General features: G+C 64.7%; 46 protein-coding genes and 1 tRNA gene (2 of these 47 running past the window's edge). 28 read left to right on the forward strand and 19 right to left on the reverse strand.

Annotated features, from left to right (window positions below; all coding sequences use genetic code 11):
* Nucleotides 1-35, forward strand: partial view of a hypothetical protein gene (locus V6B15_RS01665; protein ID WP_094062565.1) — the 3' end only. The gene continues 910 nt to the left of window position 1, outside the view; the window shows 35 of its 945 coding nt (coding positions 911-945); its start codon lies beyond the left edge, outside the window; its stop codon occupies nucleotides 33-35.
* Between the two features lie 35 nt (nucleotides 36-70).
* Here V6B15_RS01665 and V6B15_RS01670 read toward each other — a convergent pair whose 3' ends face one another.
* Nucleotides 71-847: a hypothetical protein gene (locus tag V6B15_RS01670; protein ID WP_146029769.1), complete on the reverse strand. Its 777-nt coding sequence runs from the start codon at nucleotides 845-847 to the stop codon at nucleotides 71-73.
* Nucleotides 848-1,509: 662 nt separating this feature from the next.
* Between V6B15_RS01670 and V6B15_RS01675 the strand changes: the two genes are divergently transcribed.
* The 8 genes from V6B15_RS01675 to V6B15_RS01710 all read left to right on the forward strand — a co-directional run bounded on the left by V6B15_RS01675 (nucleotide 1,510) and on the right by V6B15_RS01710 (nucleotide 17,024).
* A complete protein-coding gene (locus V6B15_RS01675) occupies nucleotides 1,510-2,421 on the forward strand; it encodes a hypothetical protein (RefSeq protein WP_103022265.1) in 912 nt (303 codons plus the stop codon).
* Nucleotides 2,418-3,896 carry a DDE-type integrase/transposase/recombinase gene (locus V6B15_RS01680; protein ID WP_063511386.1) on the forward strand — a complete coding sequence of 493 codons (1,479 nt, stop codon included), beginning with the start codon at nucleotides 2,418-2,420 and terminating at the stop codon, nucleotides 3,894-3,896. The genes V6B15_RS01675 and V6B15_RS01680 overlap by 4 nt, the downstream gene beginning before the upstream one ends.
* Nucleotides 3,893-4,699 carry a hypothetical protein gene (locus V6B15_RS01685; RefSeq protein WP_334199779.1) on the forward strand — a complete coding sequence of 269 codons (807 nt, stop codon included), beginning with the start codon at nucleotides 3,893-3,895 and terminating at the stop codon, nucleotides 4,697-4,699. The genes V6B15_RS01680 and V6B15_RS01685 overlap by 4 nt, the downstream gene beginning before the upstream one ends.
* A 3-nt stretch (nucleotides 4,700-4,702) precedes the next feature.
* Nucleotides 4,703-6,601, forward strand: coding sequence for a hypothetical protein (locus tag V6B15_RS01690; protein ID WP_103022268.1), 1,899 nt, complete (start codon nucleotides 4,703-4,705; stop codon nucleotides 6,599-6,601).
* 230 nt (nucleotides 6,602-6,831) lie between these two features.
* Nucleotides 6,832-6,907 (forward strand) — tRNA-Thr (locus V6B15_RS01695).
* 272 nt (nucleotides 6,908-7,179) lie between these two features.
* Nucleotides 7,180-8,937: a ShlB/FhaC/HecB family hemolysin secretion/activation protein gene (locus tag V6B15_RS01700; RefSeq protein WP_334199780.1), complete on the forward strand. Its 1,758-nt coding sequence runs from the start codon at nucleotides 7,180-7,182 to the stop codon at nucleotides 8,935-8,937.
* Between the two features lies 1 nt (nucleotide 8,938).
* Nucleotides 8,939-13,996 carry a beta strand repeat-containing protein gene (locus tag V6B15_RS01705; RefSeq protein ID WP_334199781.1) on the forward strand — a complete coding sequence of 1,686 codons (5,058 nt, stop codon included), beginning with the start codon at nucleotides 8,939-8,941 and terminating at the stop codon, nucleotides 13,994-13,996.
* The gene (locus V6B15_RS01710) at nucleotides 13,986-17,024 is read left to right on the forward strand and encodes a CHAT domain-containing protein (protein WP_334199782.1); all 3,039 of its coding nucleotides are present in this window, start codon (nucleotides 13,986-13,988) and stop codon (nucleotides 17,022-17,024) included. The genes V6B15_RS01705 and V6B15_RS01710 overlap by 11 nt, the downstream gene beginning before the upstream one ends.
* A 79-nt stretch (nucleotides 17,025-17,103) precedes the next feature.
* Here the strand turns inward: V6B15_RS01710 and cysN are convergent, their stop codons facing one another.
* Both cysN and cysD read right to left on the reverse strand, forming a co-directional pair.
* Nucleotides 17,104-19,023 carry a sulfate adenylyltransferase subunit CysN gene (cysN, locus tag V6B15_RS01715; RefSeq protein WP_334199783.1) on the reverse strand — a complete coding sequence of 640 codons (1,920 nt, stop codon included), beginning with the start codon at nucleotides 19,021-19,023 and terminating at the stop codon, nucleotides 17,104-17,106.
* On the reverse strand, nucleotides 19,023-19,943 hold the full coding sequence (gene cysD / locus V6B15_RS01720) for a sulfate adenylyltransferase subunit CysD (protein WP_253522250.1): 921 nt from the start codon (nucleotides 19,941-19,943) through the stop codon (nucleotides 19,023-19,025). The genes cysN and cysD overlap by 1 nt, the downstream gene beginning before the upstream one ends.
* Nucleotides 19,944-20,026: 83 nt before the next feature.
* Here cysD and V6B15_RS01725 point away from each other — a divergent pair, with 83 nt between their 5' ends.
* The gene (locus V6B15_RS01725; RefSeq protein WP_334199784.1) at nucleotides 20,027-21,025 is read left to right on the forward strand and encodes a helix-turn-helix transcriptional regulator; all 999 of its coding nucleotides are present in this window, start codon (nucleotides 20,027-20,029) and stop codon (nucleotides 21,023-21,025) included.
* Here the strand turns inward: V6B15_RS01725 and V6B15_RS01730 are convergent.
* On the reverse strand, nucleotides 21,022-21,753 hold the full coding sequence (locus tag V6B15_RS01730) for an acyl-CoA dehydrogenase family protein (protein ID WP_334199785.1): 732 nt from the start codon (nucleotides 21,751-21,753) through the stop codon (nucleotides 21,022-21,024). The genes V6B15_RS01725 and V6B15_RS01730 overlap by 4 nt on opposite strands.
* Nucleotides 21,750-22,886, reverse strand: a complete 1,137-nt coding sequence (locus V6B15_RS01735) for an acyl-CoA dehydrogenase family protein (protein ID WP_334199786.1) — start codon at nucleotides 22,884-22,886, stop codon at nucleotides 21,750-21,752. Before V6B15_RS01735 ends, V6B15_RS01730 begins: the two co-directional genes overlap by 4 nt.
* A 126-nt stretch (nucleotides 22,887-23,012) precedes the next feature.
* Here V6B15_RS01735 and V6B15_RS01740 point away from each other — a divergent pair, with 126 nt between their 5' ends.
* Nucleotides 23,013-24,434, forward strand: a complete 1,422-nt coding sequence (locus V6B15_RS01740; protein WP_334199787.1) for an aldehyde dehydrogenase family protein — start codon at nucleotides 23,013-23,015, stop codon at nucleotides 24,432-24,434.
* A 9-nt stretch (nucleotides 24,435-24,443) separates the two neighbouring features.
* Here V6B15_RS01740 and V6B15_RS01745 read toward each other — a convergent pair whose 3' ends face one another.
* Nucleotides 24,444-28,010 (reverse strand): hydantoinase B/oxoprolinase family protein, encoded by a 3,567-nt coding sequence (locus V6B15_RS01745; RefSeq protein ID WP_334199788.1) that lies wholly within the window; start codon nucleotides 28,008-28,010, stop codon nucleotides 24,444-24,446.
* 179 nt (nucleotides 28,011-28,189) lie between these two features.
* On the opposite strand from V6B15_RS01745, the gene V6B15_RS01750 reads away from it, so the two are divergent.
* Genes V6B15_RS01750 through V6B15_RS01760 form a run of 3 tightly spaced genes read left to right on the forward strand, consistent with a single transcriptional unit; the run spans nucleotide 28,190 to nucleotide 34,664 of the window.
* Nucleotides 28,190-29,440, forward strand: a complete 1,251-nt coding sequence (locus V6B15_RS01750) for a serine hydrolase domain-containing protein (protein WP_334199789.1) — start codon at nucleotides 28,190-28,192, stop codon at nucleotides 29,438-29,440.
* Complete coding sequence (locus V6B15_RS01755; protein WP_334199790.1) at nucleotides 29,437-30,873, forward strand: metallophosphoesterase; 1,437 nt, start codon at nucleotides 29,437-29,439, stop codon at nucleotides 30,871-30,873. Before V6B15_RS01750 ends, V6B15_RS01755 begins: the two co-directional genes overlap by 4 nt.
* Nucleotides 30,870-34,664, forward strand: coding sequence for a GMC oxidoreductase (locus tag V6B15_RS01760; RefSeq protein ID WP_334199791.1), 3,795 nt, complete (start codon nucleotides 30,870-30,872; stop codon nucleotides 34,662-34,664). The genes V6B15_RS01755 and V6B15_RS01760 overlap by 4 nt, the downstream gene beginning before the upstream one ends.
* Nucleotides 34,665-34,686: 22 nt before the next feature.
* Here the strand turns inward: V6B15_RS01760 and V6B15_RS01765 are convergent, their stop codons facing one another.
* The 12 genes from V6B15_RS01765 to V6B15_RS01820 all read right to left on the reverse strand — a co-directional run bounded on the left by V6B15_RS01765 (nucleotide 34,687) and on the right by V6B15_RS01820 (nucleotide 45,051).
* The gene (locus V6B15_RS01765; RefSeq protein ID WP_334199792.1) at nucleotides 34,687-36,048 is read right to left on the reverse strand and encodes an MBL fold metallo-hydrolase; all 1,362 of its coding nucleotides are present in this window, start codon (nucleotides 36,046-36,048) and stop codon (nucleotides 34,687-34,689) included.
* Nucleotides 36,049-36,123: 75 nt separating this feature from the next.
* Nucleotides 36,124-36,774 (reverse strand): peroxiredoxin, encoded by a 651-nt coding sequence (locus V6B15_RS01770; RefSeq protein WP_334199793.1) that lies wholly within the window; start codon nucleotides 36,772-36,774, stop codon nucleotides 36,124-36,126.
* A 195-nt stretch (nucleotides 36,775-36,969) separates the two neighbouring features.
* Nucleotides 36,970-37,092: a DUF2474 domain-containing protein gene (locus V6B15_RS01775; protein WP_334201309.1), complete on the reverse strand. Its 123-nt coding sequence runs from the start codon at nucleotides 37,090-37,092 to the stop codon at nucleotides 36,970-36,972.
* A complete protein-coding gene (cydB, locus tag V6B15_RS01780; RefSeq protein ID WP_334199794.1) occupies nucleotides 37,092-38,099 on the reverse strand; it encodes a cytochrome d ubiquinol oxidase subunit II in 1,008 nt (335 codons plus the stop codon). Before cydB ends, V6B15_RS01775 begins: the two co-directional genes overlap by 1 nt.
* Nucleotides 38,089-39,543, reverse strand: coding sequence for a cytochrome ubiquinol oxidase subunit I (locus tag V6B15_RS01785; protein ID WP_334199795.1), 1,455 nt, complete (start codon nucleotides 39,541-39,543; stop codon nucleotides 38,089-38,091). The genes cydB and V6B15_RS01785 overlap by 11 nt, the downstream gene beginning before the upstream one ends.
* A gap of 58 nt (nucleotides 39,544-39,601) precedes the next feature.
* Nucleotides 39,602-39,763, reverse strand: a complete 162-nt coding sequence (locus V6B15_RS01790; RefSeq protein WP_334199796.1) for a transposase — start codon at nucleotides 39,761-39,763, stop codon at nucleotides 39,602-39,604.
* Nucleotides 39,763-41,622, reverse strand: coding sequence for a SulP family inorganic anion transporter (locus tag V6B15_RS01795; RefSeq protein ID WP_334199797.1), 1,860 nt, complete (start codon nucleotides 41,620-41,622; stop codon nucleotides 39,763-39,765). Before V6B15_RS01795 ends, V6B15_RS01790 begins: the two co-directional genes overlap by 1 nt.
* Complete coding sequence (locus V6B15_RS01800) at nucleotides 41,586-42,818, reverse strand: NAD(P)/FAD-dependent oxidoreductase (protein ID WP_334199798.1); 1,233 nt, start codon at nucleotides 42,816-42,818, stop codon at nucleotides 41,586-41,588. The genes V6B15_RS01795 and V6B15_RS01800 overlap by 37 nt, the downstream gene beginning before the upstream one ends.
* A gap of 28 nt (nucleotides 42,819-42,846) precedes the next feature.
* Complete coding sequence (locus tag V6B15_RS01805; protein ID WP_334199799.1) at nucleotides 42,847-43,260, reverse strand: TIGR01244 family sulfur transferase; 414 nt, start codon at nucleotides 43,258-43,260, stop codon at nucleotides 42,847-42,849.
* The gene (locus tag V6B15_RS01810; protein ID WP_334199800.1) at nucleotides 43,257-43,679 is read right to left on the reverse strand and encodes a DUF6691 family protein; all 423 of its coding nucleotides are present in this window, start codon (nucleotides 43,677-43,679) and stop codon (nucleotides 43,257-43,259) included. Before V6B15_RS01810 ends, V6B15_RS01805 begins: the two co-directional genes overlap by 4 nt.
* Nucleotides 43,676-44,125 (reverse strand): YeeE/YedE family protein, encoded by a 450-nt coding sequence (locus tag V6B15_RS01815; RefSeq protein ID WP_334199801.1) that lies wholly within the window; start codon nucleotides 44,123-44,125, stop codon nucleotides 43,676-43,678. Before V6B15_RS01815 ends, V6B15_RS01810 begins: the two co-directional genes overlap by 4 nt.
* Entirely contained in the window at nucleotides 44,122-45,051 is a 930-nt protein-coding gene (locus V6B15_RS01820) for an MBL fold metallo-hydrolase (protein WP_334199802.1), read from the reverse strand. The genes V6B15_RS01815 and V6B15_RS01820 overlap by 4 nt, the downstream gene beginning before the upstream one ends.
* Before the next feature lie 74 nt (nucleotides 45,052-45,125).
* On the opposite strand from V6B15_RS01820, the gene V6B15_RS01825 reads away from it, so the two are divergent.
* The 9 genes from V6B15_RS01825 to V6B15_RS01865 all read left to right on the forward strand — a co-directional run bounded on the left by V6B15_RS01825 (nucleotide 45,126) and on the right by V6B15_RS01865 (nucleotide 52,328).
* On the forward strand, nucleotides 45,126-45,797 hold the full coding sequence (locus V6B15_RS01825) for a peroxiredoxin (protein ID WP_334199803.1): 672 nt from the start codon (nucleotides 45,126-45,128) through the stop codon (nucleotides 45,795-45,797).
* Nucleotides 45,794-46,132 (forward strand): ArsR/SmtB family transcription factor, encoded by a 339-nt coding sequence (locus V6B15_RS01830; RefSeq protein ID WP_334199804.1) that lies wholly within the window; start codon nucleotides 45,794-45,796, stop codon nucleotides 46,130-46,132. Before V6B15_RS01825 ends, V6B15_RS01830 begins: the two co-directional genes overlap by 4 nt.
* A gap of 266 nt (nucleotides 46,133-46,398) precedes the next feature.
* Entirely contained in the window at nucleotides 46,399-47,112 is a 714-nt protein-coding gene (gene exbB / locus V6B15_RS01835; RefSeq protein WP_334199805.1) for a tonB-system energizer ExbB, read from the forward strand.
* A gap of 1 nt (nucleotide 47,113) precedes the next feature.
* Nucleotides 47,114-47,542: a TonB system transport protein ExbD gene (gene exbD, locus V6B15_RS01840; protein ID WP_320181756.1), complete on the forward strand. Its 429-nt coding sequence runs from the start codon at nucleotides 47,114-47,116 to the stop codon at nucleotides 47,540-47,542.
* A complete protein-coding gene (locus tag V6B15_RS01845) occupies nucleotides 47,539-48,288 on the forward strand; it encodes an energy transducer TonB (RefSeq protein ID WP_334199806.1) in 750 nt (249 codons plus the stop codon). Before exbD ends, V6B15_RS01845 begins: the two co-directional genes overlap by 4 nt.
* Nucleotides 48,289-48,307: 19 nt before the next feature.
* The gene (locus V6B15_RS01850; protein WP_334199807.1) at nucleotides 48,308-50,677 is read left to right on the forward strand and encodes a TonB-dependent receptor; all 2,370 of its coding nucleotides are present in this window, start codon (nucleotides 48,308-48,310) and stop codon (nucleotides 50,675-50,677) included.
* Between the two features lie 60 nt (nucleotides 50,678-50,737).
* Complete coding sequence (locus tag V6B15_RS01855) at nucleotides 50,738-51,421, forward strand: Fe2+-dependent dioxygenase (RefSeq protein ID WP_334199808.1); 684 nt, start codon at nucleotides 50,738-50,740, stop codon at nucleotides 51,419-51,421.
* Complete coding sequence (locus tag V6B15_RS01860) at nucleotides 51,418-52,002, forward strand: ferric reductase-like transmembrane domain-containing protein (RefSeq protein WP_334199809.1); 585 nt, start codon at nucleotides 51,418-51,420, stop codon at nucleotides 52,000-52,002. The genes V6B15_RS01855 and V6B15_RS01860 overlap by 4 nt, the downstream gene beginning before the upstream one ends.
* Nucleotides 51,999-52,328, forward strand: coding sequence for a PepSY domain-containing protein (locus V6B15_RS01865; RefSeq protein ID WP_334199810.1), 330 nt, complete (start codon nucleotides 51,999-52,001; stop codon nucleotides 52,326-52,328). The genes V6B15_RS01860 and V6B15_RS01865 overlap by 4 nt, the downstream gene beginning before the upstream one ends.
* A gap of 40 nt (nucleotides 52,329-52,368) precedes the next feature.
* Here the strand turns inward: V6B15_RS01865 and V6B15_RS01870 are convergent, their stop codons facing one another.
* Nucleotides 52,369-53,160, reverse strand: coding sequence for a 2-keto-4-pentenoate hydratase (locus V6B15_RS01870; RefSeq protein ID WP_334199811.1), 792 nt, complete (start codon nucleotides 53,158-53,160; stop codon nucleotides 52,369-52,371).
* 164 nt (nucleotides 53,161-53,324) lie between these two features.
* Between V6B15_RS01870 and V6B15_RS01875 the strand changes: the two genes are divergently transcribed.
* From V6B15_RS01875 to V6B15_RS01895, 5 genes are all read left to right on the forward strand, one after another.
* A complete protein-coding gene (locus V6B15_RS01875) occupies nucleotides 53,325-54,350 on the forward strand; it encodes a LacI family DNA-binding transcriptional regulator (RefSeq protein WP_334199812.1) in 1,026 nt (341 codons plus the stop codon).
* Nucleotides 54,351-54,468: 118 nt separating this feature from the next.
* Nucleotides 54,469-55,101, forward strand: a complete 633-nt coding sequence (locus tag V6B15_RS01880) for an RpiB/LacA/LacB family sugar-phosphate isomerase (protein ID WP_334199813.1) — start codon at nucleotides 54,469-54,471, stop codon at nucleotides 55,099-55,101.
* Between the two features lie 102 nt (nucleotides 55,102-55,203).
* Nucleotides 55,204-55,977 (forward strand): 2-dehydro-3-deoxy-D-gluconate 5-dehydrogenase KduD, encoded by a 774-nt coding sequence (kduD, locus tag V6B15_RS01885; protein ID WP_334199814.1) that lies wholly within the window; start codon nucleotides 55,204-55,206, stop codon nucleotides 55,975-55,977.
* A complete protein-coding gene (locus tag V6B15_RS01890) occupies nucleotides 55,974-56,999 on the forward strand; it encodes a sugar kinase (protein ID WP_334199815.1) in 1,026 nt (341 codons plus the stop codon). Before kduD ends, V6B15_RS01890 begins: the two co-directional genes overlap by 4 nt.
* Nucleotides 56,986-57,671, forward strand: partial view of a carboxylesterase/lipase family protein gene (locus V6B15_RS01895; RefSeq protein ID WP_334199816.1) — the 5' end (the start) only. 877 nt of this gene lie beyond the right edge of the window; the window shows 686 of its 1,563 coding nt (coding positions 1-686); the start codon lies at nucleotides 56,986-56,988; the stop codon falls past the right edge of the window. Before V6B15_RS01890 ends, V6B15_RS01895 begins: the two co-directional genes overlap by 14 nt.

Genomic DNA, 57,671 nt, shown 5'->3' on the forward strand with positions numbered 1-57,671 from the left:
CCAACCAGGTTTCCTTCGACATTACCGTTGGCTGAGTCCCAAGCGAAGGCCGTCCGGTGTGAGGTGCGATTCATTGTAGCTCGGCAACCATCTGAAGTAGTTCGAGCACATCCGCAGGGATCTTGCTCAGGGCGTCGGAAGCTAGAGCCTGCTTCTCTCGCATGACCTCATCATTATACTCCGCTGCCTTGATGGCGAAATGGGCCTCAAGCTCCGAACGCGACCATGGGGTCATATCCCCGTTCGGAGGCAGGGCATCTCCGCGCAACGTCCTTGCCGGTGTCAGGGTCAGGAGACCAAGCTTGCCGCCCACCAGCTTCTTAAAATATCGACCGAAGCGAGCGTCGCTGTCTGCGTGTTGGACATTGCCGGCAATGGCTGCGTCAAGGCGCTCGACAAGCTTGGCAGTCGCTTCCTTGTCGAGCCCGGACTTGATTTCCACCTCGGTCAGTCGCGTTGCCCAGATCGGTGGGGACAGATCGTCAAGTTTCGCCAGGGCATCGCGAGCCGCTCGCTGATAGCCTGGGAGCGCTACGGCGCTCTCCGCGACATGCCAGCCGAGTATCATCCGCGTGCCCACGTCGAGAACGACGAACAAGATCCAAGGCCGACCATCCCCCTGCGGGGCGCTGATAGCCGAACAATCGAAGCGCAGAGCGTGACCTGCCTCGCCCGTAGCCTTGACGCGCCGAATCTCTGTCTCGACGATACGGCGCAAGACCATTGGGCTCGGCACGGAGGTTGGATCAACTCCAGCTGCTTCGACCATGTGGCGGGTCAACTGCGCGACAGACGCATCGGCGTGGGCGCGAACGACCTTACCAACAACGGCTTGAAGAGCGTTCACGACCTCGCCTTTGGACGGTCGAGCCCGAGCGGACGCGCCTGACCCTCGGCGCACCGCGAGAGATCCAAGCGATGGGTGGTCGCGCCAGGCAGCCGCAAGCCTGTAAAAGCGACTGATGCTCACGTTCGCAGTTCGGCATGCCTCTTCAATGTCGAGTTCACCGTCGCGCCACCCTTCTATCGCATCGATCCGACGTCGCGCCAGATCGCGCCGGGAAGGTGATAGTAGCTTCCACTCCTCTTCATCAGTAGCCGGGAGCGAGCTGGGCAGCGACACCGATGTGCCGCCTTTCATGTCTCGCTTGCCACCATATGACAGTGGCGGGCGAGCGAAAATGCTGACGTCAGTTTTTCATCCATACCTGCCGGGGTAACATAAAAATTCTACATGCCAATGCGAATCTCCTTGCTTTTCTAAAACGCACTTTCTAAATGCCAACGCACTAAGGGAGTTGTGTGTATGAGCATTGAGATCGAACCACCGGCGAACAAGAGGAAGCCGAAGGGTGAATGCCCGTTCGCTGATAGCGAGCATTCAGAGCGCGATCATGATCGCGGATCTGCCGAGCGGAAAAATGCGGAACATGGGCACACGAACTACGTTCGGGCGGATCTCACCGCTACGCGAGTTGGTTCAGCCCGCTCCATCCCGCCGATGCCGCGATGGAACCGACACCCGAGCATCTCGGCGATGCGTTCGCGGCGCACCTCCCCTTGGCGGTGGACCCCGGTCAGCGGGAGGTCCGTGTCGTGACCATCAGCCATCCGCAAAGATCTCAGGCCATCCCCGATCTTCGGGATGAAGCCCAGCCAGCGGACGGTCGCCGGCTTGTTCGGACCGGCACTGGCGAGACCGATAATCCTCCGCTCGGCCACATCGTGGTGTTCCGCCACGGCGGGACGGAGAGACCAGTGGTGACGCGCGGAGGTCTCCATCTGCGTTTCCGCATGCCTTCGGTGAAGACCGGAATGACGGAAGTCGGCGAGGGAAGGGGAGAGGAACTGCTCGCCATGCAGTGCGAGGTCGATGGCAACATCGTCCAGTTCAAATGCCATCCCTACAAATTCGACATCGCATTCGGCGGGCCACGTTTCACCTATCGTCCCGATCTCGCGATCCTCTACCGCGATGGTCGGATCGAGATCGTCGAGGTCAAACGCACTCCGGACGATCTCAGCACCGACGACAAGGTCAGCTTGGCGAGAGTTCGGGAATTCGTCCGCAGGTGTGGCTGGGAGTTCTCCATCCGCTACCTCGAGGATATTCGCGGTTCGAGATGGCGTGAACACAACGTCGCCAACATATTCGGACGTCGCGCGATGGCGCTGACCCACGATGAGAGTTCGCGAGCGCAGGCAGTCCGAGCGAAAATGCAGCAGGTGAGATGGGGCGACCTGATCAGCCTCGTCGCGCCGCATGATCGCAAGCACGGCAATGCGGTCGTCGAGCGTCTCATCGCCGGCGGACTGTTCACCGTCGACTTCGATAAGCCATTCCACGACCGCACCATTCTAAGTCCCACGCCGATCGTCGCGTCGCGAGCGCTGCCGGGATTTGAAGGGATAGCAGCATGACAACACCTCTCGCCTACCTTCAAGAGAAAGGGGATCCCGTCGAGATCCTCGCCCGCGATTACTACTTCGAACGCGTCGATCCCGACCACGCGGTCACATATCGTGCCCCCTACGGCGCTTCCTATCCCGACTTCATGGTCGATGACGATAACGGACATCCCCGCAAGCCCACCACGGCTGAGATGAATGCCATCTTCGCACAGGACGGCATCATCTTCCGCTCGAAGCCCTCCAGCAACGAAAGCCGGCGGCTTGCGCGAAACATGGAACTGGACGCCGAGCAGTGCCGGACGATGGACGCGAAATCGCCGCTGCGGGTCGCGATCAGCCTCTTCTGCGACGACAACTGCGGCTCCCTGTCCGACGACGCCATGTTTCCGGTCATCCGGCGAGCGATCGCCCAGCCGGAAATCATTGCACTGAATCCCACGGGCTGGGTTCCGCATCCCACAACCGTGCGCGAATGGATGCGAGAGCGAGGGGAGCCAGGGAGACGCAAGCCCCGCGATGGCGTGTCGATGGCCGGTCGCTACCTGCGCTCGATCGTCAGCAGACACCCGGTCGAGCTGATCCTCTATCACATCATGTCCGCTTGTCTCGCGAACGATCAGAATCAGATCCAGAGCTTCTACGATTGCTACGTCGCAGACCTGTGGAAGGTCAACAATGGTAAACCACTCGACCGTCCGATGCTCATCGAAGGCGAGGACGGAGCCTGGAGCGTCGGCGACGAGGCCGCAGAATATCCCAGGCCGTCGACACCCTATAAGGCCGTTCACTACACCACCTTCTGGCGCCGGGTCCGCGATATGCGCACCCCGAAGCTCTTCGGCCTCGCGACTACCGAGAGGGGAAAGCGCGCTCGCTACGGTGGTGGTGGGTTCAGCGAGCGCCCGTCCTTCGGTTCGCTGTGTGAAGCCGACGAAACGCCCGTCCCCAACGTCTTCCTCGTCGATGACGACACCGGCATCGGCATGGGCTCGGCCACGATGTCACTGATGGCCGAATGCAGCACAACGGCATTGGTCGGATGGGATCTGTGCGCCGAGGCGGCTTCGAGCGCCTCCCTGCTGCGCACCGTCAGGCACGCCAACTCGATCAAGGAGGTTCCCGCTGATCTGCTCGAGAAATTCCCGGACCTGCCTTTCGTCAGACTCCGTCCCGACCGCATCAAGGTCGACAATTCCGCAGGCGCGCACTCCCGTCATTTCGAGGACGCGTGCGCGGAAGCCTACATCCAGGTCAACTTCACCGGGAAGGAGCATCCCACTCACAAGGCGCTCATCGAAAGAACCATCGGGACAATGCTCCAGATGCTGTTCAAGAAGTTGCCGAGCCACAATTACGACATCGAGCTGATGCGCAAGTTCGGATTTAATCCGGACAAGCAGATCCTCTGCACAATCTCCACGGCGCGCGACCTCCTCGATCGGGCATGCTTCACTTACAATATCCAAAGGCACGAAGGCCTATGAGCCGGCAACCTCTCCTGATGTGGCGCAAGGCCACCGCTACTCGCGCGCCCAATGTCATCGCGGATCTCGACGAGTTCGATCGCAACATGGGCTGCGTGAAGTTCGACGCTGCCGTCTACGCGACCGGGGTCGTTTTCATGCACAACCGGTATTCGTGCCATGAAATGGGTGAGATCGTCGGGCTCTTCGAGCGCGGCGCCATTCCCGAAGGAGACGTCACACCGAAGCAGCCCCGCAGGAACCAAAATCCGCACCGCAAGGTCACCGCACGTGGCAAGCTGAAATTCGATCCAGATAACCTCGGGGTAGTCCATCTCTGGATCCCATTCGGCGAGCACAAGCGCTGGGTAACGCTCAAGTGCGACAATCCGGACATGGAAGGCGTTCCTGTCTGGTTGCACGAGAAGTGCATGGAGCTGGCGAACATCGAGGCCGACGAATTCTGCTCTAAGGAGGAGCAGGCGGTTTTCCGCGCCAAGCTGTTCGACATGATCTCGAACGTGAATGAGAAGGCGTCGGTGAAAAACCGCCAGCTCCTCGGCCGAGCCTTGGCGGATAAATCGACGGCGGCGTCACTGCGGCGCTACGTCGAACTCACGCCCGAGGAAGTCGAGGACACCGCCGCCGTCGCGACCCGGACCGATACCGACTCCCAGGACATCCAGGCGCTGCGCATCTCGATCCACGACGACCGCGATTTCATCTCTGTCGACGATCTCGTAATCGCAGTCGATGACTGGTCGATCTCGCTCGGCCTGTGCGATACCAACCCGCTAGAGCGCCTCCTCCTCGAAGCAGCCTGAAGCATGCTCGCTCTCGCCGATATCTCGCAGGAACTGCTGCGCAGGGAACGTTCGACAGACGAGGCTCCTCGTCGGCTGCTCTATCGGGACAGGGTTTCCTTCTCCTTCAGAGACGGGGAATCCCTGCGAGGCGGCATGGCCCGAGCCTGTGAACTCGCCGGCGCGCCGAACAGCTGGACGGTCCTGCGGGAAGTCGGGCTCAAGCACCGAAATCGGGTGCTGGTGTCCGAGGATCCCGACATCGATATCGGCGCACTCGCGGAGGCGCTGGGCGTCACCCGCGAAGAGGTAGCCGCCAGACAATATCCCGAAAAGGAGAACGGAGCCCGGGAATACTTCGGAATGATCGTTTCGGCAGGCAGCATCGAAAGCCGTGCAAGGAGATATTCGCCGACGTTCCTTCGTGACCGTGGATATCATCTCGCTGCTTGGGAGCTGAAGTTCCTCCCCTTCTGCCCGGTGACCTGGGACATGCTGCTGCAACACTGCGATGCGTGCCGATCACAGCCTCCGCAGGCGCAGGGGTGGGTCAGGACGCTCACGCCCGTCGATCGTTGCGACGAGTGCGGGAGAAGGCTGGCCGACAGATCGACGTCGAACGTATCCGAGGGACTGCGGCCAGCACTCGAGATTATCTCATGTCTAGTGCGCTGCACGGAGAAGAAACGCGCGTCAGTATTCGACTTACTCCCGAGTGATCTCGGGAGGGCTGATCCGCAGGCACTGCTTGACGTTATCTTAGGGCTAGCGAAGCATATGAAGCCCTCGCCCACGGAAGAGGATAGTGACCCGCAGGTGATCCGCCTCCATCGAGCTTGCAAAGCCGTCCAAAGCTGGCCGACTGGTCTGGATGACATAGAGTTCAGTGCGTCACCCACAGGCCCGATCCTTCCGCCGCTAATGCAGACCTACGCAGCCTTGGGGGCAGAGTCGGCTATTGATGCGGCCGAGGCGGAATACGCGAGCATCAGGGCAATGAACCACTCAACTTGTGGCGACGAACTCGATCGGATCGTCGGGCTAAGAGAGGCTTCTGCGATTTCAGGGTTGGAAGACGACACGCTTCGCGCCGCGTGGGAAGCGTGCCTGATCACCCGGAGGTATCGCGCTCATGGTAATAGATTGCTTCCCGCTTTCCAGGTGCGAGAATTGCTGGCATTCGCTGAAGCGTGGAAAACCCGAGTGAGCGCATCATCGGTTGCCTCGCGTTTCGGGCTTCCGACATATGCCATCGAGCAATGCGTAATACGGGGGCACCTCATCCCCACCGCGCTCAGCCTGCCGGGATCGGGCTACTTCTTCTCTAAACAAGCCGCCGATCGCTTCTGCGATGAGACATCTCTGAAGCAGCCCGCACCTCACGTTGCGACGGTCGCTTTATATGATCTGATGCGACTGGTCTCGGGTAGACTGAAGCCCTGGGGTGACGTCCTGAGTGCGGTAGCGCTTGGCCGAATTTCGGCAAAGCTCGAGCCGGGAGATGATAATCAGTTAGCCAAGCGGCTTCAGATCGACGAAAGTTCCGCGAAAGATCTCATCGGAAAAGTGGCCGCCAAGGGGGCGCCCTCTTTGTGCGGCTTGTCATCTAAGATCTGCCAATCCGATGCTTATGAAGTGTTGAATTGCTCGGCGACGAGTTCCGGCATGCTGGACGGTATCGCCAGCACGGGCATCAATCCAAAGCTATTTCCCCTTGAGCTTGTCGCCAAACGTGCCGGAGAGGTCGTGGCAACCTCGGAGATAGCGAAGCATCTCGACCTGGATCCGACGCGGACCTCGCGCCTCCTGAGTGCCGCGCGGGTCCGAGAGATCGTTCCGGGTGGTTGGGACCGAGTTCATGCTTTCGAACTGATCAATCGGGCAACGCTGATGCGCGACGCACAACTCTCGTTGATTTTCTAACTTACCCCTTGGCCACGTGCCTCTGCGGCCAGCCGCCGGATTCCCATTGCCTCCCCGATAGATGGCGCACTTTGGATGCGGAGGGTGAGCGTGTATCTGCAGAAATAGGTTGATCTGAGGGAAAACTACTGCAATCGGCCCCAACGCGGTTGTGAAAACATCCTTTGATTCCAGTTGGAATCTGAGGGGTTCTCAGTGCAATCTGATATTCCCGCGCAACCCGCGAAAGTGCCGCTTTAGCTCAGTTGGTAGAGCACATCATTCGTAATGATGGGGTCACAGGTTCGAGTCCTGTAAGCGGCACCACGACTTCCGCCTCACCCCATCGCCGCGCGACTTCTCCGCGCCGTGAGCGTCCCTCGTTGGGGCGTTCAAGATTCAGCATGACATTTCGCGTAGGGGGATGGTAAGGCCTTGCTTACTACAAGGAAGAGGCCCGGATAACGGGCCCGGCGGATCGCTGACTAAATCGACGAGTGCATGTACTGTGCTGTTGGGGGGCGATCTGAATGGGCTTGGGCCAGCATATCAACACGAGTTTGAATAGCGGCCACGGCGCCGCTTTCCGCCGGGCACGCATGGTCCTGCTCGCCGGGGCGGCCGCGTTCGCGCTGGCCAATCCCGCCTCGGCGCAGGCGCAAGCGGTGCCGAGCCGCGGCGAGCTGACCCCGCCTCAGGCACGCGAGCCAGTTGCGTCGCCCACCACGCTGACGATCGACGGGGGCATGGAGCGTTCGCCCTGCGCGCTCGACGCGCCCGATCTGGCCGACATCACGGTGACGCTCAACTCGGTGCGCTTCACCGGGGCGGACAAGGCGCCCGAAGTCGACCTCACCGGAGCTTATCAGGGCTATGTGGGCCGCGAACTGCCGATATCGGTGCTGTGCGATGTCCGCGCGGCGGCCAACCAACGGCTGCAACAGGCGGGCTACCTCGCCACGGTCGAAATTCCCGCGCAGCGGCTGTCCAATGGTGACGCGGAAATGCGGATCGTGTTTGGCCGGGTCACCGCATTGCGGGTGCGCGGCGATGCAGGGCCATCCGAGCAATTGGTGGCGACCTATCTCGAACCGCTGACGCAGGATGCGGTGTTCAACACCAAGCGGGCCGAGCGCTATCTGCTGCTGGCCGACGACCTGCCGGGAGTCGATGTCCGTCTCTCGCTGCGTCCTGCAGCAGGCGGAACGCCGGGCGATCTGGTCGGCGATATCGCGGTGATCCGGCGGCGCGGAACGCTCGATCTCAATGTCCAGAACTTCGGCTCCAAGGCGCTTGGCCGGTTCGGCGGGCTGCTGCGCGGCGAGGTCTACGACCTGACCGGCCTTGGTGACCGGACCAGCGTCGCGCTGTTCTCCACCGCCGAGTTCGAGGAGCAGCAAACCGTCCAGCTCGGGCACGATTTCGCGATCGGCGGCGATGGCCTGCGGATGTTCGGCCAGTTCACCTACAGCTGGACCGACCCCGATCTCGATCTGCCCGGTCTCGATGTCGAATCCGAAACGCTGTTCGCCTCGTGGGGGCTGTCCTACCCGATCCAGCGCAGCCGCAGCACCTCGCATATCCTGAGCAGCGGGTTCGATTACGTCGACCAGGACCTGACGGTGAACGATTTGCGCCTGACGCGCGACCGGGTGCGGACGGTCTTCCTGAGAGTGGATTCGCTCTACGCCGATCCCGACAGCATTGCGGGCGTCAATGGCTTCAGCGCCTTCGAACCCCGGCTTGGGGCGCGCGGCGCGATCGAGCTGCGCCAGGGGATCGACATCTTCGATGCCACCCCCGATTGCCGCACCGATCCGCGCACCTGCCTTGCGGGGGGTGTGGCCCCCAACCGGATCGAGGCCGATCCCACGCCGCTGCTGGTGCGGTTCGAAGGTGAGGCCGATTACCGGCCCATACCCGATCTGCGCTTCTCGCTCGGCCTGAATGCGCAATTCACCCGCGACCCGCTGCCTGCTTTCGAGGAGTTCTCCGCGGGCAATTATTCGCTTGGCCGCGGCTACGATCCGGGCAGCATCCTCGGCGATAGCGGCTACGCGTTGTCGTTTGAAATGGGCTATGGTTCGCTGGCGCCCGACGGCCCCGCCAAGCTGGCTTGGGAAGGCTATCTCTTCACCGACATGGCGTGGACCTGGAACGAGGACCCGAGCCGTTCGCCGCTCAATCCCGATCGCCTGTGGTCGGCCGGCGGCGGTATGCGCTTTGCTTATGGCAGCGCGCTGCAGGCCGATGTGGCGGTCGCGGTGCCGCTCGAGAAACCCGATTTTGCTGCCGATCGCGGAGACGTGCGCGTGCTCGTTTCGCTCACCACCCGCCTGCTTCCCTGGAGGTTCTGACATGGCCCGCTCGATCAATCATCGTCTGCCCCTGCTGCTTGGCGGAGCAGGCCTCGCCATGGCCGCTGTTCTGGCGATCCCCTCGCAAGCGCAGGCGGAGGCTTTCAATGGCTTTCCCGAGATCGTGCGGGGCACCGTCGACATCGATCGCTCGGTAGGGGGCGCCGACACATTCACGATCACTTCCGCAACGGCGGTGCTCGACTGGTTCCCGTACGAAGACGACGCGGGCAATGCGCTGATCTTTCTCCCCAATGGCAGAACGGCCTATTTCCAGGACGGACCGGGGCAGGGCGGGTTCGCCGTGCTCAACCGGATCCAGCCTTCGACCAATGGTAATGCGATCGTCTTCCGCGGATCGGTGATCTCGAACTTGCAGGATGCGAGCGGCACTCTCTCGACCGGCGGAATGGTTGCGTTCTATTCGCCGACGGGCATTTTGATAGGCGGCAATGCCACTTTCGATGTCGGGCAATTGCTGCTGACCACGCTCGATCCCGATCTCGACAGTTTCGACAGCTTCGCCGCGGGCGGGACACTGCAGCTGACCGGCGCCCAAGGGACGACTGCCGGCATCTCGGTGGGCGAAAACCCGCAGATCACGGCCCTTGGTGAAGATAGCTACTTCGTCATTGCTGCGCCCCAAATCACCATGCGCGGAAGCGCCTATATCAACGGTTCGAGCGCCTATATCGCTGGCGAGCAGGTCAATCTGACCTACAATAACGGCCTGTTCGACATCGAGATTCCAGTCGGGACGAGCGTCGCTACGGCGATTGATCACCGCGGGTCGACCGGGGGACCATCGAGCCTCGGCGCGGGCGACAACCATGTCATCTACGGCGTTGCACGGGCCGCTGCCGATCCGATCACCATGCTGCTGCGCGGTAATCTGGGCTTCGATACCGCGGCTACTGCCGGGGTGGATAATGGCGATATCATTCTCTCGGCCGGTTACGACGTCTTCGGGAGGGATGTGACGACCGGCGCGGTAGACGACGCGGCTATAGCGGAATCGATCGCGCTGTCCGGCGCATCGAGCCTGACTTCGAGCGTGTTCGCCGGGGCGACGGGCGGCTTCTCCGCCAATTCAAACGGTGGAGCGATCGATTTCGCCGATGGACTGACCGTGGAAGCTGCCCGGTCGATACTGTTTTTTGCCCGCAATGGGCACGACATTTCGATCACCGGAGACACCTCGCTGTTGTCTCGCGGGACGATCGCGACATCGCTCGATGTAGTCGGCGGTGCGATCGACCTGATCGCCCGCGTAGGTTCTGCCGTGAACGTGACCGGGGATTTGAGCGCCGACGTGTCGCCGTTCCAGCTCTCCGGCGACGCAACCGGGGGAGATATCGACCTGTTGGGCAATGGCGGCACGATTTCGATCGGCGGCGACGTCAGCCTGTTGGCGCAGGCCAACTTGCGGCTGGGGACGGGCGCGGTCGGCGATGGCTTTGGCGGAAACGCGCGCCTCTATGCACTGAACAATGGGGCGATCGATGTCGGGGGATCGCTGGACATTGATACCGATGCCTTCGGCAATGATTTCGCGGGCAGCATGGCGACCGGCGGACGCAGCGAAGTTATCGTGCGCAGCGGTGGGCGGATCGATATTGCGGGCGATGCATCGCTCGATGCGAGCGGCCTGGGCGGTGATGCCGACGGGATATTGGGGGTGATCGACGGGGGCGCGGGCGCCGGGGGCCTCGCCAATGTCGATGCGCGGGACGGGACAATCACCTTTGGCGGCTCGCTTTCGGTCAATGCGCTGGGTCAGGGCGGAGAAGGCGCGAGCGCATTCAATGGCGGACCGGGCGACACGGGCGGTCTCGGACGCGGCGGCGAAGCGCTGGTCAACACTATCGACGGAACGATCACGATCGCCGGCATCGCCACGCTTCGCGCGAGCGGGAGAGGCGGCGAAGGCGGCTCCGGCGGTGCGGGCATCGGCGGAGTTTCGCAGGTCTTCGCCGATGACACCGGAGCGATCAGCACGGGGGGTGTTACCGCCTCCGCTATCGGTCTGGGCGGTGATGGCCTGGCCTCCGATGGCACAGGCGGCGATGGCGAAGGCGGCCGGTCGGTTATCCTGACCGAAGGCACCGGAGATATCGTGCTGAGCGGCAACGCCAACCTTCTGGCCGACGGTACCGGCGGCGATGGACATGTCGGCGGCGACGCCACTGGTGGCAATGCGGGAATCCTGGCGGTTTTCGGCAGTATCGCGGTCGACGGTGATGCCTCCTTGTCGGCCCTGGCCACCGGCGGCGATGCCGCTGTCGGCTTTGGCGGTACCGGCGGCAATGCGCTGGGCGGCACCGCCTATATCCAGGCCGACGGTTCGCAAGCGCTTGCCGCCAGCCTGACGATCGGCGGCAACGCCTCGATGACCGCCTCGGGTGTCGGCGGTGAGGGCGGCGAAGGCGACGGCAGTACGGTCGCCGCTGGCGCCGGCGGCAATGGCACGGGGGGCACCTTCCAGGGAACACCCGGTTCGGGCGGCGCCTTCGCGCTGGCCGGCCGCGACAATGCCACGCTCACGGTCGGGGGCAGCACCGCGCTTTCGGCAAGCGGTCTCGGCGGCACGGGCGGCTCCGGCGGTACCGGACAGGCCGGCGGCGCCGGCGGGTCGGGCGTGGGCGGGACCACGCAAGCCGGCACATTCAGCGGCCGCGGCGATGGATCGCTCGGCGAGGGGCTGGCCGAGTTCGATACGCTGACGCTCGAAGCAGGTGGCTTCGGCGGCGACGGCGGATCGAGCGCGGTTGGTCTTGGCACGGGCGGAATCGGTGTGGGCGGCTTCGCGGGCGTGTTCGCCAACGCTTCGCAGGTCGACGCGGCAAGCATTTCGACTCGCGCCGATGGCATCGGCGGGGATGGCTCGACCGGGGGTGACGGCTTCGGCGGCAATGCCGGGATCGGGATCGTCGGCGGCACGCTCAACGCCCTGTCCCTCATCGGCACTGCCCAGGGCATCGGTGGCAGTGGAACGACGGGCGATGGCGGCGCCGGGCGCGCGGGCGAAGTCTCGATCGACAGCGATTCGATCCTGAACGTGACGGGCGACATCCAGTATGCCGCGACCGGCAGCGGCGGCGCGTCGGAAACGGGCGATGGCGGCCTGGCGTCGGGCGGGGTTGCCAGCATAACCACTTCGGGCACCGCGATCCTCACGGTCGGCGGAGATGTCGTCCTCAATTCCTTCGCGGACGGCGGGGCCGGGGCTGTCGGCGGGGATGCGACAGGCGGAACTTCCTTCATCGATGTACGGGAAGGCGCTGCGACCCTCGCTGGCACGACCACTCTCAATGCGAGCGCCACCGGAGGCGAGTCGGCTGACGGCGATGGCGGCAGTGGGACCGGCGGTCTGGCCTATGCGCGCAGCCGGGACGGTGGCAGCCTGTCCTTCGGGAATGCAACGCTCACCGCCAACGGGCTCGGCGGCTTCGACCCGGCAGGTGTGCGATCGGGTGGCGCAATCGGCGGCCTGGTCCAGGTCCTGGCAACCGCCGAAGCTGCTATCGAGGCGGATTTCCTGCGGCTGGAAGCGCTCGGCGCGGAAACCGCCGGGGCGTTCGAAATCATCGCCAATGGCGGGACGATTGCGCTCGACCAGCTTGTCGCCCGCGCGGTCGGCGACAGCGCGGGGGATGCATCGCTGATCCGTGCTGCCGGCGGCGCAATCCCGATAACGGGATCGGCGCAGTTCGAGCTCACCGGCGATCTCGACATCGTCACCGCGAACGGCGGGCTGATCGGCGGACCGAGCATCGGCGCTCCCACTGCGCTTATCGATATCTCGACCGCGGGCACTGTCACCATCGACGGCGACAATGACGACCAGATCGGCTTCGGCGGGCAGGATGTGTTCATCCTTTCCAGCGAACTCGACATTCTTGCAGGCGCAAGGATCGGGGCCGAGTTCCTCAATCTCGTCGTGTTCGGCAATGACGCGATGACCGTGCTGGGCGGAACTGGCGATACCGAGGGTTACACGCTTACCCAGGCCGAGCTTGGGCGGATCGATGCGAGCGCCGCCTATTTCGGCGCCTCTTTCGAGGGCGCCGCGTCGGACGATCTGCTGATCCGTGACACGACCATCTTCGGTTCGCTGGACGATGGCGTGGCCAATGTGTTTATCGGCGCAGGCGGAGTGGTCCGCGTCGAAGGCATACTTGCCTATGTCGATGCGGCCCCGACCGATGAATTGTCCATTCTGGCGCAGCGGCTGGAAATCGTGACCCCCGGCGGGATCGGCATCGTCGATTCGCAGGACAATCCAACCGGCCGGTTCAGCTTCTTCGGCAACGACTTCTGGATGGCCGATGCGGAAACCATCGCGCAGCTTCGGGGCGACGTCGGCTTTGCCGGGCGCGACGCGCTGCTCGCGACCGCCGCCGCGGGCAGTTCCGATCCGCTTGGCTATCTGCGCGCCGGGGACGTCCTGCTCGCGGTCGGCAGCAGCCTGCTGGTTCGCAATACGGGAACGAGCCAGGCGCCGGCGGGCATTACCGTCACCGGCGATCTGGCGATCGCCAGCTTCGCCAATGACGACCAGCAAACCCCCTCGGGCGGGGCGCTCGATGTATTCGCTTACGGCCGCAGGCTGAACGGCGATGGCAGTTTCGTGACGGGTGAGGAGTTCTTCACCCAGGTCGATTTCCATACCGAAGAGAATGACGACGGACTGGTCACGACCTACACCGACACGTCGCAATTGAACGATTGCGCGATCAACACTGCGCAATGCGCCGGGGTCGAACCGCCGCCGCCCGATACGCGCGAAGAGGTGCTCGATGAAATCGACGAGAAAGCGCCGGCGGCTGCGGTGACGACTACCGCAGTGATCGCGGCCGCACCGGTCGAGCAGAGCGAACAGGACAGCAATGTCGAGTTCGGGGCAGACTTCCCCGGGCTGCTCAACGCCTCGTTGATCGGCGAACAGGGCGCGATCGACGATCCGGTCGCCAGCGGCGGCGATATCGCGCTCTATGGCGCGGGCGAAGATGCCGCCGAGCAGGACGACGAAACCGGGGAGGATTCCGATGCGCAGTAAAACCTTGACCGCCATCGCGGGATGCAGCGCAGCGGCAGTGATGCTCTCGGCCCCACTCCAGCCCGTTGCAGCGCAGAATGGCGAGCGTCCGGTCAGCTATAGCGACACTTTCCCGATCGGGGCCAACGGCCTGTGCGAAGCGCAGATCATGCCGCCGCAGCCGGGTGCCGGACTGTTCGACCGCGGATATACGATCGTCTGCCGCGATGCGGCGGCCCCCGTGGGCACGCTATGGGTGCTTCGCGGTGCGCAAGGCTCGGAGGCACAGGCGCGCTTCCTCCCCTCGGCCGAGTGCCGCGAAGGTGGCGAAACCGCCGTGCCCGACGCGCTGGGCGACAGCGAAAGCTTTTCCTGCACCGATAGCGAACTGGGCACGCGGCGTATCCTTGTGGCCGGCGAGGCGGGCGGGCGGCTCTATGCCGGTGAGGCCATCACCGCCTATTCCGATGCCGTGCGGTTGGGAATCGCCACCCTGGTCAACGACCGTCCCGTCCAGGGCAATGTCGAGATTCCGCTTACCGAAACCGGGGACGCGGTCGCCTTTGCCCGAGCACAGGCGCGCGCGCTCGCCTCGGATGCGGTGATCGCCGAAGCCTACCGCCGCAGCAACAGCGGCGATTTCGCCGAAGCCGCCGAATTCTTCGCCGCGACCGCCGCCACTGCCGAAGGCAACAATGCGCTCGAAGCACGTCTCAATGCCGCGCTGCTGCAGTCGAATCTCGGCAATTTTGCCGAAGCCTCGCGGGGTTTCGCAAACGTACGGGGGCAGCTTGGCGGCGATCCCGTGCTGGCGCGCCTGCTGCGCAATTACGAGGCGATCGATGCGCTGAATGCGGGGGCGCCGCAGGTGGCACTCGACATTATCGAGCGCCCTCTCGCCGCCGGAGCGACGTCGCAGGATGCGCTGGCGGGGCTGGAAATCACCGATGCGCTGGCCGCACGGCTGTCGGCTGAACAAACGAGCGCGCTGGACGATGTCGGCGGGCTCTCCGCGCTCGAACGCGCCGACCTGCTCGACGGGCAGACCGACTATCTCGCAGCCACCGCCTTGCGCCTGCTCGGGCGCAAGGGTGAAGCCGGGCAGCGCCTCGCCAATGCCGACGCGGGTCTGGCGGGTGTCCGGGGCGGCTCGGTCCGTTCGATCCTGTGGCTGCGCGCGCAGGTGCTGGGCGAACTGGCCGATCTGGCCGAGGACAAGGACGACGCCGCTGCCGCCGAAGCCTACCATGGGCAAGCGATCGCGCTGCTAGAGACCAATTACCCCAATTCCCCCGCGCTGCTGAGCAGCAAGGCGCAGTTTGCCGGCTATCTGGCGCGCAGCGGGCGAACCGAAGAAGCGCTCGCTGCCTACCGCGATCTGGTGGGCGATGCGCAGGGCAAGCCCGCGCCCGCCTTGCGCCGTTTGCTGGTGCCGTTCTTCGACCTGCTGACCAGCGACGGGGATGGCGGAGCGGAGGCTGCGGCGGACATGTTCCTTGCCAGCCAGCTGCTGCAACGCCCGGGTCTGGCACAAACGCAGGCCGTGCTCGCGCGCGAGCTATCGGGCGGGAGCGACGAAGCCTCGCAACTGTTCCGCAAGGCGGTCAATGTCGGTCGCTCGGTCGAACAATTGCGCAATCGCGTGGCGCTGCTCGAAGGGCAGGCGGCCGCCGATCCGCTGGTTGCCGAACGGCTGACCGCCCAGCGCGCGGCGCTCGCCCAGCTCGAGACGCAGCAATTGGCGATCCAGGACAGCCTGGGCGAATACCCCCGCTTCCGCGCGGTGTCCGACGGGCGGGTCACGCTGGAGGAATTGCAGGAGACATTGCGCCCGGGCGAAGGCTATCTCAAGCTGGCGACGCTGGACGGCGCGACCTTCGCCATTTTCGCCACGTCGGAGATGGCGCGCGCCTATCGCGCCGGGGTCGACCCCGAGGCGCTCGAGGCCGAGGTGGACGAATTGCGCGCCACCATCGCCTATGTCGAAAACGGGCAGACGCTGACCTTTCCCTTCGACATCGAGAAATCGCGCGCGCTGTACAAGGCACTGCTCGAACCCGTCGATGCCGAGGTCAAGGCGCTCGATCATCTCGTATTCGAACCCGATGGCGCGATGCTGCGGCTGCCCGCGAACCTGCTGGTCGCCGATGACGCCAGCGTCGATCGCTATGTCGAGCGGATCGCGCAAGGCGGCGACGATTACGATTTCACCGGGACCAACTGGCTGGGGCGCGAGGTCAGGATCACGACTACCGTTTCCCCCTCGGCCTTCCGCGATGTTCGCCGGGCTCCCGGGTCCTCCGCGGTCCGTGAATATATCGGGTTCGGCGAGAACACCCCGCTGACCCAGGAGCGCGGGACGCTCGGCACGCGTGCGGCGCTGGCCGGGGGCGCGGACTGCCTGTGGGCCCCGTCGATCTGGGACTACCCGATCAAGGCCGACGAGCTTTACGCTGCCTCGCGCAGCCTGGGTGCGGGCACCGCGCAGGAGCGGATCGTTACCGGTGACACGTTTACCGATACCGCGGTTCTCGGGATGGAGGATCTCGACCAGTATCGCATCCTCCATTTCGCCACGCACGGCCTCGTGACCGCACCGCAACCCGAATGCCCGCCGCGCCCGGCGCTGCTGACCTCGTTCGGTGACGAGCAGTCCGATGGCCTGCTGTCCTTCGCGGAAATCTTCGATCTCAAGATCGATGCCGACCTGGTCATTCTCTCCGCTTGCGACACGGCGGGAGAGGCGACGCTCGGCGCCACGCGCGAAGCGGGCGTCAGCGGAGGCGGGTTTGCCCTCGATGGATTGGTTCGCGCCTTTGTCGGCGCGGGCGGCCGGACCGTCGTTGCCAGCCACTGGCCGGTTCCGGACGATTACGATGCGACCAACCGGCTGATCGACGGCTTCTTTTCAGTCGCGCCGGGGACTTCGCTGGCCGAAGCCATGCGCCAGTCGCAGGGCCGGCTGATGGACCAGAGCGAAACCTCGCATCCGTTCTACTGGTCGGCATTCGCGATTGTCGGCGATGGCGGCGCGCAATTGCGCAATTGAGCCAAGCCGTCAGCCATCCGGACCCTGCCGGGCAGCTGGTCCTGAAATGAAAAGGGGCGCCGTGTGGCGCCCCTTTGTCTTATTTCAGCGGGAGGATCTTGCCGATGATATAATCGGCGGCTTCTTCCGGTGACATCTCGACCGTGTTGACCCGGATTTCGGGGTCTTCGGGGGCTTCATAGGGGCTGTCGATCCCGGTGAAGTTCTTGAGCTTGCCTTCGCGGGCCTTCTTGTACAGCCCCTTCACATCGCGCGCCTCGGCCACTTCCAGCGGGGTGTCGACATGGATTTCGATAAACTCGCCGCTATCGATCATGTCGCGCACCAACTTGCGGTCGGCCCGGAAGGGGCTGATGAAGGCGGTGAGGACAATGAGTCCCGCATCGGTCATCAGCTTGGCGACCTCGCCGATCCGGCGGATGTTTTCGATCCGGTCGCTTTCGGTGAAACCCAGATCCTTGTTGAGACCGTGGCGGACATTGTCGCCATCGAGCAGGAAGGTGTGGCGGTTCATGATCGCCAGCTTCTTTTCGACTTCGTTGGCGATGGTCGACTTGCCCGAACCCGACAGCCCGGTGAACCACAGCACGCGCGGCGTCTGGTTCTTCATCGCGGCGTGATGGTCACGCGTGATGTCGGTCGCCTGCCAGTGGACGTTCTGGCTGCGGCGCAGGCTGAAGTGGAGCATCCCCGCCCCGACCGTATGGTGGGTGATCTTGTCGATCAGGATGAACCCGCCCAGCGCGCGGTTGTCGGTGTAGGGATCGAACACGATCCGCTTGTCGGTGGTGATCTCGCACACACCGATCTGGTTGAGATGCAGCGTCTGCGAGGCGAGGTGCGAGCCCGAGCCCGAGGGATTGTTGACGTCGATCTCGAACTTGGGCTCGGCCACGGTCGCGCTGACCATTTGCGAGCCAAGCTTGAGCCAGTAGGCGCGTCCGACGACGAGCGGTTCGTCGTCCATCCACACGATCGTCGTTTCGAACTGGTCGGCGACTTCGGGCGGGCTGTCCGCAGCCGCGAGCACATCGCCGCGCGAACAGTCGATTTCGTCGGCGAGCGTGATCGTCACCGACTGGCCCGCGACCGCTTCGTCGAGATCGCCATCCATGGTCACGATCGACTTGACCGTGCTCGTCTTGCCGGAGGGCAGCGAGCGCAGCTCGTCACCCGGCTTGACGGTGCCGGTGGCGATCTGGCCGGAGAAGCCGCGGAAGTCGAGATTGGGGCGATTGACCCACTGCACGGGCATGCGGAAAGGCTTGGCCTGGTTGGCGGTGTTGTTGACCTCGATGGTTTCGAGGTGGTCGATCAGCACCGGGCCATCGTACCAGCCGGTGTTGTCCGAGCGCGTGGTGATGTTGTCGCCCGCAAGGCCCGACATCGGGATGGCGGTAAAGGTCTCGATCCCGATGCTCTTGGCGAAGGCCGCGTAGTCGGCGACGATCGCGTCGAACCTGGCCTGGTCGTAATCGATCAGGTCCATCTTGTTGACCGCCAGCACCAGGTTCTTGATGCCGAGCTGGTGGCACAGGAAACTGTGCCGCTTGGTCTGGACCAGCACGCCCTTGCGCGCATCGATCAGGATCGCGGCGCAATCGGCGGTCGAGGCACCCGTCACCATGTTGCGGGTATATTGCTCGTGTCCCGGGCAGTCGGCGACGATGAACTTGCGTTTCTCGGTCGCGAAAAAGCGATAGGCGACATCGATCGTGATGCCTTGTTCGCGCTCGGCTGCAAGCCCGTCGACCAGCAGCGCGAAGTCGATCTCCTGCCCCTGCGTGCCCACCTTCTTGCTGTCGTTCTCGAGCGCGGCGAGCTGGTCTTCGAAGATCATCTTCGAATCGTAAAGCAGGCGGCCGATCAGCGTCGATTTGCCATCGTCCACGCTGCCGCAGGTGATGAAGCGCAGCATCGACTTGTTCTGGTGCTGCTCGAGATAGGCCTCGATATCGTCGGCAATCAGCGCGTCGGTCTTGTAGATGGGATCGGTCATCAGAAATAACCCTCCTGCTTTTTCTTCTCCATTGACGCGTCACCCGCGTCCTTGTCGATCACGCGGCCCTGTCGCTCGCTGGTGGTGGTGAGCAGCATTTCCTGCACCACTTCCTGCAAGGTGGCTGCCTCGCTCTCGACCGCGCCGGTCAGCGGGAAGCAGCCCAGCGTGCGGAAGCGGATCGAGCGTTCGGTGATCTCGGGCCGGTACCCCATCACCTTCTCGAGCCGCTCGAGGTCGTCTGCCATGAACAGCCCGCCTTCATGCTCGTAGGTCGGGCGTTTGGCGCTGAAATAGAGCGGCACGATCTCGATATTCTCGGCCATGATGTACTGCCAGATGTCGAGCTCGGTCCAGTTGGACAGCGGGAAGACGCGAATGCTCTCGCCCTTCTTCTTGCGCGCATTGTAGATGTTCCACAGCTCGGGGCGCTGGTTTTTCGGATCCCAGCCATGCGTCGCGGTGCGGAAGGAAAAGATGCGCTCTTTCGCGCGGCTCTTTTCCTCGTCGCGCCGCGCACCGCCGAAGGCGGCATCGAACCCGTGCTTGTCGAGCGCCTGCTTGAGCCCCTCGGTCTTCCACATGTCGGTATGCAGCGGGCCGTGATCGAAGGGATTGATCCCGCGTTCCTCGGCCTCGGGATTCTGATAGACGATCAGGTCCATGCCGGCGTCCCGCGCCGCCTTCTCGCGCAGTTTGTACATGTCCTGGAATTTCCAGGTCGTATCGACATGCATCAGCGGGAAGGGCGGGGGCGAAGGATAGAAGGCTTTCTTGGCGAGGTGCAGCATCACGGCGCTGTCCTTGCCGATCGAATAGAGCATCACCGGCTTGTCCGCCTCGGCGGCGACTTCGCGCATGATGTGGATGCTCTCGGCTTCTAGCCGTTGGAGATGGGTCAGGGTTTTGGGGTCGGTCATGAAGGGGTTCCTCAAGTCTTGTCCCCACTTACCGCTCCATGCGAAGGATGGACCTCCCATTTGGGAGGTAGTAAGGCGATCGCATGCGTATCCCCAATCTTGGCGAGACGGAACTCCTCGTGCCGCTCCATTCGGGCGTGTTCGAACAGCCCATGTGGCAGACTTTCCTGCGCCAGTTGCGGCGGGTGTGCACCGCCGACGGTGTGGCGATCCGGTTCCGTAGTGCGGGCGAGGAGGGCCTTGTCACCCTGGCCGATGGCGTAGTCGGCGCTTTCGCAGAGAGCGATATGCGCGAGGCGCGGGTCTATGCGGGGGAGGAACTGGGTCACCCCGAAGAAGGCTTGCGTGCGGTGCGCGTGGGAAGCGGCGAGCTTAACCTCGTGCTGTGCGTTGCCGCACCCCAAGCGCCCGGCGCCGAGATCGCCAGCCTGCTATCGGCGCTGGTGCCGCACCTTCGGGTCGCGCTGCAGGTCGTCTCCGCGCTCGAACGCGAACGCGGCCGCGCGTCTGTCGGCGCGGAAGCCTTTCGGCGGATGAATTTCGGCTGGATCGCGGTGGATCGGCGCTGCCGGATCGTCGATCTCGACGCGCAGGCGGGGCGGTTGCTCGAACGTACGGGTGCGCTGCGGCGCGGCCCCTACGATCGGCTGGTTCCCGGCTCCCCGGCGGTCGATCGCCAGCTGACGGCACTCGTCCGGGCGATGGCGACCGACCCGCGCCACCGTCCGCGTGCGATCAATCTCAGCCAGGACCCGTGGATCGATATTCTCGTCGCGCCGATGCGGGTCGATGCGCTCGCGGGCGAGGGCAAGGCAGTTGCGGTGGTTTATCTGCGCGGCGACCGGTCCTCGAGCGCGGACCGGCACGAACAGTTGGTCGATCTGTTCGATCTCACACCCGCCGAAGCGCGGCTCGCATGGTCGCTGGCGCAGGGGCTCTCGATCACCGAGGCCGCGCAGGCGCACGGTCTGACCGTCGAAACCGCGCGCTATTATTCGAAGAAGATCTACGCCAAGACGGGCGCGCGCGGGCAAGTCGATCTTGTGCGCAATATCCTGACCGGGGTGCTCGCGCTGGCCTAATCGGTGCGCGCGGTGAGATCGGACCAGAAGGCATCGGCGCCGCGCGCAATCACGCGCGCACCGAGCTTGCCGCTCCAATGCGCGTCATTGCCGAATTCGGAACGCCACTGCCACAGCCGCCGGGTCAGCGGATGCAGGCCGTATTCCTGCGTGAACCCGATGGCGCCGTGGACTTGATGCGCGACCGTGGTGCCCACTTCGACCGCTCGATTGGCGCGCAGTTTGGCAGCGGCAAGCTCGAATTCGGCATCCTCGCGATCGAGCGCCTGCGCTGCTCCCATAGCCGCGCAATTGGCCGCCGCAGCCTCGCAGGCAAAACTCGCCAGCGACTGCTGGACGGCCTGGAATTTGCCCAGTGGCCGGCCGAACTGCACACGGTCATTGGCATAGGCGACCGACAGCGCCAGCGCGGCGTCGAGCGCGCCGGCGATCTGCGCGGCGCGGGCAAAGGCCATCAGGCCAAACCACTGGTCGCTTTGCCGCCCGGCCACGCGCGCGATAATCTCGTCGGGCAGGTCGATCCCGAGCGCGTGATAGCCCGCCAGCCGGAAGACGGTCAGCGCATCCATCCAGCTGCCGCCAAACCCGCCATCCGCTTCGGGCACCAGCAGCGCGGGGAGGCCGAGTTCGTCGAGCCGGTTGCCGTCGCGCTCGCTCGTCGCGGCAGGGCCCAGTTCGGCGAACAGCGGATCGACCATTTCGGCCAGCATGCGTCTGGTATCGCTCATCGCAGCCCCAGCCCCCGGGCGATAATGCCCTTGATGATCTCGCGCGTGCCGCCGCGCAGCGAAAAGCTGGGGCTGACCTGCAACAGGTAGAAACAGATATCGCGCAGCGTGGCGGCGTCGGTATCGCCAAGATCCGCAGCCGCCTGGACCAATTGGGGGATCGCCTGCTCGTAGGAATTGCCAAGGTCCTTGACCATGGTAGCTTCGAGCGCCGGGTCCTCGCCCCGCGCCAGCTTGGCGGCGACAGACGCGCTCATCAGCCGGAGCGTCCAGGCATCTGCCGTCAGCCGACCGATCAGCTGCTGCAACGCGATGTCCTGCTTCGCACCGGCATAGCGGACGAGTTCGAGGAACAGCACCATCGAGGACAGGTAGCGTTCGGGCCCGGCACGTTCGAGCGACAGCTCGGCAGTGGCCTGCTTCCAGCCCTCGCCTACGGTCCCGAGGAACGCGGTTTCGGGCAGGCGCACATCCTCGAAGAACACCTCGTTGAATTCATGTGCGCCGGTGAGGTCGATGATCGGTTTTACGCTGACCCCGGGCGTATCCATCGGAATTACGAATTGCGACAGGCCCTGCTGCCGCTCGCTGCCCGCTTCGCTGCGGACCAGCGCAATCATGAAATGACTGACATGCGCGCCGGTGGTCCAGACTTTCTGGCCGTTGAGCACCCAGCCATCGCCATCGCGCCGCGCCGCGGTGCGCACCGAAGCGAGGTCCGATCCCGAATTCGGCTCGCTCAATCCGATACAGGCGAAGGCTTCGCCGCGCGCGATGGCGGGCACCCAGCGGCGTTTCAGTTCCTCGTTTCCGAGCCGCAGCAACAGCGGTCCGCTTTGCCGGTCGGCAATCCAGTGCGCGCCGACCGGCGCGCCCGCGGCAAGCAATTCCTCGATCACGACATAGCGTTCGAGCTGGCTGCGTTCGTGTCCGCCATATTCCTTCGGCCAGGTCATGCCGAGCAGTCCGGCTTCCCCCAGCTTTTTGCTGAACTGCGGGTTTGCCTTGGTCCAGGAGTTTGCCCGCCGTACCGGATCGCGCTCCCCATGCTCGGCCACCAGCGCGCGCACCTGCTCGCGCAGCGCAGGCGCGGTTTCAGGCCAATCGACGGCTTCGGTAACGAAGGTCTGCATTGCTCTCCTCTTCGGTGCCTCTCTCCCCAATTTGAGGCCCCACCGCAAGACCCGTTGCATCGAGCAACGAATTTCGACAGTGTGAGGCCAAGGGACGAATCCCAGATTTGCGCGAGGAGAGAGACGATGACCGACTACAAGAACCTGATCGACGGCAAGATGGTCGATAACGGCCAATGGCTGGAGGTGCTCAACCCCGCCACCGAACAGGTCGTCGGCCGTGTGCCGTCCTGCGGCAAGGAAGAACTCGACAGCGCCGTTGCAGCTGCACGCCGCGCCTTCACCCAGTGGAAGAAGACCACCGCCGAAGAACGGCAGCAGGTCGTCCAGGGGATCGCCGCTGCGATCAAGGAGAATGCCGACGAGCTCTACCGCTTGCTGACCAGCGAGCAGGGCAAGCCGCATGCGCAGGCACAGCAGGAAATCTACGGCGCGGCGGGCCTCGCTGCCGCCCAGTCGACGCTCACGCTCGACGATGTGATCAACCAGGATGACGACACCCGTCTGTCGCGCACGCGGCGCGTGCCGGTGGGCGTGGTCGGCGGCATCGTGCCGTGGAACTTCCCGATCATGATGGCGATCCAGAAGATCGTCCCGGCGCTGGTCGCGGGCTGCACCATCGTGCTCAAGCCGTCGCCCTTCACGCCGCTCACCACGCTGCGGGTGGCCGAGCTGATCAAGGATGCCGTGCCCGCAGGCACGGTGAACATCATCACCGGCGAAGACACGCTTGGCCCGCTGATCACCGAGCATCCCGATATCGACAAGATCACCTTCACCGGTTCGACCGCTACGGGCAAGAAGATCATGGAAGGTGCATCGGGCGACCTCAAGCGCATCACGCTCGAACTGGGCGGTAATGACGCCTCGATCGTGCTGCCCGATGCGGACGTCCAGAAGGTCGCCGAACAGTTGTTCTGGTCGAGCTTCTCCAACGCCGGCCAGGTCTGTATCGCGGCCAAGCGGATCTACATCCACGAGGATATCTACGACGACCTGTCGAAGGCAATCGCGGACTACGCCAAGACCGTGGTGGTCGGTGACGGTTCGCAGCAGGGCACGGGCGTCGGGCCGATCCAGAACAAGAAACAGTACGAGCGCGTGCTCGACCTGATCCAAGACGCCAAGGACAATGGCTACAAGTTTCTCACCGGGGGCGACAAGGATCCCTCGGGCACCGGCTATTACGTGCCGATCACCATCCTCGACAATCCGCCCGAGGATGCGCGTATCGTGGCCGAGGAACAGTTCGGCCCGGTCATGCCGCTGATGAAGTTCGCCAGCGTCGACGAAGTGATCGAGCGCGCGAACAATTCGGAATACGGTCTGGCAGGTGCGGTCTGGACCAAGGATACCGACAAGGGCGTCGAAATCGCTGAACAGCTCGAAACCGGGACGGTCTGGATCAACGAATTCATGCAGCTGTCGCCCTTCGCGCCCTTCGGCGGGCACAAGCAGTCTGGCTTCGGCGCCGAATACGGCATCGATGGGCTGAAGGAGTTCACTTATCCGCAGGTGATCACGGTCAAGCGCGACGCCGCCGTCTGATACTTGACGCTACTCCGGGCGGGGCGGGCCGAACCCGCTGCCGCCCGGGGTCAGCACCACGAATGTATCGCCCGGCTGCATCTCGGCACTGGCGGTAGCCCCCAGATCCTCGCGCGACCCGTCCGCGCGCTCAACCCAGTTTCGGCCCGGCGCGGCATCATGCCCGCCGGCAATGCCGCGCGGCGGGACCTCCCGTCGGTTGGCGAGCATGTTGGCATGCATCGGTTCGAGGAAGGTGATCCGCCGCTCCACCCCGTCGCCGCCGCGAAATGCACCGTCACCCCCCGATCCCGCGCGGATCGCGAACGCATCGAGCCGCACGGGTAGGCGGGTCTCGAGGATTTCGGGATCGGTCAGCCGCGAATTGGTCATATGTGTCTGCACCGCGCTGGTGCCGTCGTGGTCCGGCCCCGCGCCCGAACCTCCGCAGATCGTCTCGTAATACTGGTCGGTCCCGTCGCCGAAAGTGAAGTTGTTCATCGTCCCCTGGCTGGGGGCCAGGCGGCCGGTCGCCGCAAACAGCGTATCGGTCACGACCTGGCTGGTCTCGACATTGCCCGCCACCACCGCGGCACCCGGTTGCGGATCCAGCATCGAGCCGGGCGGCACGACCAGTTCGATCGGCCGTAGGCACCCATCGTTCATCGGGATGGCATCGTCGATCAGGGTGCGCACGACATACAGCGCCGCGGCGCGGGTAATCGATCGCGGCGCGTTGAAATTGTCGGGCAGCTGGTCGCTGGTGCCGGTGAAGTCGAACACTGCCGAGCGGTTCGCACGGTCGATGCGGATGGCAACCTTGACCACCGCGCCATTGTCCATCGGATAGGCGAATTCGCCGTCTTGCAGCCGGTCGAGCAGTCGCCTTACGCTTTCTTCCGCATTGGCGAGGACATGGTCCATATAGGCTGCGACCACTGCCGGGCCATTGTCGCGCGCGGCAAGGCACAGCAACTCCGCCCCTCTCGAACAGGCCGCCAACTGCGCGCGCAAATCCGACAAATTGCGATCGGGATTACGAGCGGGGAAGCGTCCGGCCGCCAGCTGATCGCGTATGGCCCGTTCGCGAAACATGCCTTCGTCGACCAGCAGGAAATTGTCGATCAGGACGCCTTCCTCCTCGATCGTGCGGCTGGTGGGCGGCATCGATCCGGGCGCGATTCCGCCGATGTCCGAATGATGCCCGCGCGCGGCGACAAAGGCATCGGGCGCGTCGCCGTCGTCGCCATAAAACACCGGCACGATCAGCGTGATGTCGGGCAGATGCGTCCCCCCGCGATAGGGATCGTTGAGGACATAGGCGTCGCCGCGCCGGAACCCGCGCCCGTCGGCCCGCGCGCCGCGCGCCTCGATCACCCGCGCAATGCTGTCGCCCATGCTGCCAAGATGCACTGGAATATGCGGGGCATTGGCGATCAATGCGCCCTCGGCATCGAACAGCGCGCAGGAGAAATCGAGCCGTTCCTTGATGTTGACCGAGGTTGCGGTCGATTGCAGCACGACGCCCATTTCCTCGGCGATGGCCATGAACAGATTGTTGAAAATCTCGAGCCGGACCGGATCGGCTTCCGTGCCCAGCGCGCGGTCGCGGCGCAGCGCCTGCGTCCGCGTCAGCACCAGGCTCCCCTCCTCGGCGATCTGAGCCTGCCAACCGGCTTCCACCACTGTGGTCGATCCCGGATCGATCACCAGCGCGGGGCCCTCTACGCTGTCGCTCGGGGCCATCGCCGCGCGCGCAACGGTGTGCCAGGTGCCCGAGGCCGCGCCCGAGGTGGCGACCGGAGCAGGCTGGACATGCCCGAGGCCGCCCGTGTGTCCGCTGGCTTCCACGCTCAGCGCTTCGACGATGATCGGCGCCTCGGCATCAGAATAGCCGAACCGTTGGCGGTGGAGCGCGCGAAAGGCGGAGTCCATCGCTTCGGGCCCCTCGCAGGGGATGGGCAGCAGGCTGTCACTGCCAGCAAACCGCAGCCGCGCATGGCATTCTACCGTAACGGCATCCGCTGCGATGCCCTGTTCGACCAGCGCCGCGCGGGCATCCTGTTCGAGCGCGCGCAGGTCGCCGGAGAAATCCTCTTCCAGCCCGCGTACGATGCTCACTTCGCGGATCGCCTTTACCGGCGCCAGCCCGATGCCATAGGCCGAGAGTATCCCCGCGAGCGGGTGGACCAGCACGGTCTCCATGCCCAGTTCGTCGGCGACCCGGCAGGCGTGCTGGCCGCCGGCACCCCCGAAACAGGCGAGCGCATAGGTGGTGACATCGTGCCCGCGCGCCACGCTGATCTTGCGAATGGCATTGGCCATATTGTCGACTGCGATGGCGAGAAAGCCCTCGGCAATCGCGGCGAGGTCCTGCGGCTCGGGTAGCGCCGCCGCCACCGCTTCCAGCCGGGCCCGCGCCGCATCGGGGTCGAGCGGCTGGTCGCCGCCGGGTCCGAACACGCGGGGGAAGAACGCCGGATCGATCCGGCCGAGAAAGAGGTTGCAGTCGGTCACCGTCAGCGGTCCGCCCTTGCGATAGCATGCCGGTCCCGGATCGGCGCCCGCGCTTTCCGGGCCGACGCGGAAGCGCCCGCCATCATAACGGCAGATCGATCCGCCGCCCGCCGCCACGGTGTGAATCTGCATCATCGGTGCGGCCACGCGCACGCCCGCAACCACGCTGTCGCCGGTCAGCTCGTATTCGCCCGCGTAATGCGCCACATCGGTGCTGGTCCCGCCCATGTCGAACCCGATCAGCCGGTCGTGCCCGAGCGGAGTGCTCGCGGCGACCATCCCGACCACGCCCCCTGCGGGGCCCGAAAGGATCGCATCCTTGCCGCGGAACGCGCCTACTTCGGCGAGCCCGCCGTTCGACTGCATGAAGCGCAGGCTGTGCGTGTCGGGCAGCCCCGCCTGCAGCGTATCGGTATAGCGGCGCAGCACGGGGGAGAGATAGGCGTCCACCACCGTCGTATCACCGCGCGGGATCAGGCGGATCAGCGGGGCGACCTCATGGCTGATGCTCACCTGCGTGAAACCGAGTTCGCGGGCGATCGCGGCCAGCCGCTCCTCGTGCTCGCGGTATTTCCAGCCATGCATCAGGACGATGGCGAGCGCATCGAAGCCATTGGCGCGCAGTGCGGTGAAATCGGCCCGTGCCGCCCCCTCGTCGAGCGGTGTCAGCACCGTGCCGTCGGCGCCCACACGTTCGGCGATCTCGATGACCCGGGCGGGCAATTGTTCGGGCAGCACGATATGGCGCGCGAAGATTTCGGGCCGCGCCTGATTGCCGATCCGCAGGGCGTCACCAAACCCGCGCGTGATCGCCAGCGCCAGCCGTTCGCCCTTGCGCTCGAGCAGGGCGTTGGTCGCAACGGTGGTCCCGATCCGCAATTCGGCGACCGGTGCAGCGCCATATTGCTCCATCAGCCGCCGGACCGCCTCGCTCGCGGCATCGGCATAATGGTCGGGGTTTTCGGATAAGAGCTTGTCGGTCACCAGCGCCCCGGCGGGGGTCACCGCGACGACATCGGTAAAAGTCCCGCCGCGATCGACCGCGAAGCGCCATGCGCCCGTTCTCGCTTCTCCGCTCATGATGCGGGCTTCGCACGCCGGACGAACCATTTCAAACGCTTCGCGCGTAAAACCGGCGTGCGGCAAGGGCGCCTATCATCTGTCCTGCGGCAAACCCATACGGGCCGTTAACCAATTATCGCTATCTGTTGTGACGAGGGCGAGCGCGATCTCGCCGATATCGAGCCGGGGGGTCGTCGATGCAACAGCCAAGCCGCACGAGCGTTCAGAACCAACAGCAGCAGACCGGTCCAGCCGATTGGACGCGTGGCTATGTCGCACCAGGTTTCGAACCGGTTGCGCATGCTTTCGCCGCCGCGATCCAGGCGCGCACGGCGCTGGGCGCGGCATGCACCATCATCCATCATGGCGAGACCGTAGTCGATCTGCAGGGCGGGTGGCAGGACAAGGTGCGCACGCGGGAATGGCAGGGCGACGATGTTGCGCTCATCTATTCGCTGACCAAGGGCATCACCGGCATGGCGGGCGCGGTCGCAGTATCGCGCGGACTGTTCGCCTATGACGAGCCGGTGGCCGATATCTGGCCCGAGTTCGCAGCGCATGGCAAAGGCGCGGTCACCGTGGGCGAGGCATTGTCCGAACAGGCCGGCCTTTCGGCAATCGACTTTTCGCTCAGGCTCGACAATCTGGGTGACGAAGACGCCATCTGCGCGGCCATTGCGCGGCAGAAGCCCCACTGGACCCCGGGCGATTACGCCGGGAACCACGCCTATACGCTGGGCTGGATCGCCAGTGAACTGATCCGCCGCCGCGATCCGCAGCAGCGCAATCTCGGCCGCTTCGTTGCCGACGAACTCATCGCCCCGCTGAACGCGGACGTGTTTCTCGGCCTGCCCGAAGATTTCGATCGCAGCCGCATTGCCCGGATCGAGGGGTTCGGGATGCAGGACCTGTTTATCCACCACTCGACCATGCCCTGGCCGCTGACCTTCAAGATGTGCCTGCCGGGCACGCTGGCTTTCCGCACACTCAACAATCCGCTGCTGCTGGCCGGACCGGGGGCGCTCGATTGCGAGGATTTCTGGCGCGTCGGCCAGGGGGCGGCGGGCGGCATCGCGTCTGCTCGCGGGCTGGCGGCGCTCTATCAGGCCTTCGCCGAGGGCGGCGCGAAACTGGGGGTGACCGCAGCGGTGATGCAGCAGCTGTGCGACGGCCATGCCCGCCCGCGCAAGGGACTGAAGGACCAAGTCCTGACTGCCGACATGTATTATTCCCACGGGTTCGAGAAACCCTTCGATGAGTGGGAATATGCCCGCACCCGCAGCGCCTTCGGCAGCTTCGCGGTGGGGGGCTCGCTTGCCTATGCCGACCCGGAAGACGGGGTCGCCTATGCCTGGATCACCAACCAGCTCGGCACCGGCAAATGGGACGACCCGCGCGAGAAGATCGTGCGCGACGCATTCTACACCTGCCTGGAGACCATCGCATGAGCATTGCCCAGATCGTCCTGTCGGACCTCCACCTCGGCGCGCGCGACAGCCTGCTGACGAACGTCCAAGGCGGCGGCGAAATCGCCGATGCGCCAGGCGATGTGCTGCTGTCTTTCGCCCACGGCCTGCGCGAAACGCTGGCCGATGGCGAGAAACCGCAGCTCGTCCTGCTCGGCGATGCGCTCGACCTCGGGTTGTCGCCGTTCGGCGATGTGTCCAAGAGTTTCCTCCAGCTGATCGATGCCTTCTTCCCCAAGAACGGGCGCGAGATCTTCCGCCGCGATATCGTTTATGTCGCGGGCAATCACGACCATCATCTGTGGCGCATGGCGCAGGATCACCGCTTCATCACCGCCTTGCAGGCGGGCGAGATGCCGGGCGATCTGGAACCCATCACGCCGATCATCGGCCAGCCGGTGCACAGTTGCCGCCTGATGGGATCGCTGATCGCGCGCCGCCCCTATCTGGCGGATGCCTCGGTGCGCATTGCCTATCCCAACTGGGGCCTCGCCGATCGCGATACCGGCCGCGCAGTTGTGATGCACCACGGGCATTATCTCGACGGCATGTATCGCGCGCTGTCCAACCTGCGCGGGTTCCTCGACAATGGCGAAGCGCGGCCTGCGACCATGCACCAGCTCGAGGCGGAGAACGGGCCATGGATCGATTTTCTGTGGTCCGATCTCGGCAGCGCGGGCGATATCGGCGGGGCTGCCGGATCGCTTTACCAGACCATGCTCAGCGCGGGCGCGAGCCATGACTTTGCAGAAAGCGTTGCGCGGCGGATCACCGGCGGGCTCAATTCGAAACTCGGCATCGATCCCTCGATGGAGCTCAAATACGGCATCACGCTCGACAACCTCCTGCGCGCCGCCGTCGTTTTGACCGCGGGCCGCGCAGCAGAACGCCAGCGCGAAGGCTATGGCCATGTGCTCGGCGAAGCGGAGATCGAGGATATCGGCTGGTATCTCGGCACGCCCATGGCGGCGCAATTGCGCGACGAACTGGGCGAACTGCCGAGCGAACTGCAGTTCGTGTTCGGCCATACGCACAAGCCGTTCCAGGACGAGCTGATGGTGGACGGTTACGAGCGGCCCGTGGGCGTGTTCAACACCGGCGGCTGGGTGCTCGACGAACCGACGCTGATGCCCGTGCAGGGCTGCGCGGCGATGCTGGTCTCCGACGATCTCGAAGTCGCCTCGCTGCGGCTGTTCAACGATCCCACCGACGGCACGATGGCGCCGGTGCGGGTCGAAGGCAGCGGGCGCGTTTCGCGGCTGGTCGAAGAGACCGGTGCCGCGGTCGAGCGGGCTGCGAGCCACTGGACCGATTTTTCGCGCGTGGTTCATGCGCGCATCGTCGAAGAAGCAGATGCGCGGGTGCGCCACCTGCTCGAAACATCCGAAGAATCCCTGCGGGAGGCGGCAGAATGACCATGCAGAAGCGCATCGCGAAAAGCCTGGATCAGGCGAAACCCCACTATACGGTCCTGGTGATCGGGTCGGGCTATGGCGCGGGTGTCGCCGCATCGCGGCTGGCCCGTGCAGGGCAGGACGTTGCCGTGCTCGAACGCGGCAAGGAACGGCTCCCCGGCGAATATCCGAACAAGCTTGCCGACGCGCAGGACGCGATGCAGATCAACGCCAAGGGTGGCCGGATCGGTGCGCCCGACGCCTTGTTCGAAGTGCATGTGAACGACGATCAATATGCGCTGGTCGGCTGCGGGCTCGGGGGGACCTCGCTGATCAACGCCAATGTCGCGCTCGAACTCGACAAGCGGCTGCTCGACCAGGCCCATTGGCCCGCTGCATTCCGCGAGGACGAGCACGAGATCGACACCTATTACGAGCGCGCCCGCGAAATGCTCGCGCCCAACCCCTATCCCGACAGTTATCCCACGCTCGGCAAGCTCGACGCGCTCGAGCATTCGGCCGAGAAAATGGGCAAGCGTTTCTACAAGACGCCGATCAACGTCACTTTCGAAGACAAGACCAACAAGTTCGGCGTGCCGCAGCCGGCCTGCACCAATTGCGGGGATTGCGTATCGGGCTGCAATGTCGGCGCGAAGAACACCACGCTGATGAACTACCTGCCCGATGCCGCCAATCACCGTGCGGAAATCTTTACCCAGGCGAAAGTGCTGTGGGTCGAGCGCGAGGGCGAGCGGTGGCGCGTCCACCTCGAACCCAATGGCGCGGATGCGCCGCAGGGCCCGACGAGCATCACCGCCGATCATGTGATCCTGGGCGCGGGCACGCTGGGATCGACCGAAATCCTGCTGCGCTCACGCGACAAGGGGCTCGCGCTCTCCAACCGGCTGGGGGCCAATTTCTCGGGTAATGGCGATGCGCTTGGCTTCGCTTACGACAGCTACCTCAAGGCCGAAAAGGACGAGGAAGGCACGCTTACCGCGCAGCCGCTCTATGCGATCGGCGTGGGCGCTTCGGATGTCGCCAAGGAGGCCTATCCCGGCCCCTGCATCACCGGCGTGATCGACATGCGCGGGACGAGGGATGTGACCGAGGGGCTGGTGATCGAGGAGGGCGTTGCCCCCGGCATTATCGCCACCGCGCTCGCCCCGGCGTTCTTCTTCGGCGAGGCCCTGGCCGATGGCTTCACCCGGTTCGGCATGGACCAGGTCAAGCCGCGCCTGATGGATGCCAAGGCCATGGGCGAAGCGGTGCAGACCGATCCGGGCAGCATCGCCGACTGGGCCTACAAGGGCCCGATGGCGCGCATGCAGACCTATCTGGTGATGAGCGTCGACGATTCGGGCGGCCAGCTGGCGCTCGATGATGACCGGCTGACGATCCACTGGCCGGGCGCAGGCGAACAACGCACCTTCCGCCGCGACGATGACAAGATGGCCGAAGCGGCCCGTGCGATCGACGCGCAATATTTCTCCGATCCGCTGTGGAGCGACCCGTTCGGCAAGAAGCTGATCACGGTTCACCCGATCGGCGGCTGCGGCATGGGCGACGATGCGGCCAGCGGCGTGGTCGATGACACCTGCCGTGTCTTTGCAGGCAATGCAGGGACCGATGTTCACGAGGGTCTCTATGTCTGCGACGGTGCCGCGCTGCCCGGCTCGGTCGGCGTCAACCCGCTGCTGACGATTACCGCAGTGGCCGAACGCGCGATCGAAAAGCTGGCGCAGAGGCAGGGTTGGACGATCGATTATACGCTCGGTTCGGAAGGGCCGCTGCCCGAACCGGCCCCGGCCGAGGAAGCCGCACCCGAGCCGGTGCTTGCCACGCGCGGCGATGGCCTGCGCCTGGGCATTGCCAAATGGGTCGCGGGCCATGCGATCGAACCGGTGGCCCAGGGGATCGAGAAGGCCGCCGAGCACTTCGAAAGCGGCGCGGTGGACGAAGGCAAGGCGGCGATCCGCCAACTGGTGATGGACCATCCCGAAGCGATGGCTCCCGGCCTGTCCTTCACCGAAACCATGGCCGGTCATATCAGCGATGTCGGTTGCCACCACCGCCCCTGCGGCCATGTCGAACGCATCCGCGACGACTACGCCAATGGCGAGGCATGGGGCCGCACGCATGGCAGCGACTGCCACTTCCGGCTGACGGTGACGACCGAGAACCTCCATCGTATGATCGAGGAGAAGGAGCATCGTTCGCGCATTACTGGTACGGTCACCGTCGCCGCGCTGTCACCCGATCCGCTACCGGTGCGCGAAGGCACCTTCCGGTTGCTGGTCGCCGATCCGGCACGCGCGGAAAGCTGGACCATGCTCTATGACATGGTGCTCGACGGTCCTGCGGGACCGGTCCATTTCCACGGTTTCAAGACGCTCGAGCAGCGCGGCAAGTCCGATCCGTGGACCGATCTCACCACGCTGTTCGTCACGCTGCGCCATGGCGAGGATGCCAGCGGCGAGCTGATCGGCCGCGGAGTGCTCAAGCTGGGCATCGACGAATTCATGCGCCAGCTCACCACGATCGAGGTGCACGATACCGGGACGCTCGTGGCCCATATCGTGAAGCAGATCCCGCGCGCGAAGAAGGCGATCGATACCTATTTCGTCGCCAAATACGCGGGCTTTTTCGCGATGACCGTATTCCGCTCCTATGGCGGGATGCTGGCGACGCTGAACGATTTCGCGGGCAAGGATGCGGCCAAGCTTGTGGACCGCAAACTGCGGTTGCCGCCAGCCGAAAAGCATATCGTGCCGACTGAGGACGGGGCCAGTATCGGCCTGACCCGCTATCGCGGCGGTGCGCGCGGACCGCTGGTGCTCGCACCCGGCTTCTCGGTGCGCGCATCCAGCTTCGCCACTCCGACGGTCGAGGAAAATCTCGCCGAAAGCCTCGTGGCGCAGGGCTATGACGTGTGGCTGTTCGATTACCGGGCAAGCGCCGATGCGGGCAACGACACCGAACACCCGCCCGAATTCACCATCGACGATATCGCGCGTTATGATTGGCCCGCTGCGATTGCCCGGATCCGCAAGGTCAGCGGCGCCGACAGCGTGCAGGCGATCGCCCATTGCGTGGGCTCGATGAGCTTGCTGATGGGGATCGGCGCGGGCTGGGTGTCGGGCGTGCGCTCGTTGATTTCCTCGCAGCTTACGCTGCATCCGGTAACCGACTGGCTAAACTACATGAAAGCCGATCTGGGTGTGGCCGGGACGCTCGGGCAAATCTCGCTGCTCGACGGACATCTCGACTTTGTCAGCCAGGGGACCGACGCCGATTACGAGATCGACGCCATCGCCTACCAGATCCCCGTGCCGGAAGGGCAGGCGTGCAAGAACCCAACCTGCCGCCGCGTGTTCGGCGTGTTCGGCCCGAGCTGGGACCACAGCCAGCTGGGTCACGATACGCATCTGGCGCTGGGCAGCATGTTCAGCCGCGTTTCGCTCAAGCCGTTCGAGCATTTGCAGGAGGTCATGCGCAAGGGACTGGCGGTCGATGCCGAAGGGCAGGCCGTCTATACGAGCGACGAAGCCGCGCGCCGTCTGGCGTTGCCGATCAGCTTCCTGTCGGGTGCGACCAACAAGCTGTTCTATCCCGAAAGCGGCCAGCGCACGCGTGTCTGGTTGCAGGACAAGAACAAGCCCGAGCTATACCAGCAGCGGATCGTGCCGAATTACGGCCATATGGACCTGTTCATCGGCCACAACGCGCACCGCGATGTGACGCCGGTCATTCTCGAACAGCTGGAATGGCTCGACGGTGCCCACGGCGCGCACCGGCGGGACATCGCCTAGAGCGGCGACCAAACCCGAAGTCTTAGGCGGGCGCGTGCCCGGCGGCGTTCCACGCTCCCATCGAGCCGAGGTAGACGTCGAGTTTCGCAAACCCGCGGCTGGCGAGCCAGCCGGCGGCGACGGTCGCGCGCATCCCGCTGGCGCACATCAGCGTGTAGTGCGTGGCCGGGTCGAGATCGCCGTAGCGTTCGTTCAACTCGCCGACATAGATGTGCTGCGAACCGTCGATCGCGCAGGCCGAGCGTTCGTCGGCGTCGCGCACATCGAGCAGCGTCCAGCCTGCGGGCCGCCTTTCGAGGCGGCTCGCGACCTCGGCGGTTGCGATCATTGGGATCATTGCGATGTCGCGCCCCTGCGCTGCGGCGGGAACGACACCGACATAGCCACCCACGACATTGTCCAGCGCGATGCGCACGAGATGGGTCATGGCGGCGGCGAGCTGATCTTCGTCGGAACCCACCAGCGCGAGGCTCTCGCCCTCACGGATGAACCATCCGGCAAAGGCCGAGATCATCCCGACAGGTAGGTTCATCGCCCCGGGCAGATGCCCTGCCGCATAAGCCAGCGGCTCGCGGATATCGACGAGATGATCGACCTCGAGTGCGCCCAGTTCAGCGAGTGACAGGCGGCGCGGGCGCATGACCCGCGGGGCTGGGTCGCCGCCGCTGAGGTTGAGCCGCTCCATCAGCCGGAAATAGGGCGGCTGGTAGTGGTTCTCGCCCACCTTGAAATCGATGAAGGCTTCGCGGCCCGCGAATTGCAGGCGCGGGTTGTTGGCGCGTTCGTGGCCGACGGTCGAGAACTCGCGTTCCGCCATTCCCGACCCGCAGACCGAACCTGCACCATGCGCGGGATAGAGAATGACCCGGTCGCCCAGCGCCAGCACCTTCTGCAGCGAATCGTAGAGCAACCCGGCGACTTCACGCTTGCGATCGGGATAGAAATCGGTGCGGCCGACATCGCCGACGAACAGCGCATCGCCGGTGAACACGCCGACCGGACCGTCGGGATAGGCGGTGTCATGGAGCACGAAGGCCAGGTGGTCGTCGGTGTGGCCCGGTGTTTCGAGGACGCGAATGGTCAGTTGCCCGATTTCGAAGGCATCGCCCTCGCGCGCGGTTTCCGCATAGACGACATCGGCTGCAGCGTTAGGGCCGTGCAAGACCCGCGCGCCAGTTAGCGCCGCGAGGATCGGCGCGCCCGATACCAAGTCCTCGTTCCTATGCGTTTCGAAGATATGGGTGATCTCGAGCCCTGCGGCGCGCGCCATTTCGACATAGCATTCGCAGTCGCGGCGGGGATCGATCACCGCCGCCTTGCCGCCGGACCCGACGAGGTAGGACAGGTGCGACAGACCGGGGGTCTTGATTTTCTCGAGCAGCATTTCGTTCTCCTAGCACGGGCAGGCGGGACCGGCGCAAGCCGATCCCGCCATGTAATGGATCGGGTTGGCCCAGGCTCAGTCGATCGCGACCGTGCGCAGGTAGGGCCGCAGCGTGGTGAAGCCCTGCGGGAAGCGCGCCCTGGCGTCCTCGTCGGAGACAGACGGCGGGATGATCGCGACCTTGCCGTGGCGCCAGTCCGCCGGGGTCGCGACGCCGTGCTTGTCGCTGAACTGCAGCGCATCGATGGCGCGCAGGATCTCGTCGAAATTGCGCCCGACGCTCATCGGATAGGTCATCGTTAGACGGACCTTCTTGTCGGGGTCGATGAGGAACACCGAGCGGACCGCGGCCGTCTCGCTCTCGTCGGGATGGATCATGTCGTAGAGCTTCGCGATCTTGAGATCGGCGTCGGCGACGATCGGGAAAACCAGATTGGTGTTCTGCGTGTCGTTGACGTCCTTGATCCAGCGCGCGTGCTCGGCGGCGGTGTCGGTGGAAAGGCCGAGCGGCTTCACATTGCGTTTCTCGAACTCGTCCGCGAGCTGGGCAGTGCGGCCCATTTCGGTCGTGCAGACGGGCGTGTCGGTCGTGCAGACGGGCGTGAAATCGGCCGGATGGCTGAAGAAGAAGACCCAGCTGTCGCCCGCCCATTCATGCAGGCTGATTTCGCCATTCTGGGTGTCGACGGTGAAGTCGGGGGCGGTGTCGCCGATATGGAGGCTCATGTGCAAATCCTTCGTTCCGAGTGGATGCGCAGCTTCTACGCGCCGCCCGGAACGCCGTCCAATTCGGATTTACGATTGCATTAATCGAGTAATCAAATGCGCCCTGCGTTCGACCTTTTACTCTTGGCGGGGGCCTGATCTAGAAGTACAATTGGAGAAAATGCTAATTGGAAGCCTTTCGAATGACAATCCGAGTCAGGCCTTGAGCCAGAACCGGATGATATAAGCGACGGTGCCCAGCACGGCGATGCTCGCCGCCCAGATCACTGCCATCCAGCCGAGGCGCTGCCAAAGCGGTCGCTCCTCCGGCCCCCCCATCAATGATAGCCCTCGTCGGTCACCTTGCCGCGGAAGACCCAATAGGCCCAGGCGGTATAGGCGATGATCAGCGGCATGGTGATCGCCACCCCGACCAGCATGAAGATCTGGCTTCGTTCGGGTGCCGCGGCATCCCAGATGGTGACGCCGGGGGGCACGACGTAGGGCCACATGGTGAAGCCGAGTCCCGCCATGCCGAAGAAGAAGAGCGCCAGGCTGAGCCAGAACGGCTTGCTGTGGCGCTCGACCGACAGCGAACGCAGCAGGGCGATCGCGATGATGCCGGTCAGGATCGGCACGGGCGCGGCGAGGTATATCTCGGGCGCCGTCAGCCAGCGCTCGGCGTATTCGGGGTTCAGGAACACGTTATAGAGGCTGACGCCGCCCATCAGCACCAGCGTGGCCCAGGCGGCGCGCTTGGCAAGCTGCCGGGCATGATGCTGGCTGTCCCCGTCGAGCTTCCACACCAGCCAGGTCGCACCCAGCAGCGCATAGCCCGCCACCGTGCCGAGCCCGGTCAGCAGCGTATAGGGCGTCAGCCAGTCGAACCAGCTGCCCGCATAGGCGCGGTCGACCACTTCGATGCCCTGCAGCAACGCGCCCAGCGTCATGCCCTGCGCCATCGCCGCGACCAGGCTGCCGCCGGTAAAGGCCGCGTCCCACAGCCGCCGATGGCCCGGATCGCGCCAGCGATACTCGAACGCCACGCCGCGGAAGACGAGGCCGAGCAGCATGGCGATGATCAGCGGATAGGTGGCGGGCAGGATCACTGCATAGGCCAGCGGGAAGGCCGCGAAAAGCCCGCCGCCGCCCAGCACGAGCCAGGTCTCGTTACCGTCCCAGACCGGGGCGATCGAGTTCATCGCGCGGTCGCGTTCGGGCCCGACTTCGAAGGTCGGGAAGAGGATCCCGATGCCCAGGTCGAAGCCGTCCATCACGACATAGGCGAACACGGCAAAGGCGATGATGAACGCCCAGATGACGGTAAGGTCGAAATTAACGGCCATCGGTCGCCTCCTCGTGATCGCGCGGCAGGGTGCTGGGGTCGCCCGGGTTCTGCGACGGCCCCGGGGTAATGCCGGCGGTACGGATGGGCCCCGTATCGCCGCGCTTGACGCCCTTCTCGCCGACATGCGGGGGACTGTGCATCAGGTGGAGAATATACCACACGCCCGCGCCGAAAACGGCGAAATAGACCACCACGAAGGCGAGCAGCGAGGCGCCGACTGCGGGCGCGTCGAGCGGGCTGGCCGCATCCGCCGTACGCAGCAGATTGTAGATCACATAGGGCTGGCGGCCGACTTCGGTGGTGATCCACCCGGCGATGACCGCGACGAAACCACTCGGCGCCATGATCAGCGCGGCGCGGTGCAGCAGCGGCCAGTCGTAGAGCTTCCTGCGCACGCGTGCGAGCAGGCTCCACAGCCCGAGCCCGAGCATGGCGAAGCCGATGGCGACCATGATGCGGAACGACCAGAACACGATGCCGACCGGCGGTTCCTCGTCATCGGGGATCGTATCCAGCCCTGCCATCGGCGCATTGAGATCGTGCTTGAGGATCAGCGAGGATGCCTTGGGGATCTCCACGGCGTATTTGACCCGCTTTTCCTCGCTGTCGGGAATGCCGAACAGGATCAGCGGCGCGCCATCGGGATGGCTCTGGTAGTGCCCCTCCATCGCCATGACCTTTTGCGGCTGGTGCTCGAGCGTGTTGAGCCCGTGCAGATCGCCGGCGAAAATCTGGATCGGCGCGACGATCGCCGCCATCCACATTGCCATCGAGAACATCTTGCGCGCATGGAGATTGGTGCGGTCGCGCAGCAGGTGCCATGCGCCGACCCCGCCAACCACGAAGGCGGTGGTGAGATAGGCGGCGATCACCGTGTGCACGAGGCGATAGGGGAAGCTGGGGTTGAAGATGATCTCGATCCAGCTGTCGCCCGGCAGATATTGCCCGTTGGCGCCCAGTTCGAAGCCGACCGGCGTCTGCATCCAGCTGTTGACCGACAGGATCCAGAAGGCCGACACAAAGGTCCCGACAGCGACCATCAGCGTGGCGGCGAAGTGGAGCTTCTTGCCGACCTTGTTCATCCCGAACAGCATGACGCCGAGGAACCCCGCCTCGAGGAAAAAGGCGGTCAGGACTTCATAGGCCATCAACGGGCCGATCACCGGTCCGGCGATGTCGGAGAAGACCGACCAATTGGTGCCGAACTGGTAGCTCATCACAATGCCCGACACGACGCCCATGGCGAAGGCGATGGCGAAGATCTTGAGCCAGTATTTGAACAGGTCGAGATAGATCTGCTTGCCGGTCTTGAGCCACAGCCCTTCGAGCACCGCGAGGAAGCTCGCCAGGCCGATCGAAAAGGCTGGGAAGATAAAGTGGAAGCTCACTGTAAAGGCGAACTGGATCCGGGCGAGTAGAAGTGCGTCGGCGCCTTCGAACATGGTTTTCCCCTATCTCACAGCTCGTTTAGCGGAGCGATGGCCGCTTGGCCCGCCCGAATTACGCAATGGGTGTTGCATTGGATTGGCGCGCCGTGCGCCAGCGGTAGAACGTCTTTTCCGAGATACCGACCTCGCGGCAGCTCTCACACACGCCCTTGCCCGCGGCGATCAGCGTCTCGATCCGGCGGCAGCGCGCGTCCTTGTCGGGGATTACCGCCATCAGATCATCCCCCGCGCCATGTCGGGCGTGGGCGTGTCGGGCGGGCCGCCATTGGCCGCGAGCTCGCGAAAGGCGCGGTTCTGCGACAGGAACACCTTGCCGTTCAGATCGGCGACGAAATGGGTGCGATTCAGCCGGTCCATGACCGGACCTTTTACTTCGGACAAATGCAGCCCGATCCCGGCATCGGCCATACGGTGATTGATCGCCTCGAGGCTTTCGAGTCCCGAAGCATCGATTTCGTTCACTGCGCTGCACATCAGGATCACGTGGCGCACTGCCGGCCGGTCGGCGACTTCCTCGAGGACATATTCCTCGAGCCAGCGCGCGTTGAGATAGGTCAGGCTCTCGTCGATGCGGATCGACAGGACATGCGGCACGGTGAACACGTCGTGGCGGTCGATATTGCGGAAATGCTCGGTTTCGGGAACGCGGCCGACGATCGCGGCATGCGGGCGGCTGGCGCGCCACAGATAGAGCAGCAGTCCCACCGCGACCCCGGCGATCACGCCCAGTTCGACGCCCGCAAGCAGGGTGATGACGATGGTCACCATATGCGCGGCGAAATCGGCCTTGGAATAGCGCCACAGCTGGCCCGGGGTTTTCAGGTCGACCAGGCTGAGCACGGCGACGATGATCGTCGCGGCCAAGGTCGCGATCGGCAGGCTGAACAGCAGGGGTGTCAGGAACAGCCCCGCCAGCGCGATACCCACCGCGGTGTAGGCGCCCGCGGCGGGCGTTTCCGCACCGGCATCGAAATTGACCACCGAGCGGGCGAAACCGCCGGTCACCGGATAGCCGCCCGAAAAGGCGCTGGCGATGTTCGACGCGCCCAGGCCGATCAGTTCCTGATTGGGCGCGATCCGCTGGCGGCGCTTGGCGGCCAGCGTCTGCGCGACCGACACGCTCTCGACGAAACCGATGACCGAGATCAGCAGCGCGGGCACCCATAGCTGCGCAATCAGGTCGGGATCGGTGGAGGGAAGGGCGAAGGGAGGCAGACCCTGCGGGATCGCCCCGACCAGGTTCACGCCGCGATCACCCAGATCGAATGCAATTGCTGCAAGGATGGTGACCGCCACCGCGGCTACCGGCCCGGCCTTGGCCACGATATCGGCGGTCTGGAGTTTCAGGCCCATCCGCATCAGCAAGGGCTTCAGCCCCTTGCGGACCCAGAACAGGAACAGCGTCGCGGGCACGCCGATCGCGAGCGTCCACGGATTGATCTGGTCGAAAGCCGACGCCAGTCCGCCAAGCATCGCGGGCCAGGTATCGCCGCCCGCGCTGACGCCGAGGATATGCTTGAGCTGGCTGGTCGCGATGAGGATACCACTGGCGGTAATGAACCCGCTGATCACCGGGTGCGACAACAGGTTGGCGAGGAAGCCCATGCGTAGCAGGCCGAGCACAGCCAGCATCACGCCCGACAAGGCCGCCAGCGTAATCGCCGCTTCGAGATAAAGCGCAGTTCCCTGCGCGGCGACCGCACCCGCCGCGCTTGCGGTCATCAGCGACACCACCGCAACCGGGCCGACCGCCAGAGTGCGGCTGGTGCCGAAAATCGCATAGGCGACCAGCGGCAGGATCGAGGCGTAGAGCCCGACCACCGGCGGCAGGCCGGCCAGCAGTGCATAGGCGAGGCTTTGCGGGATCAGCATGATGGTGACGACGATGGCCGCCACCATGTCCTTGGTCAGGATCGCGCCATTATACGACCGGCCCCATTCGAGGATGGGGAAATACTGCGCCAGCGCTCCTGCGCGCTGGCCCTGTCCGGGGGCGCTTGCCTGCACCACGTCTGGGTCGGATTCCGGCCTGTCCATCACGCGGCGGTCTTGACCTGCGGTTTGACCATCCATTCATGGCCCTTGAGCATGCCGTTCCAGTAGATCCACGGCAGCGCTTCGGATTTCAGCAGCCAGCTCAGCCGCCGCGGACGCGTGCCGTCGATCAGCCAGGTGGGGAAGCTGGGCTGCAGCTTGCCGTCATAACCGAACTCGGCAAGCACGATCTTCCCGCGCTCGACGGTCAGCGGACACGAGCCATAGCCATCGTAATCCGCGACCGGCTGCTTGCCGTCGAGCACTGCCAGCGCGTTGACCGCGACGATCGGCGCCTGCTTGCGAACGGCCGCGGCGGTCTTGGCATTAGGGCTCGACCCGGCATCGCCAAGACCGAAGACATTGGGATGGCGCACATGGCGCAGCGTGAACTTGTCGACATCGACAAACCCACTTTCGGCATGCGCCAGCGGGCTGTCGGCCACGAATTGCGGCGCCACCTGCGGGGGCACGACGTGGAGCATGTCGAACGCGACCACTTCCTCGCCCGCTGCGGTCTTGAACGTGGCGGTCTTTGCCGGTCCGTCGACCGCGACGAGTGTCTGGTTGAGCTTGAGATCGATGCCGTATTTCTCGACATATTCCATCAGCGCGGGGAGGTATTCCTTGACCCCGAAAAGCACGCCGCCCGCATTGCGGAACTCGACATCGATATTGTCGAGCACATGGCCATCGGCCCATGCATCGCAGGACAGGTACATCGCCTTTTGCGGCGCGCCGGCGCATTTGATCGGCATGGGCGGCTGGCTGAAGATCGCCCGCCCGGACTTGAGGCCCTGCACCAGCTCCCAGGTGTAGTGGGCGAGATCGTAGCGATAGTTCGAGGTCACGCCGTTTTTGCCCAGCGTATCTTCCAACCCGGCAATCTTCTCCCACGCCAGGCGGATACCGGGGGCGACAATCAGGATTCGGTAGGTAATCGTGCTGCCGTCGGCGAGCGTTACCTGGTTATGCTCGGGCTGGAAGCTGGCCGCGGCCTCGCGGATCCAGTGGGCTCGCCGGGGCATGACGCTGGCCATCGGGCGGCGGGTTACGGGCGCATCGAACACGCCCGCGCCGACCATCGTCCAGCCGGGCTGATAGTAATGGTCTTGGGCCGGTTCGACGATCGCGATATCCAGACCGGGACGGCGCCGCAGCATTGAGGATGCGGTAGCGATGCCCGCCGATCCGCCGCCGATAATGACCACCTCGTGGGTAAGTGCCTGTGCCATGCCGATCCTCTCCGAGAAATGATTTGGGTTAGGCGCCGAGCCGCGGGCGCAGGGGGGACAGGTCGTAGCCTGCCTGCCGCGCCCGTTCGATGCGCGCATCGGCGCTCAGCTGCTCGACATTGGCAAGCGTATCGAGCGTGATCGAGCGTGTGCCGGTACGGCAATAGGCCAGCACCTTGCCTTCCGCTTCCCGGCGGACCTTGGCAAAGGCCGCGATCGCCTCCGCGGGAAAGGCGCCGCCCGAAACGGGGATATGATGGAAGGCAATGCCTGCGCTATGCGCGGCATCGCGCAGCTCGGCCACGGTGGGCTGGCCATCTTCCTCCCCATCGGGGCGATTGCAGATGACGGTGCGATAGCCCGCATCGGCAGCGTCCTGCATGTCGGCAGCCTGCACTTGCGGGGCGACTGCGAACCGCTCGGTGACTTCGGTAATTCTCATGCGCCTGCTCCTTCGAACAAACGCACGAGGGCCATACCCGCAAACATGGCCGCGACGAAGATCGCCGCCGACGCGGGTTCGATCACGAGTGCGGCGATGCCCGGTCCGGGGCACAGCCCGGCCACGCCCCAGCCGATGCCGAACAGCGCCGCCCCGCCGATCAGGCGCGGGGTGAGGTCGGATCGGGTCGGCAGGTGGAAATGCTCGTCGAGCAGCGGCGCTGCCATGCGCGGCACGAAACGCCAGGCAATCGCCATGACGATGACCGCGCCGCCCATGACGAAGGCGAGCGTCGGGTCCCAGGCGCCGAAGATGTCGAGAAATCCGCGCACACGCGCGGGATTGGTCATCCCGCCCAGCGCCAGTCCGGCGCCAAACAGCGTGCCTGAGATCAGGCTCGGGATAGTGATCCGGCTCATTGCAATACCTCCAGTCCCATCGCGTTCATCACCGCGACCGTGGCAATGCCCGCCGCCATGAAAGTCGCGGTGGCCACGATCGAGCGGCCCGACAGGCGGCTGACCCCGCAAACCCCGTGCCCGCTGGTGCAGCCGCTGCCGAGGCGGGTTCCGATCCCGACCAGCACGCCTGCGACCACCAGTACCAGCGGACTGGCGAAGCGGGCCTCGATCCCACCGCTGACGAGCGACACGATCAGCGCGCCGAGCGGCAGGCCGATCACGAACATCCATGCGGCGCTGCGGGGAATCCCGCTACCGCCCAGGCCGACCGCCTTCGCGGCTAGCCCGGAAACGCCGGCGATACGGCCAAGCCCGAGCAGCATCAGCGCTGCGGCAAGGCCGATGAGCGCGCCGCCCGCCAGTCCGGCGAGCGGCGCGGCATCGGGAAATCCGGGGAGCGTCATACCGCGTTCACCGGGATCTTGATGTAGCTCACGCCATTATCCTCGGGTTCGGGCAGGCGCCCGCCGCGAATGTTCACCTGCACCGACGGCATGATCAGCTTGGGCATGTCCAAGCCCTTGTCGCGGGTGGTGCGCATGGTGACAAAATCGTCTTCGGTGACGCCGTCCTTGACGTGGACGTTCTCCTCGCGCTGCTGCTTGACCGTGGTTTCCCAGGCGTATTCGTCGCGGCCCGGGGCCTTGTAGTCGTGGCACAGGAACAGCCGCGTGTCGTCGGGCAGCGAGAGGAGGCGGCGGATCGAGCGGAACAGCTGGTGGGCGTCCCCGCCGGGGAAATCCGCCCGGGCGGTGCCGAAGTCGGGCATGAAGATCGTATCGCCGACAAAGGCCGCGTCACCGATGATGAAGGCCATGTCCGCGGGCGTGTGGCCGGGAACGTGAAGCGCGATACCTTCCAGCTCGCCGAGGCTGAAGGTTTCGCCATCGTCGAACAGCTTGTCGAACTGCGACCCGTCACGCTCGAAATCGGTCCCGGCATTGAACAGCTTGCCGAACACTTCCTGCACGCGAATGATCTCGCGTCCGATGGCGAGCTTGCCGCCGAGCTTGGTCTGCAGATAGGGCGCCGCCGAAATGTGATCGGCATGCGCATGGGTCTCGATCAGCCAGCTCACTTTCAGATTATTGGAAGTGACGTATTCGACAATCCGATCGGCGGAGCCATTCGAGGTCCGCCCCGACGCGGCTTCGAAATCGAGGACCGAATCGATGATCGCGGCCTCGCTGGTCTTGGGGTCGTGCACTACATAGGACACCGTATTGGTTGCTTCGTCGAAGAACCCGGCGATCGACGGGCGCAGCCCCTTGTTGTCCTGGGCGCGGGCAATTTGCTGGGAGGCCGATTGTAGAGATTGATCGTTATTCATGATTCTCACTCCATTCGATTACATAAACTATTTATATGTATTGCGTTTCCGATGTCAAGTGGTATGCAGTCGGCATGACCCACAATGCCTCGAAAGACAGCGGCGAGCATATCGCCCCCGGTGCCGGCCTCCGGATCGGCGATATTGCACCCGATTTTTCCGCCCGGAGTACTACAGGCGACATGCGGCTGTCGGATTATCGCGGGCGCTGGCTGGTCCTGTTCTCGCACCCGGCCGACTTCACCCCGGTCTGCACGACCGAGTTCGTGGCGCTGGCCAAGGCTGCCGACCAGTTCGCGCAGCGCGAATGCGACCTCATGGCGCTGTCGGTCGACAGCCTGTTCTCGCATTTCGCCTGGCTGCGGATGATCCGCGACCGCTTCGATGTCGAAGTGCGCTTCCCGATCATCGAGGATCCCACGCTCGTCATCGGGCGCGCCTATGGCATGGTTGCACCGGACGACAATGACAGCGCCACGGTGCGCACGACCTTCTTCATCGATCCGCACGGCGTGATCCGCGCGATGACCTGTTATCCCGCCAATGTCGGACGCTCGACATCCGAAATGCTGCGTACGCTCGATGCGCTGCAGGCGGTCGACAAGGATCCGGTGCTCGCCCCGGCCAATTGGGAGCCGGGACAGAAGCTGCTGCGCCAGCCGAGCGCCAAGCTCGACGATGTGTTCGCGGCGAAGGATCACACCGACTGGTTCCTGCAGGGAGTGGGCCGGGGCAAGCGCACATGACCGGGGACGAACTGGTCGATGCGCTCAAGGCGGTCGCGCATCCGGTGCGGCTGCGCATCCTGCAGACGCTCGCCGGGACCGAACGCAATGTCGGCGAGATCGACGAGGCGGCGGACATCGGCCAGCCCACGCTGTCGCAGCAGCTCGCCGTCCTGCGCAATGCCGGGCTGGTGACGACGCGCAAGGACGCCAAGCTGGTCTTCTACCGCATAGAGGAACAGCGGGTCGCGGCAGTGTCGGCTGCTCTCGGCGGCCTGGCCGGGGTGGACATGGCCCCCACGCGGCCGACCCGCAGCCCGGCCCCGGGCGTCGCCAATTTCGCGCGCCTCACCTGACCGGGTCATTCTCAAGGCACGGACGCGACGCTTTCCGAAGCGCCTGGGGGCTACGCGTGGCGCCGATCATTGCGGGCAAGGGTGCAGCTCGCGCTGACCTTCAACGCGCGATCGTTGCAACAATACCACCCGCAAATCCGGGCCGACGGCCTGCAAATGCGAATGACTTGCAATAGTATTCTCATCGCACTAGGCGGACCTTCGAACGAATCACGAGGGCCCCCATACAAGTGTCTCGACATCGATTTTTTGCAGCCGTCCTGGCATTGACGGCGTTTCCCGTCGGCGCGCATGCGGCCGCGCCCAGTCTGCCGACCGACCTCAGCGTCTGGGGCATGTTCGCGCAGGCCGACTGGGTGGTGAAGCTGGTGATGATCGGGCTGGTGCTCGCCTCGCTGGTCACTTGGACCGTGCTGGTCGCCAAGCATCTCGAACTCGCGCGGCAGCGCGAAAGCGCGGAGCAGTTCCGCGACAAGCTCGCCGCCACGCAATCGCTGGCGCAGCTCGACCCTGCCTTTGCCGATCATCCGATCGTCATGCAGGCACGCGAAGAAATCGCGCAATCGGCGGGCTCGCTCGACGATCGCGAAGGCTTGAAGGAACGGCTCGTCTCGCGGCTCGACCGGCACGAGGCGAAGGTTGCGCGCAAGATGACGCAGGGTGTCACCATTCTCGGCACGATCGGGGCGACCGCGCCCTTTGTCGGCCTGTTCGGCACCGTCTGGGGCATCATGAACAGCTTCATCGGTATTGCCGAACAGCAGACCACCAATCTCGCAGTGGTCGCGCCGGGTATTGCCGAAGCGCTGCTGGCCACCGCGCTCGGGCTCGTTGCTGCCATTCCGGCGGTGGTGATCTACAACCATTTCGCACGCGCCATCGCGGCGCACCGCGCCGTTGTGGCCGATAGTGCGGCCGCGCTGCTACGCGTGGTCTCGCGCGATCTCAGCCGGGGCACGCTGCCGGAGGGCAAGGCCTGAGATGGCGCTCCGGCTCGCCTCGGACAGCGAAGACCTGGCGGTCGCGCATGAGATCAACGTCACGCCGTTCATCGACGTGATGCTGGTGCTGCTGATCATCTTCATGGTCGCCGCGCCGCTGGCGACAGTCGATGTGAAGGTCGATCTGCCGGTGTCCAACGCGCAATCCGCACCCAAGCCCGAAGCGCCGGTCTATCTGTCGCTGCAGGCCGACGGGTCGATCCTCGTCAATGAAGACGAGGTGCGGCTGGCGGCGCTGGGTGCAGCGATCACCGAAGCGACCGCGGGCGACCGCGAAGAGCGGGTTTTCCTGCGCGCCGATAAGGCGATCACCTATGACGAGATCATGCAGGCGATGAACGCGCTGCGCGCCGCGGGCTATGTCCATGTGGCGCTGGTCGGTGCCGAGACCGGGGCCGCGGCGCCATGATGCTGGCAGGGGCAGGACGTGCCAACTGGATGCTGGGCGGCGGCATTGCCTTCGCCGGGCACGCAGCCGTGGTCGCGGGTCTGCTCCTGATCGGCACCACGCCGCCCAAGCCTATCGTCGAAGACCCGGTCGTCCTGCTCGAACTGCCCCCGCAGGCCGCCCCGGCGCCCGCTGCGCTGAACGAGCAGCCGGTCGATGCGCTCCAGCCCGACTATGTCCCGCCGCAGACCTTCCAGCCACGGATCGAGGCACCGCAAGTGCGGGCGCCGCTGCCGCGCGAGTTCATTGCGACGCCGCCACCACCACCGCCCTTGCCCTCGCGCCGCAGTGTCGCGCCCGCGCCGCAGCCGACCACTTCCGTCCGGCCCGCGCGCAATGCGCTGGCGGTCGCTCCCGAAGGCAGCGGCACCGGAACCGCTGCCACCGCGGGCGACGATCCGAAGGCCAAGCGCGAAGAGGCCGATTACTATGCGCTGCTGAGCGCGCATCTCAATCGCAAGAAACGCTATCCGAGCGAGGCCAAGAAGGCGCGCCAGCAGGGCGTGGTGACGGTGCGCTTCACCGTGCTCGCCGATGGCCGGATCAGCGCCAGCTCGATCCGCACGTCCAGCGGGCACGATCTGCTCGACCAGGCCACGCTCGACCTGATGCAGCGCGTTGCGCCGCTGCCCAAATTTCCGCGATCGATGACCAAAGACAGCGTCACGATCTCGCTTCCCATCGACTATTCACTACGCACAAGATGATGATTAGAAAGGTTTTTCCATGAGGGATCGTAACCAGGGCGTGATCCGCCCGATCAGCCTGCGCGGTGCCGGACGGAGCACTGCAGTGGCGGCCATCGGCCTGTCGGCAGCGCTGATCGCCGGCAACGCCAAGGCGCAGGATGCCAATGACGAAGACGAAGTCGTCCTCGACACGCTGCAGATCGAAGACGCCACCGCCGACGTCAATCCGAATGCGCAGCCGGGCGTGCCCTACAAGGCGCGCACCTCGGGCGATTTGCGCCGCGTGAAGCCATTGTCGGAAACCCCGCAGACGATCCAGGTTCTGACCGAGCAGCAGCTCGAGGAGCAGGGCGCGACCGATCTGCGCGACGTGCTCGACAATGTCCCCGGCGTGACCGTGGGCACGGGCGAGAACGGCAACGCCTTCGGCGACCGTTACATCATCCGCGGCCATGAAGCGCGCAGCGACGTCTTCGTCGACGGTCTGCGCGATCCGGGCATGACCACGCGCGAAACCTTCGCGGTCGACCAGATCGAGATCACCAAGGGGCCGAGCTCGAGCTTCGCGGGTCGCGGCTCGACCGGCGGCGCGGTCAATTCGATCACCAAGAAGGCCAGCACCGATTACCAGTTCACGCGCGTCGATGCCGGCATCGGCACCGACGACTATTACCGCGTCACGCTCGACGCCAATGTGCCGCTGACCGACACGATCGCGGTGCGCGCCAACCTGCTCTACGGCTATGATGAAGTGCCCAACCGCAACTTCTCCGACCGCGAGCGCTACGGTGCAGCCGTGTCGGCGGCGTTCAAGCCGAGCGACACCTTCGAACTGGTGCTCGATTATTACCACCTGACCGCGAACGATACGCCCGATCTGGGCGGTTATGTTCCGGGCCCGACGGGGACCGGTCCGAGCGATGCAACAGTATACCAGCCGTGGGATGAGGTGCCCAATTACACGCAGACCGGCGATTTCCTCGAATCGGACGTCGACACCGTAACCGGGCGGATCTACATCACGCCGTTCGACGGCTTCCAGATCGTCAACTCGACCCGCTATGGCGAAACCAGCAACGGTTATGTTCTCACCGGGCTGCGCGGCGGCTCCTATGATACGGACACCGACACCTTCGCCCCGGTCACGCTGAGCACCCATCAGGGCAATCAGGAAGTCGAGTATTTCGTCAACCAGTTCAATGTGATCGGCGAATTCGCGACCGGAAGCCTGGTGCATAATCTGATTGTCGGTACCGAATATTCGAACCTGCAGGTCGCCAACGGCACCTACGATCTGACCGAGAATGGCGCGACCAATTGCGTCACTGCCGGTCGTGGTGGTAGCCTCAACCCGAGCTATTGCATCACCGACGAAAACCGCAATGTGCTGTTCGGCGAGAGCGAAATTCACAATCTGCTGCAGCGCGACATCGCCCGCAGCGATGTCGACAGTGACTGGCAGGTCGAAACGCTGTCGGTTTACGCGATGGACACGATCGACTTCACTGACTGGCTGTCGGTCCATGGCGGTATTCGCATGGACGCCTTCAGCTACAGCAATGTGGTCGACAGCCGCGGCACCGTTACGCCCTTTACCTACAGCGATACGCTGTGGAACGGCCACGCCGGCGTCGGCGTCAAGCCGATGGAAGAGGTCTATGTCTACTTCAACTACGGTTCGGCCAAGAACATCAATGGCGGCGAATCCGACCTCGGCGCCAATTGCGGCTATGGCGGCATCTGCGTCGACGAGGGCACCGGCATCGGCGATGGCCGCCCCGAAAGCAGCGAAAGCTTCGAACTGGGCGTCAAGGCCGATCTGTTCGACGACCGCTTCATGCTGACCGCAGCGGCGTTCCAGATCACCAAGGGCGACGTGTTCGAATCCGCAGGCGACGACTACAGCGCCGGCGGTTCGCTCAACACCGGCGAGAACCGCGTCCGCGGTGTCGAATTCGGCCTGGTGGGCAATATCACGCCGAAGCTGCTCGCACAGGCGGCACTGACCGTGATGGAATCGGAAATCACCGGTTCGAACGATCCCGACAAGATCGGTCGCCGTCTGAGCAATTTCGCCAATACGCAGTTCAGCGGGCAGCTCCGCTACCAGGCGACCGAGGCGCTCGCCTTCGGCGGGACCGCGACCTACAAGGGCGCGCTCTACACCGGCCAGCCCGACGATGCGGCAAGCTTCAACGACACGCTGGGGATCTACACCTATCGCGTCCCCGACTACTGGACCTTCGATGCTTTCGTCAGCTTCGACTTCAACCAGAATTTCGGCGCGCGGGTGAACGTGACCAATGTCACCGACGAGGATTACTACCTCGCCGGCTATCGTTCGGGTCACTTCCTCTACAAGGGTGACGAACGCCGGGCGACGCTCACGCTCACCGGGAAGTTCTGATACGGCAGGGCGCGGGCTTCAGCTCGCGCCCTTCCATCTTCGACGACAAGAACCCCTGCCATGCTGACGATCATCGAAAACCTGCTGGACGATGAAACGGTGCGCCGCTTCCGCGACCGGCTGGCCGAAGCCGACTGGCAGGACGGCGGCAGCACCGCGGGCACGCGGTCGATCGCGGTCAAGCAGAACCTGCAATTGCCGCGGCAGGACGCGCTCGCGCAGGAGCTTGGTACTGCGATCCTGCGCGAACTGGGCCGGCATCCCGAATTCGTCTCGGCCTCGCTGGCCGAGAAGATCTGGCCGCCGGTGTTCAATCTCTACCAGGACGGCGGGCATTACGGCACGCATTCGGATGCCGCGCTGATGCGCCTGCCCGAAGCCGATTTGACCATCCGCAGCGATCTTTCGGCGACGCTGTTCCTGTCCGATCCCGGCAGCTACGACGGCGGCGAACTGATCGTCGAGGAGCAGTTTGGTGCGCAGGCGGTCAAGCTCGCCGCGGGCGACATGGTCCTCTACCCCTCATCCAGCCTGCACCAGGTTGCCCCCGTAACCCGCGGGCAGCGGATCTGCGCGATCAGCTGGATCCAGAGCGCGGTGGCCGATACGCCGGCGCGCGCGCTGCTCTACGATCTCGACCAGTCGATCCGCGCGCTGACGCCCGATCGCCCGCAGGACGATCCCGAGATCAACCGGCTGATCCACGTCTATCACAATCTGCTGCGGCGCTGGGCGCAGCCGTGATCGGCTGGCGCCGCGCGCTGCTGTGGCTCGTCCTCGCCATCCCGGCGGCGCTGATGCTCCAGCGCATCGCCAGCGGCGAGGCGCTGGCGATGGACCTCTACCACCCCAGCGGCGAGATGTCGGTCCGGCTGATGATCCTTGCGCTGCTCCCTGGTCCGCTGACCGATGCACTAGGGCCCAACCGCTTCCTGCGTGGCTGGCTGGCGATCCGCCGCAATCTGGGCGTGGCCGCGTTCCTCTATGCTCTGCTGCATCTCGTTTTCTACGTGCTCGACATGCAATTGCTGTCGGCGATGGTGAGCGAGCTGGCCATTCCCGGCATCTGGACCGGCTGGCTGGCCTTTGCGCTGTTGCTGGTGCCCGCTGCGATCAGCTTCGATACCGCGATGCGCCGGCTTGGGCGGCGCTGGAAACAGCTGCAGCGGCTCGTCTATCCCGCTTTCCTGCTGGCGCTGATCCACTGGCTGCTGCTCGATTGGGCATGGGGGCCAGCGCTCGTTCACCTCGCACCATTATTAATGGCATGGACATTGCGCATGGCCATGCGCCGCAGGACAATCACTACCAGGAGTATCGCATGAGTTTTCGCCGAATCCTCAAGGCTTCGACCCTTCTTGCAGCCGTCGCGGCTGTCGGCCTGGCCGTCCCCGCGCAGGCCGATGGCGACATCATCTGCAAGGCTGGCCCCAAGGATGGCTGGCAGAAGATCTCCAAGCTGAAGAAGAAGGTCTGGCTGGAGGAATGGAAGCTGCTGAAAATGCAGGTCGAGGGCGATTGCTACGAAGTCTACGCCCGGACCAAGGAAGGCCAGTCGGTCGAAGCCTTTTTCCACCCGGTGACGCTGAAAAAGCTGGTGGTGTTCCGACGCGGCCAGGAAATCTACCGCGCCGAGGGCTTCACCGGCTAGCGTTCGATTGGGTGTCGCTCCTCGCGCATGAGGGGGCGGGTTAGGCAGTGTCGCCAGACACCACGCGCGCGGTGACTTCGCCAAGACCTTCGAAGCGGGCGACCGCATGCTGGCCGGCGGCAATTTCGTGGACGCCGGTTATGGCGCCGCTTGAAACCCACCAACCCGCCTGCGGCTCGATGCCGCGTTCCGCCAGATTGCGGAGCAGGAAGGAGACCGCTCCAAACGGTCCGTCGAGCATGGTCGCAGTTGTCGCGCGGCCCTGTTCCTCGCCATCGATGTCGAGTGTCACAGTGATATCGTCGAGCCGCGACCAGTCGGCGCGAGCGACTGCCCGGCCGATCAGCAATCCGGCATTGTTGCCATGGTCCGATACGGTCACGCAGGGCCCGTCGACATTGATCGCGGCATAGGGGGACGAGGCCACTTCGAGGCCGATGCGGACCTCATCGACCCAGTCCATCGCCTGTTCGCGGTCATCGGGCAGGGGGCCTTCGCGAGGGGCCAGCCGCAACATGAACTCCGCTTCTATCGCGGCAAAACCGCCGCTGAAAATCGGGAATTCGGCCACGTCCGCCGTTTCCTGCCGGATAGCATCGGCAAAGGCCGGACCGATCAACCGGTCAGCCCCCAGGTCGTCGCTCGCGGGCGGGTTGATCTTGCCCACTTTCCAGCCGCCGATCGGGCGATCCCAGATGCTGATGGCATGATCCTGCACGGCATAGGCCTGCGCAAGGTCGGTCGGTCGGACCCCGGGATACTCGCTCAGGACTTTCCAGTTGCGGCGGGCATTTACAAAGGCGTTTGCAATCTCGCCAGCTGCGGAATTCATGGGGGCCCCTCTCGAAATATCCCATTTTCAGCGCGACTTTGACGAAAAAGGAAACCGGTGTCAAAACGTATTTACCACACGCTTGCGGATAGCGGGCGGCTCTGCCCTCCCATTTCCTCGTGGGCGGGCTATGAGCGATGGCAGGCAGCAAAAGGTTGAGACACATGGCAAAGTCCGGTCCGGCACCTACGATCAACGACGTGGCGCGGATTGCAGGCGTCTCTAAGAAGACGGTGAGCCGGGTGATCAATCGATCCCCGCTGCTCAAGCAAGCCACCCGCGAGAAGGTCGAGAAGGTTATCGCCGAACTCGGCTATACGCCGAACCCGCAGGCCCGCGCACTGGCGCTGCGGCGCAATTTCCTGCTTGGCCTGCTGCACGACAACCCCAATGCGCAGACCGTGCTCAACTTCCAGGAAGGGGTGCTCGACGCGATCCGCGATACCGAATTCGCGCTCGTGGTGCGCCCGGTCGATCGTCATTCGCCGGCCATGCTCGACGACATCCGCAATTTCCTCGAGCTGCAGCGGTTGTATGGCGTGCTGATCCTGCCGCCGATTTCCGAGAATGACGAACTGGCCGCGCTGTGCCGCGAAATGGGCTGCGGCTATGTCCGCATGGGCTCGGCTGCGCTCGACGAGGCCGAGCATCTGGTCCAGTCGAACGACCGCGAGATGGTCGAGGCCGTGGTCGATTATCTCGTCGAACTGGGCCACGAGCGGATCGGCCTGATCGAGGGGCCGGCGGGGTTCCGGTCGGCCTTCGAACGACGCGAAGGTTTCCTCGCCGCGATGAAGCGGCATGGGCTCGACATGCCCAGCGAAGCACTGGTGCAGGGCAATTACCGGTTCAATTCAGGCGTCGAGGCGGCCCACCAGCTGCTGAGCGAGAACCCCCACGTTACCGCGATCTTCGCCAGCAATGACGAAATGGCTGCGGGCGCCTATCATGCTGCACGCGAACGGGGCGTCGATGTCCCCACCGACCTGTCGCTCGTCGGGTTCGACGATTCCCCGATTGCGGCGCATATCTGGCCGCCGATGACCACCGTCGGTTGGCCGATCCGCGAGATGGCCAAGGCGGCCGCGCTCAAGCTGGTTGCCCCCGATACGGCAGAGGCGCAGCCATCGAACTTCCCCGCGCGGCTGGTGACCCGCAATTCGGTCGCGTCGCCCGCCAAGAAAATCTGATCGGGATGGTTGAAATGGCCCCCACTTTGCGGATAGAAGTCGCTTTGACACCGGTTTCCTTATTCGACTCGGAACCGCCTGAATTCGCACCAGCGCCCCCAGCGGGCAGGGAGAACCCATGAAGATCGCTCTCATCACCGAGAACAGCCAGGCCGCCAAGAACGGCCTTATCTACGATGCCCTCAACACCGCTGCCGAACCGTTCGGCCACGAAGTGTTCAATTACGGCATGTACACCGCCGAAGACAGCGCATCGCTGACCTATGTGATGAACGGTGTGCTGGCGGGCATCCTGCTCAATTCCAAGGCCGCCGATTTCGTCGTGACCGGCTGCGGCACGGGCATGGGGTCGATGCTCGCCTGCAATGCGATGCCCGGCGTGTTCTGTGGCCTCGTGATCGACCCGACCGATGCCTTCCTGTTCAACCAGATCAATGCCGGCAATGCGATCGCGATGCCCTATGCCAAGGGTTTCGGCTGGGCCGCCGAGCTCAACCTGCAGGATTGCTATCGCAAGCTGTTCGAAAACGAAGCGGGTGCGGGCTATCCGCGCGAGCGGGCCGAACTGATGCGCAAGAACCGCGGCTTCCTCGCCGACCTCAAGGCTGCCAGCACGCATGACATGCTGACCGTGCTGAAGAATGTCGATAAGGACCTGCTGCGCGCCGCGATTGCGGGCGAACGCTTCGCAGAATATTTCTACGCCAATTCGCAGGATGACGCGATCAGCGACTATCTGCGCAATCTTTGACCCCTTCGGGAATCGCATGACCGGCATGAACCGGCACCGGGGGTAGGGGATCGCGTCGTCGCGGCGCGATCCCCACCGCACCACACTGGGAGAGTGAATACCATGGCCACCACCCCCTTCGACCTGACGGGGCGCACCGCGCTCGTCACGGGTGCCAATACGGGTATCGGGCAGGGCATCGCCATCGCGCTGGCACAGGCCGGGGCCGATATTGCTGCGGTAGGCCGCAGCCCCGCCGACGAGACCGCCGAAAAGGTCCGCGCGCTGAGCCGCCGCTGCGAACTCGTTTCCGCCGACCTGTCCTCGATCGAACCGGTCGCCGACGTGGTCGACACGATCGTCGCCAAACTCGGGCGTCTCGATATCCTCGTCAACAACGCCGGGATTATCCGCCGCGAGGATGCGCTCGACTTCTCGGAAGAGGATTGGGACGCCGTGATGGACACCAATCTGAAGACGCTGTTCTTCCTGTGCCAGGCGGCCGCGCGCCACATGACCGGCTGGGCATCGCAGGATGGCGAGCGCGGCAAGATCGTCAACATCGCCTCGATGCTGACCTTCCAGGGCGGTATTCGCGTGCCGAGCTACACCGCCAGCAAATCCGGTGTCGGGGGCCTGACCAAGCTGATGGCCAATGAATGGGCGCCGCGCGGCATCAACGTCAACGCGATCGCGCCGGGCTATATCGCGACCAACAACACCGCTGCGCTCCAGGCGGACGAAACGCGCAATCGCCAGATCCTCGAGCGCATCCCCGAGCAGCGTTGGGGCGACCCGGCCGATATCGGCGGCGCGGCGGTCTTCCTTGCCAGCCGCGCGGCGGATTATGTCCAGGGGCATATCCTCGCGGTTGATGGCGGATGGTTGGCGCGATGACCGCGTCGCCGAAATCGGGCCACGTGGTCTGTTTCGGCGAGCTGCTGGCGCGCCTGTCGCCCGAGGCGGGGACGCCGCTGGCACGCGCGCACAGCCTCGCGCTCGCAATCGGCGGGGCCGAAGCCAATGTCGCCATAGCGCTCGCCAGCCTTGGCCAGCCTGCTGCGATGCTCAGCAGTGTGCCGGACAATCCGCTCGGGCTCCGCGCGCTCGCCGCGCTGGGCGAAGCGGGTGTGGATCGGCGCTTGGTGCGCCGCGCAGCGGGCCGGATGGGCCTGTATCTGTTCGAACCGCCCAGCGGTCCGATCGGGGGGCGGGTGACCTACGACCGGGCGGGAAGCGCCTTCGCCATGGCGCAGCCGGAAGATTTCGACTTTGCCGCGGCGCTCGAGGGCGCGCGGCTGCTGCATCTTTCGGGCATCACGCCTGCGCTGGGCCTCAACGGGGTGGCGCTGGCGAAGAAGGCCGTTGCCACCGCGTCTGCGGCAGGCGTGCCGATCTGCTTCGATGGCAATTACCGCGCCAGTTTATGGGATGCCTGGGATTGCGATCCGCAGGCGATCCTGACCGAACTGGTCGAAGCGGCCACCATCCTGATCGGCAACCACCGCGATATCTCGTTACTGCTCGGCAAGAGCTTCTCGGGCGACGGGCCGGATCGCCGGCGCGAAGCCGCCGAAGCCGCCTTCGCGCGCTTCCCCGATCTGGCGGCGATCGCCTCGACCGCGCGCCATATCGAAAGCTCGACCACGCATGGCCTCGCCGCCCGGGTCGACCTGCGCGAAAGCCATTGGCAGACCGACGAGGTCCGGATCGCCCCGGTGGTCGACCGTATCGGCACCGGTGATGCCTTCGCCGCGGGCGTGTTGCTGCGCTGGCTGGAAAATGGGTCCGCACAGGAGATGGCCAAGACGGGGCTGTCGCTGGCGGTGATGAAGCACGGTATTCCGGGCGACACGATAGCGGTCACGCGAGACGAACTGGAGAGCTTCCTTCCGGCAGGAGCCGATGTCAGCCGCTGACGGCATGACCCGCCGCGCGGCTCTGCGCGGGGGCCTCGCAGGGGGCGCTTTGCTTGCGGCCCCGGCTGTGGCGGCAGGGAGCAGGGGCGATCCCCGGGCTCTGGCCTATCGCGGCATGATCGATCGCGGGGTGCCGGCATTTCTCGGCATCCGCTATGCCCGCGCGGCGCGGTTCGACCGGCCTGTGCGCGAGCCTGTTCCTACCGCGGCCACGCCCGCGACGCAGTTCGGTCCGCTGTGCCCCCAGCGTAATCCGATGACCCCGGCGATGAGCGAGGACTGCCTGTTCCTCAACATCTGGACGCCGGATGCCCATCCTTCCGCGCGCCGCCCGGTGATGGTCTATTTTCATGGCGGGGCCTACAATTGGGGCTCGGTCACCGATCCGCTGACGCATGGGGCGAAGCTTGCCGGACAAGGCGATGTGGTGGTCGTCACGGTCAATCACCGGCTCAACCTGTTCGGCTATGGCTGGCTGGCACCGCTCGGTGAGCGCTTCCGCCACAGCGGCAATGCGGGCCAGCTCGACCTGATCTGCGCGCTCGAATGGATTCGCGAGCATATCGGGGCCTTCGGCGGGGACGCGAACCGCGTGATGGTCTTCGGCCAGTCTGGCGGCGGCGCCAAGATCGCGACGCTGATGGCGATGCCTGCGGCCGATGGACTGTTCCA

It is taken from the genome of Qipengyuania sp. Mu-71, from assembly GCF_036867055.1.
In the GTDB taxonomy this organism is placed as follows: Bacteria; Pseudomonadota; Alphaproteobacteria; order Sphingomonadales; family Sphingomonadaceae; genus Qipengyuania; species Qipengyuania profunda.

What these genes read in the sequence shown, in the direction of transcription:
- V6B15_RS01675 (WP_103022265.1), top strand. Translation starts at nt 1,510, where the DNA reads ATGGAACCGACACCCGAGCATCTCGGCGATGCGTTCGCGGCGCACCTC.
- V6B15_RS01680 (WP_063511386.1), top strand. Translation starts at nt 2,418, where the DNA reads ATGACAACACCTCTCGCCTACCTTCAAGAGAAAGGGGATCCCGTCGAG.
- V6B15_RS01685 (WP_334199779.1), top strand. Translation starts at nt 3,893, where the DNA reads ATGAGCCGGCAACCTCTCCTGATGTGGCGCAAGGCCACCGCTACTCGC.
- V6B15_RS01690 (WP_103022268.1), top strand. Translation starts at nt 4,703, where the DNA reads ATGCTCGCTCTCGCCGATATCTCGCAGGAACTGCTGCGCAGGGAACGT.
- V6B15_RS01700 (WP_334199780.1), top strand. Translation starts at nt 7,180, where the DNA reads ATGGTCCTGCTCGCCGGGGCGGCCGCGTTCGCGCTGGCCAATCCCGCC.
- V6B15_RS01705 (WP_334199781.1), top strand. Translation starts at nt 8,939, where the DNA reads ATGGCCCGCTCGATCAATCATCGTCTGCCCCTGCTGCTTGGCGGAGCA.
- V6B15_RS01710 (WP_334199782.1), top strand. Translation starts at nt 13,986, where the DNA reads ATGCGCAGTAAAACCTTGACCGCCATCGCGGGATGCAGCGCAGCGGCA.
- cysN (WP_334199783.1), bottom strand. Translation starts at nt 19,023, where the DNA reads ATGACCGATCCCATCTACAAGACCGACGCGCTGATTGCCGACGATATC.
- cysD (WP_253522250.1), bottom strand. Translation starts at nt 19,943, where the DNA reads ATGACCGACCCCAAAACCCTGACCCATCTCCAACGGCTAGAAGCCGAG.
- V6B15_RS01725 (WP_334199784.1), top strand. Translation starts at nt 20,027, where the DNA reads ATGCGTATCCCCAATCTTGGCGAGACGGAACTCCTCGTGCCGCTCCAT.
- V6B15_RS01730 (WP_334199785.1), bottom strand. Translation starts at nt 21,753, where the DNA reads ATGAGCGATACCAGACGCATGCTGGCCGAAATGGTCGATCCGCTGTTC.
- V6B15_RS01735 (WP_334199786.1), bottom strand. Translation starts at nt 22,886, where the DNA reads ATGCAGACCTTCGTTACCGAAGCCGTCGATTGGCCTGAAACCGCGCCT.
- V6B15_RS01740 (WP_334199787.1), top strand. Translation starts at nt 23,013, where the DNA reads ATGACCGACTACAAGAACCTGATCGACGGCAAGATGGTCGATAACGGC.
- V6B15_RS01745 (WP_334199788.1), bottom strand. Translation starts at nt 28,010, where the DNA reads ATGAGCGGAGAAGCGAGAACGGGCGCATGGCGCTTCGCGGTCGATCGC.
- V6B15_RS01750 (WP_334199789.1), top strand. Translation starts at nt 28,190, where the DNA reads ATGCAACAGCCAAGCCGCACGAGCGTTCAGAACCAACAGCAGCAGACC.
- V6B15_RS01755 (WP_334199790.1), top strand. Translation starts at nt 29,437, where the DNA reads ATGAGCATTGCCCAGATCGTCCTGTCGGACCTCCACCTCGGCGCGCGC.
- V6B15_RS01760 (WP_334199791.1), top strand. Translation starts at nt 30,870, where the DNA reads ATGACCATGCAGAAGCGCATCGCGAAAAGCCTGGATCAGGCGAAACCC.
- V6B15_RS01765 (WP_334199792.1), bottom strand. Translation starts at nt 36,048, where the DNA reads ATGCTGCTCGAGAAAATCAAGACCCCCGGTCTGTCGCACCTGTCCTAC.
- V6B15_RS01770 (WP_334199793.1), bottom strand. Translation starts at nt 36,774, where the DNA reads ATGAGCCTCCATATCGGCGACACCGCCCCCGACTTCACCGTCGACACC.
- V6B15_RS01775 (WP_334201309.1), bottom strand. Translation starts at nt 37,092, where the DNA reads ATGGGGGGGCCGGAGGAGCGACCGCTTTGGCAGCGCCTCGGCTGGATG.
- cydB (WP_334199794.1), bottom strand. Translation starts at nt 38,099, where the DNA reads ATGGCCGTTAATTTCGACCTTACCGTCATCTGGGCGTTCATCATCGCC.
- V6B15_RS01785 (WP_334199795.1), bottom strand. Translation starts at nt 39,543, where the DNA reads ATGTTCGAAGGCGCCGACGCACTTCTACTCGCCCGGATCCAGTTCGCC.
- V6B15_RS01790 (WP_334199796.1), bottom strand. Translation starts at nt 39,763, where the DNA reads ATGGCGGTAATCCCCGACAAGGACGCGCGCTGCCGCCGGATCGAGACG.
- V6B15_RS01795 (WP_334199797.1), bottom strand. Translation starts at nt 41,622, where the DNA reads ATGGATGGTCAAACCGCAGGTCAAGACCGCCGCGTGATGGACAGGCCG.
- V6B15_RS01800 (WP_334199798.1), bottom strand. Translation starts at nt 42,818, where the DNA reads ATGGCACAGGCACTTACCCACGAGGTGGTCATTATCGGCGGCGGATCG.
- V6B15_RS01805 (WP_334199799.1), bottom strand. Translation starts at nt 43,260, where the DNA reads ATGAGAATTACCGAAGTCACCGAGCGGTTCGCAGTCGCCCCGCAAGTG.
- V6B15_RS01810 (WP_334199800.1), bottom strand. Translation starts at nt 43,679, where the DNA reads ATGAGCCGGATCACTATCCCGAGCCTGATCTCAGGCACGCTGTTTGGC.
- V6B15_RS01815 (WP_334199801.1), bottom strand. Translation starts at nt 44,125, where the DNA reads ATGACGCTCCCCGGATTTCCCGATGCCGCGCCGCTCGCCGGACTGGCG.
- V6B15_RS01820 (WP_334199802.1), bottom strand. Translation starts at nt 45,051, where the DNA reads ATGAATAACGATCAATCTCTACAATCGGCCTCCCAGCAAATTGCCCGC.
- V6B15_RS01825 (WP_334199803.1), top strand. Translation starts at nt 45,126, where the DNA reads ATGACCCACAATGCCTCGAAAGACAGCGGCGAGCATATCGCCCCCGGT.
- V6B15_RS01830 (WP_334199804.1), top strand. Translation starts at nt 45,794, where the DNA reads ATGACCGGGGACGAACTGGTCGATGCGCTCAAGGCGGTCGCGCATCCG.
- exbD (WP_320181756.1), top strand. Translation starts at nt 47,114, where the DNA reads ATGGCGCTCCGGCTCGCCTCGGACAGCGAAGACCTGGCGGTCGCGCAT.
- V6B15_RS01845 (WP_334199806.1), top strand. Translation starts at nt 47,539, where the DNA reads ATGATGCTGGCAGGGGCAGGACGTGCCAACTGGATGCTGGGCGGCGGC.
- V6B15_RS01850 (WP_334199807.1), top strand. Translation starts at nt 48,308, where the DNA reads ATGAGGGATCGTAACCAGGGCGTGATCCGCCCGATCAGCCTGCGCGGT.
- V6B15_RS01855 (WP_334199808.1), top strand. Translation starts at nt 50,738, where the DNA reads ATGCTGACGATCATCGAAAACCTGCTGGACGATGAAACGGTGCGCCGC.
- V6B15_RS01865 (WP_334199810.1), top strand. Translation starts at nt 51,999, where the DNA reads ATGAGTTTTCGCCGAATCCTCAAGGCTTCGACCCTTCTTGCAGCCGTC.
- V6B15_RS01870 (WP_334199811.1), bottom strand. Translation starts at nt 53,160, where the DNA reads ATGAATTCCGCAGCTGGCGAGATTGCAAACGCCTTTGTAAATGCCCGC.
- V6B15_RS01875 (WP_334199812.1), top strand. Translation starts at nt 53,325, where the DNA reads ATGGCAAAGTCCGGTCCGGCACCTACGATCAACGACGTGGCGCGGATT.
- V6B15_RS01880 (WP_334199813.1), top strand. Translation starts at nt 54,469, where the DNA reads ATGAAGATCGCTCTCATCACCGAGAACAGCCAGGCCGCCAAGAACGGC.
- kduD (WP_334199814.1), top strand. Translation starts at nt 55,204, where the DNA reads ATGGCCACCACCCCCTTCGACCTGACGGGGCGCACCGCGCTCGTCACG.
- V6B15_RS01890 (WP_334199815.1), top strand. Translation starts at nt 55,974, where the DNA reads ATGACCGCGTCGCCGAAATCGGGCCACGTGGTCTGTTTCGGCGAGCTG.